Below are 57,553 nucleotides of genomic sequence, written 5' to 3' on the forward strand. Positions count from 1 at the left end.
GCGCCGTCCCGCGCCCTCCCGCGCCGCGCCGTCCCGCGCCACGCCGCGCCACGCCACCCCGCGCCGCGCGCCGTCCCGCGCCCCGCCGTCCCGCGCCGCGCCACGCCACCCCGCGCGCCGATCTTGAGGATTGTGTGCCAGGCTTGACCGCTTATATCCGGCTTATCCGACCGAGAAGTCCAAGATCGATCCGCCCGCTGCGGACCGCGGGGCTCTTTGGGCGGTTGTATCGGATATTTCCGACCGGTACAGGGTCAAGATCGGCGGCCACCCGCGACGCGCGACCACGGGAGGCGACGGGCGGCGACGGCCACCCGGGACGACTGCGCCACCCGGGACGACTGGGCCACCCGGGACGACTGCGCCACCCGGGACGACTGCGCCACCCGGGACGACTGGGCCACCCGGGACGACTGCGCCACCCGGGACGACTGCGCCACCCGGGACGACTGCGCCGCGGGCGGCGACTGCCCTGTTGACGAGGGTGTCACAGGCCCAGCGCCTCGCGCAGGAACCGCGCCTCGTAGGTCAGCACCGCCTCCGCGGTCTCCGGCCGCGCGATCATGTGGCTCGCGTCGTGCAGCGGCAGCACCGTGTGCGGCCGGCCCGCCTCCAGCAGCGCCTGGCTCAGGCGCATCGTGTGCACCGGCAGCACGTTGTCGTCCAGCATGCCGTGGATCAGCAACAGCGGGCGGCGCAGGTTCGGGGCGTCGGCGATCAGGGTGTTCCGCTCGTACGTCTGCGGGTCCTCGTCCGGGTCGCCCAGGTATCGCTCCTGCCAGTGGCTGCTGTAGAGCCGGGCGATGGTGACCGGCGCGCCCGCGGCAGCCGCGTGGAACACGTCCGGGCGGCGCAGCACCGCCAGCGCGGCCAGCGTGCCACCGGCCGACCAGCCGCGTATCGCGACGCGGCCCAGGTCCATCTCCGGATGCCGTTCGGCGACCGCGTGCAGCGCCTCCACCTGATCGGCCAGCACCGCGTCGGCGCGGTCCCGGTGCACCGTGCGTTCCCAGCGCGGACCCCGGCCGGGCACCCCGCGCCCGTCCGCGATCACCACCGCGAAGCCCTGGTCGGCGAACCACTGCGACACGTGGTAGGCCGCCCGGGAGGCGACCACCCGCCGGACGGCCGTTCCCGCGTACGGGTCGAGCAGCACCGGCAGCGGCCCGGAGCCCGGGTTGTGTCCGGCCGGGAAGAGCACCGCAGTGGGCAGCTCGCTGCGGCCCGCGCGGATCAACCGCACGACCGGGGACACGTCCGGCGCCGCGCTGTCGTCGTGCAGCGTGCCGGTGCCGCCACCGCCGGACGGGCGCACGGCGACCGCGGAGCCGTCCAGTGTGGACGAGGTCACCACCAGTGTGCCGCCACGCAGGATGCCGCCGTGCATGCCGGGTTCCGTGGTCTGCCGGACCAGGCCGTCCGCCGCGTTCCACGTCCACAGATGCGTCTGGGTGGGTTCGTCCGAGGCCGCGATCAGCGCGGTGCCGCCGTCCACCCCGAGCAACCGGAACACCTCCAGGCCGGGCGGGGTGACCGGCTCCCCGTCCACGGTCAGGCGGCGGGTGTCGCCGTCGTCGACCGTCCACAGCAGAGCGCCGTCGGCGGTGTGCGCGGGGAAGCCGGGGACGATGGTCGTCCACGCGTGGTCGGTGTCCTCGCGCAGCACCGACGACGCGCCGCTCTCCGGGTCGACGGCGAGCAGGCGCATCGTGCGCTGCGGGCGGTCCTGGGTGACCGCGAACAGCCCGGTGTCGTCCCACAGCACGTCGACGAGGTATTCGGCAGCGCGCAGGTCCGCCTCCACCCGGCCGTCCGGACCGGCGATGAACAACGAGACGCGGGCGTTGGGCGTGCCGGCATACGGGTAGCGCAGCGTGCGCGGCACCGCATCCGGGCGGGCCGGGTCGGTCAGGTGCCAGGTCGGCACCCCCGCGTTGTCGACGCGGGCGACGGCCAGCCGGTCGCCGTCCGGCGCCCACCAGAAGCCGCGGTCGCGGGACATCGACTCGGCCGCCTCGTGCTCGGCCAGCCCCCAGGTGACGTCGGGGCCGTCCGGTTCGGCCACGGCACGGTCGCCGGCACCGTCCGCGCCGATCACCCGCAGGGCGCCCGCGGACACGTACGCGATCCGGCCGCCGTCCGGGCTGAACCGCGGATCGCTCGCCGGTGCGGCGGCGCCGAGCCGGGTGAACCCGTCGGCGAGCAGGAAGAGGTGGCCGGACAGGACGAAGGCGGCACGGCGCGCGTCCGCGTCGGTGACGAACGCGGAGATGCCGGCCGAATGGTCCCGGGACCGTTCCCGGCGCACCCGGTCCACGTCGTCGGTGCCGGCCGGGGGCGCGTCGAACGCCCGCGGGTCGGCCAGCAGTTCCTCCCGGCCGGTCGTGGTGTCGTACGCCCAGAGGCAGCGCACCGGATCCTCCGGCCCGCGGGTGCGCAGGAACAGCACCCGGCACCCGTCTGCGCTGATGACCGGCTGGACCGCTCGGCCAAGGGAGAAGTTCTGGGTGCGCGCCCAGCGCGCGGGAAACGACGCCACGCGGCAAGTCTGGCGCATCGCGCCGCGCCGCGTCGTCCCGTCAGGCGGCGGTGAGGCGCTCGCGCAGTTCCTTGGCGAAGAAGTCCAGGAAGCCGTCCGGGTCCGGCCCGGCGTTCATCAGCGTACTTCGGACCGGTCCCGCCGGCTTCGCCGAAGGTGCGCACCAGGTCGGCCCGCGGCTCGGTGGCGAACAGCCCGGTGCCCTTGGCCGCCGCCAGCTCCGCCGCGTCCCTGCCGCCCGCCGCCACGGCGATGCGCGCAGGCTTCCCGTGCACCGGGCGGCCAAACGCGGCACCGCGCCCGCGTCTTGACCCGGAGCGCGCTCCAGGTCTTAGCGTGGCGGGCATGCAGACAGTCGAACTGGGCCGCACCGGCGAACACGTCAGTCACCTCGCGCTGGGCGCCATGCAGATGGGTAACCGCACCGCCGAGCCGGACGCGGTGCGGATGCTGGACCGTTATCTGGACGCGGGCGGGTCGTTCCTGGACACCGCCGACTGCTACGAGTGGTGGGCGTTCCCGGGCAGCCGCGGCGGCCAGAGCGAGGAGCTTCTCGGGCGATGGATGCGCGGTGGGCGCCGGGACCGGGTGTTCCTGGCCACCAAGGGCGCCGCGATGCCCATCGAGCCGAACGACCTGTGGGGCGCCGACGGCGTGCCGGACTGGGATCTGGCGTGGCGGACGTTCTCCGGCGCCGGGCGCGACTCGCTGCGCCGATCGCTGGAGGGCAGCCTGCGGCGGCTGGGCACCGACCATGTGGACCTCTACTACGTCCACGTGGACGACCGGTCCACGCCCCTGGAGGAGACACTGGAGACGCTGGACGGGTTCGTGCGCGCCGGGACGGTGCGGCACATCGGCTGGTCCAATGTGCACACCTGGCGGCTGGAGCGGATCCTGGGACTGTGCGCGCAGAACGGCTGGACCGCCCCGGTCGCGGTGCAGCAACAGCACTCCTATCTGCGCCCGGCGCCCGGCGCGAACACGTTGAGCATCACCGGCGCCGAGCAGCTCGACCATCTGGCGGCCAATCCGCAGGTCAGCCTGGTCGCGTACTCGCCGCTGCTCAAGGGGATCTACGACGACGCCGCCAAGCGGGACGGGCACGCGGCGATGGCGGACTACGCCGGACCGGACAGCGACGCGCGGCTGGCGGTGCTGACTCAGGTGGCCGCCGAGGTGGGTGCGACGCCCAACCAGACGGTGCTGGCATGGCTGCTGCACCAGGACGCCCCCACGGTGGTGCCGCTGGTCGGCCCGCGCACGCCGGACCAGCTCGACGACGCCCTGGGCGCGCTGGAGGTGAAGCTCACCCCGGACCAGGTGGAGCGCCTGACGGCGGCCGGCGCGTAGCCCCGGACCGCGCCGCCCGCGGTCAGGAGCCGTGCCAGGTGCGCCACAGCGCCGCGTACGGGCCGTCGCGCCGCAGCAGGTCGTCGTGCGCGCCGATCTCCACGATCCGGCCAGCGTCCATCACGGCCACCCGATCGGCGTCGTGGGCGGTCTGCAGCCGGTGCGCGATGGCGATGACCGTGCGGTCGGTCAGCACCGCGCCCAGCGCGCGTTCCGCCGTGCGCGCCGTGCTCGGGTCGAGCAGCGCGGTGGCCTCGTCGAGGATCACGGTGTGCGGGTCGGCCAGCAGCACCCGGGCCAGGGCGAGCTGCTGGGCCTGGCCACCGTCGGGCGGATGCTCCCCCAGGTCGGCGTCCAGGTCGCCGGCCCAGTCCGCGCCCACGGTGGCCAGCGCCTTGCGCAGCTCGCCGTCCGGCGCGGGGGACATCAGGTTCTCCCGCAGCGTCTCCCGGAACACGTGATGCTCCTGGGTGACCAGCACCACCTGCCGCCGCAACGTCTCCGGAGGCAGGTCGCCCACCGGCACGCCGCCGACGGTCACCGTGCCGGCATGCGGGCGGTCGATGCCGGCCAGCAGCCGCCCCAGCGTCGACTTGCCGGCCCCGGACAGGCCCACCAGGGCCAAACGTTCCCCGGGCCGCACCGTCAGGTCGATGCCGTGCAGCACGTCGGGGCCGCCCGGGTACGCGTACCGCGCGCCGCGCACCTCGATGCGGTCGTCGCGCGGCGGCGCCGGGCACGGGCGGCCCGGCGCCGGGACCGCCGCCAGGCCCTCGATGCGGGCGAACGCCGCGGCGCTGCGCTGCACCTGCTCGATCCAGATCAGGATGGTGTCCAGCGGGCCGACCAGTTGCCGCAGGTAGAGCAGGATGGCGCCGAGCGCGCCCAGGGTGATCTCGCCGTGGAAGTAGCGCATCCCGCCGACCAGCAGCACCGCCGCCACCGGCACGCTGTAGGAGAACTCCACCCCCGGGAAGAAGCGGGTGCGCAGGGCGAGGGTGCGCAAGCGGCTGGCACGGTTGACCGCGATGGCCGCGCGACCGGCCGCGAGGCGCCGCTCCTGCAGGCACAACGCCTCCACCGTGCGCGCGCCCGCGGTGGTCGCACCGATCTCCTCGGCCACCGCCGAGTCGGCCGCGCCCTCGCTCAGGTAGGCGTCGCGGGCGCGCCGCAGGTACCACCGCGTGACCACCCCGATGCCACCGAAGCCGAGCAGCGCGACAAGGCCCAGAAGCGGGTCGATCAGCATCACCGCGGCGACGAGGAACGCGATCTGCACCACGCCCATGAAGATCTCCGGGAGGATGTCGCGCAGCGCGGTGGCGACGGTGTCCACATCGGTGGTGCCGCGCGCCGCCAGGTCGCCGGGCGGCACCCGCTCGACCACCGCGGCAGGCATGGCGAGGGCACGATCCAGCAGGCCCTCGCGGATCCGGGCGGCGGCGCGTTCGCCCATCCGATGGCCGAGCCGCACGCCGTGCCGGGCGAACAGCACCTGAGCCGCCGCGCACGCCAGCACCCCGGCGGCGAGCAGGTCGATGCGCCCGGTCTCGCCGGTGCCGCCGGTGACCGTGTCGATGATGCGGCCCAGCAGCCACGGCCCACCCAGGCCGGCGACCGCGGCGAGCGCGTTCAAGCCGATGGTGCCCGCCGCGGAGCGCCGGTCGGCGCGGACCAGGCTCCACGCGGCGCGGCGCACCTGCGCGCGGCCGGCCACCGGCAGCACGCTCACGCCGGCTCCCCCGCCGTCCGGGTGACCAGGTCGCGGTAGCCGGGCTCGTCGGCCAGCAGGCGGCGGTGGGTGCCGGACGCGGCCACCCGGCCGTCGACCAGATAGTGCACCACGTCGGCCCGGTCCAGCAGCACCGGTGACGAGGTGGCCACCAGGGTGGCCCGGCCGGCCCGTGCCTGCGCCAGCCGCTGCGCGATGGCCGCCTCGGTGTGTGCGTCCACCGCGGACGTGGGCTCGGTGGCCAGCAGCACTTCCGGGTCCGCGTACAGCGCGCGGGCCAGCCGCACCCGTTGGCGCTGGCCGCCGGAGAGGTTGCGGCCGTCGCGTTCCACCCCGGCGGACAGGTCGCCGGCGCCGACGTCGCCCGCGGCCGCCGCCCACACCGCCCGCCGAACCGCCGGCTCGTCGGCGTCGGCGCGGCCCGCGATCACCTCGCGCAACGCGCCCGCGAACACGGCGGCGTCGTCGTCGGCCATCAGCACCCGCGGCCGCAGATCATCCGCCGCGACCGCGTCCACCCGGATGCCGCCCCAGGTGGCGTCGGTGGCGCCGAACCGGCTCAGCCGGTCGAGCACCGCCCGCGCGTCCGCCGTGCGGGCGGTGGCCAGCGCGGCCAGCGTGCGCGGCGGCACCGACACGCCGGACTCCGGGTCGTGCAGCGTGGCGGCGGCCGGCGGTCCGCTCACTCCGGACGGGTCCGGCGCGGGCAGCCCCAGGAACGCGGTGACCCGCCGGGCGGCGACCACCCCGCGCATCATCTCCGCGCCGGACTCCACGAGCAGGAACACCGGGACGGTCAGGATCGCCGTGTAGGCGTACACCGCGACCAGCTCGCCGACGGTGATCCCGCCGGCCGCGGCGGACCGGGCGGCCAGCCAGGTCACCACGGCGAGGAAGACCCCGGGCAGGCCGCGGGTGAGCGCACCGAGCCAACTGGTCGCCTCGGCCACCCGGTAACCCTCGTCGCGCAGCCCGGCCGACTCGCGGCGGAACCGGTCGGCGTGCGCCTGCTTGCCACCCAGGCCGCTGAGCACCCGCAGCCCGGCGAGGGTGTCGACGAGCCGGGACGCGAGATCGCCCTGGCGCTCCCGGTAGCGCTGCCCGGTCGCCTGCAGCCGCCGCAGCAGCGGCGTCACGGCGAGGATCACGGTCGGCACGCCGGCCAGCACCACCGCCGCGAGCATCGGCGAGATCCGCCAGACCAGCACGGCCACCACCGCGTACCCGCAGAGGGACCCGACGCCCGGGCCGACCGCCATGAAGGCGCGGCCCACCCGCCAGACGTCGCCGATGCCGATGGTCACCACCTCGCCCGCGGCGACGCTGCGCGGCAGTGCCGCGCCGAGGCGGGTGGCGTGGGCGATGATCAGGTCGGCCACGCGCAGCGCCACCTGCAGACGGATCTTGGTCATGGACCGGTGGCGCATGATGCCGAGCCCGGCGCTGGCCGCGCCGAGGCCGAGCACCGCGCCGGCCCACCACGCCAGGGTGCCCGGCCGGTGCGCGGCCAGGCCACGGTCGATGGCCTGGGACAGCAGGTGCGGCATCACGGTGAGACCGGCCATCCAGGCGCTGCCGAAGAACCCGGCGGTCGCGATCAGCCGCTTCTGCCGAGCCGCGAGCCACCGCAGAAACACCACCGGTCCCCGTACGTCCGCCACGCCCGCCACGCCCGCCATCATGGACCGCCGGTACGCGGTTTTCGACCCGATTGTTAGCGTCGGCACATGCGACGCACCATCGGCGGCCGACCGTACGATTTCGCGCGGCAGATCGCCGTGATGGCCATCGTCAACCGCACCCCTGACTCATTCCACGACCGCGGAGCCACGTTTGCGCTGGACCGGGCGATCTCCGCCGCCCGGTCCGCGGCCGAGGACGGCGCCGACTGGATCGACGTGGGCGGGGTGCCCTTCGCGCCGGGGCCGGAGGTCACGGTCCGCGAGGAGCTGGACCGGGTGCTGCCGGTCGTCGAGGCGGCGCGCGACATGGCGGTGGTGTCCGTGGACACCTACCGTCCGGAGGTGGCGGAGGCGGCGATCGCGGCCGGCGCCGGCGTGATCAACGACACCTCGGGCCTGCGCGACTCCGCCATGGCCGACGTGGTGGCGGGCACCGGCGCCGCCCTGGTGATCACCCACAGCCTGGCCCCGCCGCGCACGCACCATCCGCGCCCGCAATACCGGGACGTGACGGCGGAGGTGGCGGGCTTCCTGCGGGACCGGGCCACGCTCGCCCTGGCGCGCGGGCTACGACCGGAACAGATCATCATCGATCCGGGGCACGACCTGCACAAGAACACCATGCACACGCTGGAGCTGACCCGGCGCCTGAGCGAGATCGCGACGCTGGGCTATCCGATGCTGGCGGCGGTGAGCAACAAGGACTTCATCGGCGAGACGCTGGACCTGCCGCAGCACGAACGCCTGGCGGGCACGCTGGCCGCGGTGGTCTTCTGCGTGATGCGCGGCGCCCGGATCGTGCGCGTGCACGACGTGCGGGCGGCGGTGGACGCGGTCCGGATGACCGAGGCCATGTTGGGGTGGCGAACACCCGCGACGGCACGGCACAACATGGACTGACCCCCCACCCCCACCCCCACCCCCACCCCGGCCGGCACGCGTCGCCCACCGCGTCGCCCACGGCGTCGCCCAACGGCGTCGATCTTGAACTTACTGGTCCGACTAGTACGGAATATCCGGTCGAACTGGACCCGGAAAGTTCAAGATCGACGCGGCCGGCCGGTGGCGGCCCCGGCGGGCGAGCGGGGGCGGGTCATGCGCGCGGACATCTGGTGCTCCAGGCGGCTGACGAACTCCTCCGCCGTCGCCAGTTCGTCGCGCAGCGTCCGGACGCGTTGCAGCGCCGCCGCGTGGAACTCGGCCAGCCGGTCGCGGACCGCGCTCGTCGCGGCGCCGCTCTCCAGGGCGTCCAGGAGATGCAGCACCTCGCGCATCTGGTCCAGGGTGAAGCCGATCGGCTTCATGCGCCGGACCAGCCGCAGCCGGCCGAGGTCGGCCTCGGTGTAGAGGCGGAAGCCGCCGTCACTGCGCGCCGACGGGGTGATCAGCCCCGCCTCCTCGTAGTGCCGCAGCGTGCGGATGCTCAGCCCGGCCCGCCCGGCGGCCTCACCGATCTGCATCATGCGGACACCGTAGTGTCCCGCCGCTCCCGCGGGGAGCGTGCGCGCGACGCCGGCCACCGGCCCGCTCAGTGGCCCGCGTTGAGGTGTCCCGCCAGCGCCCGGTGCATCCTCGCGCTCGGCTCGTTCAGGCCGGAGATCTCCACCGTCTTGCCCCGTGCGGCGTACCGGGTGGTCACCGCGTCCAGCGCGGCCACCGACGAGGCGTCCCAGACATGCGCCGCGGACAGGTCGATGATCACCGTCGCCGGGTCGTTGCGGTAGTCGAACTGGTGCACCAGGTCGTTGCTGGAGGCGAAGAACAGCGATCCGTGCACCGAGTAGACCCGGATGTCGCCGGACGGGTCCAGCACGCTCGTCACGTCGACCAGATGCGCCACCCGGCGGGCGAAGATGACCATGGCCGCCAGCACCCCGAGCACCACGCCCACCGCAAGGTTGTGGGTGGCCAGGGTCGCCGCCACGGTGGTGAGCATGACGATGATCTCCCCGGCGGGCATCCGCCGCAGGGTGGCCGGCGCGACGCTGTGCCAGTCGAACGTGGACACGGACACCACGATCATCACGGCCACCAGGGCGGCCATCGGGATCAGGGCCACCACGTCACCCAGCACCACCACCAGCACCAGCAGGAACGCCCCCGCCAGGAAGGTGGACAGCCGGGTGCGGGCGCCGGACGTGCGTACGTTGATCATGGTCTGGCCGATCATCGCGCAGCCGCCCATGCCGCCGAACAGGCCGGTGACGATGTTCGCCACGCCCTGGCCCCAGGATTCCCGGGTCTTGTTGGACGGCGTGTCGGTGATGTCGTCGACCAGCTTGGCGGTCATCAGCGACTCCATCAGGCCGACCAGGGCGATGCCCAGCGCGTACGGGGCGATGATCTGCAAGGTGTCCAGCGTGAACGGCACGTCCGGCCAGGCCGGCATCGGCAGGCTGTGCGGCAGCTTCCCCTCGTCGCCCACGGTGGGCACCCGGACCTGGGTCAGCACGGCGAAGCCGGTCAGCGCCACGATCGCGATCAGCGGCGCGGGCACGGCGGTGGTCAGCCGCGGCATCAGCACGATGATCGCCAGCGCCACCGCGACCAACGGGTAGACCGCCCACGGGACGCCGAGCAGGTGCGGCAACTGGGCACTGAAGATCAGGATGGCAAGCGCGTTGACGAAGCCGACCATGACGCTGCGCGGGATGAAGCGCATCAGCCGGGCGACGCCGAGCAGCGCCAGCACGATCTGGAAGAGGCCGCCGAGGATCACCGCGGCGACCAGGTAGGCCAGGCCGTGGTCGCGGGCCAGCGGGGCGACCACCAGCGCGATCGCCCCGGTGGCGGCGCTGATCATGGCGGGCCGTCCGCCGCAGAAGGCGATCGTCACGGCCATGGTGAAGGAGGCGAACAGCCCGACGCGCGGGTCCACCCCGGCCAGCACCGAGAACGAGATGGCCTCCGGGATGAGCGCGAGCGCGACCACCAGGCCGGCCAGGACTTCGGTACGCAGCACGCGCGGCGATCGCAGGAAGGAGTTTCCGGACGGAGCGGCGGAGCGCAGCCGGGTCGGCCAGGTGACGGGCATGAGCCGGAACCCTACCCTCACGTAAGGAGAGAGTGTCCCGGTCCGGTGTCCGTTAGTGACCCCGCACACCCCGGGACCTCGCGAGCGTTACCCGGCGGCGACGTGGGGAACCATCGGCAGACATGAGAGCTGTTGTGCTGGACGACTTCGGTGACCCGGACGTGCTGGAGATGCGGGAGGTGCCGGATCCGGCGGTCGGGCCGGACACGGTGCTGATCCGGGTCCGCGCGGCCGGGATCAACCCGGTGGACTGGAAGATCAGGGCGGGCCGGCTACGCGGCGCCTTCCCGCACCACACCCCGCTGATCCCCGGCTGGGATGTGGCCGGCGTGGTGGAGGCGGCCGGTCCCGCGGTGACCCGGTTCACCGTCGGGGACGAGGTGATGGCGTACGCCCGCAAGGACTCGGTGCAGCACGGCACGTACGCGGAACTGGTTGGCGTGACCGAGACGGCGGTGGCGCCCAAGCCGGCCGCCTTGACGTTCGCTCAGGCCGGAGCCCTGCCGCTGGCGGGCCTGACGGCCGCGCAGGCGCTCACCGCGGTGGACGGCGGCCCGGGCGACGTGGTGCTCGTGCACGCCGCGGCGGGCGGCGTCGGCCACCTGGCGGTGCAGATCGCCCGGGCACGCGGCGCCACGCGGGTGATCGGCACGGCGTCGGCGGGCAACCACGACTTCCTGCGGTCGCTGGGCGCCGAGCCGGTCGAGTACGGCGCGGATCTCCCTGCCCGGCTGGAGGAGCTGGTCGGCGGCGACGGCCGGGTGGATGTGGCCCTGGACTTCGTCGGGGGCGAGGCCCTGCAGCAGAGCCCCCGGCTCGTGCGTAACCCGGCGCGGCATGTGTCGGTGGTCGACCCTGCCGTCAAGGAGCAGGGCGGGCGCTACGTCTTCGTGCGCCCGCACGGCGAGCAACTGGCCGAGCTGGGCGAGCTGGCGGCCCGGGGGCGGCTGCGCGTGGAGGTGGCCCGGGAACTGCCGCTGGCCGAGGCGGCGCGGGCACACCGGTTGCAGGAGGAAGGCCACGTGCGCGGCAAACTCGCGCTGCTGCCCGGCTGAGCGGGAGCGCACGAACCGGACCGCAACCGGCGTGCGCCCCGACTGCGCTCCCCCCTGCGCCGCCGGGCCCGAAGTGCAGGGCATGACCGACACGCAGATTGTGGAACTGGCCCTGCAGGCGATGACCGTCGCGGCGAAGATGGCCGCACCGATCCTGCTCACCGCCCTCGCCATCGGATTCGCGATCTCCCTGTTCCAGTCGGTGACGCAGGTGCAGGAGCCGACCCTGTCGTTCGTGCCGAAGGCCATCGGCGTGGGCGTCGCCCTGCTGGTGTCCGGCAACTGGATGCTGCACGAGATGGTGACCTTCACGACGCAGTTGTTCGAGAAGATCCCCACGCTGCTCGGCTGAACCATCCGTAGCGGTCCGCGAACGGGCCGCCGGCGTCACCTCCACACGCCGGCGGCCCGTTCGCGTGTCAGCCGACGGTGAAGGCGCGGCTGGCGCCGGTGAACGGGGTGATCACGCCGAGCAGGTTCTTCGCATCGCCGTGGTGCACCACGCGGTAGGTGCCCGCGGGCGTGTCGGCGGGCACGGTCCAGGTGATGTGCGCCGTGGAGACGCTCAGATACTCCCGCTCCCAGCGATAGGTCGTCTGCCATTCGGAGTCGGTGACCACCGTGTGCCACTGCCCGCCGGCCTGCCGCTGGATCTCCACGAAGGTGCCCTCGTCGCGCAGGTTGTTGTTCGGGTGGCCGGTGACGAAGTCGACCCGCACGGTGGCGCCCCGGCCGTACGCGGCGCCGGGCTGGACGAGCACCGAGCCGAACGACTTGCCCAGCGGCGGGGTGTCCAGCACCACGCCGGGCCGCGCGCTGATCCGGTTCTGCGGCAGCGCGGGCGGGCGGACCGTGCTGGGCGTGGTTCGCCCATCGCGCAGCGCCGCCGCCAGCTTGGCGAGTTCCTGCTCGTACGCGGGTCCGGTGTACCGCCCGAAGTGGGTGGCCGCGCCCTCGTAATGCTGCAGGTCGTACTCCTCGGGCGTGGCCACATATCCGGCGTACGTGTTGGCGTACCCGGCCAGGATCTGGTGCGTGGTGACCCCGCTGAGCTCGGCGTCGACCGCGTCGCGCACCCGCTGCCCGGCCACGATGGTGAACTCGCCCGGTGCCGTGGTGACGGCCAGTTGCCCGATGCGCAGCACCTGCAACGGCATGACCTGCGGCGTCCACGGAGGGTGCTGGCTGCCGGTGCCCAGGAACACCTGCTTGGGCGCCTGGCACGCGCGTACGTCCGGCGGGGTGGGGTTGACCACGATGCCGGCCAGCAGCAACAGCGGGTTGGTGCGCATGTCGCCCTCGTCGACGATCGGCGGGCCGGGCCCGTCCTCGGCGCCCGCGGTGAAGTTCTGCCCCAGCGCGCCCGGACAGGTGTGGTGCGGCTGCCCGTCCGGGGTGTACGCGCCGGACACCTCGACGTCGGAGAAGTCGACGTAGCGGCCCCGGAAGTCGATCGGGCCGGTCAGCTCCTCGGTGGCCGACGCGTACAGCTCCTGCGCCTTGTCGGCCTGCCGCTGCCCGATGATGCGGGTGTTCTCGAACTCGTCGTCGGTCGGGCCGAGGGCACCGCCGTCGCGCAGGTTCGGCGACATGTCGCCGGCGTTGGTCTGCGCGAACGCGGCGACGAAGGCACCCCGGTGCGCCCAGTCCACGCCGTGCACCCCGTCCTCGATCAGGTGTGCGGCGTACCCCTTGTTGTCGGCGCTGATCAGATGGTTGGACGGGGTCATCGACGTGCCATGGGTGGGGAAGAAGTCGATCATACCGACGCCGGTGCCGCCCTGTTCGAAGCGCAGCACGGTCATCCGGGTGTCCACCGCGTCCGGAAAGCGCGCCTGGTCGGCCGGCGGGTCGGCGCGAAAGGCCGGCAGCGAGCGGTTCACGTTGGCGCCGCGCAGGGTGCCCTCGGCGATCTTGACGGTGCCGGGCGCCAGGCTCGCGTCGGCGGCGTCGATCGCCCGCACGATCCCGGACACGATCGCTTCGAAGACCGGCGCTTCGAAGCCGAAGGTGGTGAGGTTCCAGAGCGTGTACTCGGAGAAGCCGCCCGGCCCGGAGTGGGTGTGGGTGGCGGTGATCACCACGTTGGCGTCGCCGTAGACGTCGCCGTGTTCCGCGGCGAGGCGGCGCAGCACCTCCTGCTGCACGGCCTGGCTGACGAAGTCGATCTCGGTGCTGACGAAGGCGACGTGCCGGCCGGCAGCGTCGGCCACCACGAACGCCCGCGCCCACTGCCGGGACGCCAGGCCGGCGGTGGTCTGCCCCGGATCGGCGTACCCGAGCATGCCGACTTCCGCGGCTTCGCCGGTGATGTCGCCGATGCCCACGCCGACCAGATATCCGCCCGGTGGCGCGGCCGGCGCCGGGCCGCCGGTCAGGGCCGTCACCAGCAGCAGCACCGCCGAGGAGACGGCGAGAAGACGGGTACGCAGCGACACGTCGGCCTCCCGGAGGGGCAGTGAAACCGGTCGATATGGCCAAAGGTTAATGCCTCTCACGTTTTACCGCAGCGTGAGCTGAGCGAGGGCTGTGAAATACTTCCGAGACTTGCGGTCGAAACTTCCGGCCGTACGGGCTCGGGAGGGGAACGCCTGTGACCGTGGACGGCAGCCGCGTGACGATTGCGACGATCGCGCGCGAGGCGGGGGTGTCGGTGCCCACCGTCTCGCGCGTGCTGAACGGGCGCACCGACGTCTCGCCCCAGACCCGCGACCGCATCGAGCGGCTGCTGCACGAGCACGGCTACCGGCGGCGCGCCTCCCGTCGGCAGCCGGGCCGGGCGGCGCTGATCGACCTGGTCTTCAACGACCTCAACAGCCCCTGGGCGGTCGAGCTGATCCGCGGCGTGGAGGAGGTCACCCACGCCGCCGGTGTCGGCACGGTGGTGTCCGCGGTGCACAGCCGGTCGTCGTCCACCCGGCAGTGGCTGCAGAACCTGCGCGCCCGGGCCTCGGACGGGGTGATCTTCGTGATCACCGAGATGACCCTGCCGATCCACGCCGAGCTGCAGCGGCTGAACATCGCCGCGGTGATCGTGGACCCGGCCGGCGGGGTCGCCACCGGCGTGCCCACCATCGGCGCGACCAACTGGGCCGGCGGGCTCAGCGCCACCCAGCACCTGGTGGAGCTGGGACACCGCCGGATCGCTCTGGTCGCCGGGCCGAAGAACGTGCTGTGCAGCCGCGCCCGGCTGGACGGGTATCGCGCCGCCTTGGAGGCGGCCGGCATCCCGGTGGAGAAGTCGCTGATCGCCCAGGGCGACTTCTACCACGAGTCCGGCTTCACCGCGGGCACCGAGCTGCTGGCCCAGCCGGACCCGCCGACCGCGATCTTCGCCTCCAGCGACCAGATGGCGCTCGGGGTCTACGAGGCCGCACGCCGGCGCGGCCTGCGGGTGCCGGACGACATCAGCATCATCGGCTTCGACGATCTGCCGGAATCCCGCTGGGCATCGCCGCCGCTGAGCACCGTGCGACAGCCGCTGGCGGAGATGGGCGGGCTGGCCGCGCGCACCGCACTGCGGCTGGCGGCGGGCGAACCGATCGAGACGCCCCGGGTGGAGCTGGCCACCGAGCTGGTGGTGCGCGACAGCACCGGCACGGCGCCGCAGCCCGGCTGATCAGTGAGCCGGCCCGATCAGCGAGCCGGCCCTTTTCAGAGCTGGTCGTCCAGGGTGGCCACGCCGTCGACCGCGGCCGCCTGCGGGATGCGTCCCTTCGCCGCCTCGTCGCCGTCCAGGCTCCAGCGCAGAAACTCGGTCGTGGTGCGGGTGACCGCCTCGAAGGAGTCGCCGGTCGTCAGGTGCCCGCCGTCGGTGATCGACAGCATCGCCCGGGACCACGGTGTCGCCGCGAAGACGGTGTGCCCGGCGGACCACGCGATGGTGTCGTCCTTGCGCCCGTGCACATAGAGCATGGCGGCCGGCGGGCCGGTGAACGGCGCGCCGAGGAAGTCCGTGCCGGCCAGCACCACACCCGCCGTGAGCCGGTCGTCGCGGTGGGCGCTGAACAACCCCACCGTGGTGATGCCGCCCGCGGAGTGACCGGCCGCGCCGAGCCGCGCCGGGTCCACCGCGGCGCCCAGCGGGTCACCGCCGCGGGCGAGCACCTGATCGATCACGGACGAGGCGTCCGCCGGCTGGTTGACGATGTCGCCCGCGTCCAGGTCGTCCGCGCCGTGCGAGGTGTGCGGGTAGGTCGGCGCGGCCACCACGAACCCGGCCTGCGCCCACCGCGCCAGCATGCCCGCGTAGTCCTCCGGCTGCGCCGTGTACCCGTGACTGAACAGGATCATCGGGAACCGGCCCGGCGCCACGTCGGCGCCGTCCACCGGGTCGGGACCGGCGGCCGGCGCCGCGCCGGACGACGGGTACCAGAACCGGGTGGGCAGCGCCCGTGCGCCGCGGGCGAAATCGACGTCGCGGCGGCCGACCGCGAACGCACGGTCCGGCGCGCTGCCCGCTGGCGGCACGTACGCGGTGACGCTGCGCGGCGCCAGCGACGACGACGCGGTCGACGCGGCGATCGGCGTGTCGCTGCTCAGCCCGGCCTCCCCACAGGCAGACAGCGCGCCGGTGCCCGCCGCGGCGGCAGCCAGGAGCAGAGTTCGTCTACGCATGGTGATCAGTCTGCCCCGCGCATCTGTGACGACCTTGAGAAAGTGGCGAAGCATACGTCACCGTTGGTGATGAGACCGGCGACCCGGCCCGCCGTCGCCGGCGGTCCCCTCATCGCCGGAAGAATCCGAGGAGTTCCCGGGCGACCGCCTCCGGCGCCTCTTCGGGCACGTAGTGGGCCACCCCGGGGATGACCACGCCGGTGACGTCCTTCGCCACGAGGCGCATCACCTCCTCGATCGCCGTTCCGTACGACAGTTCGCCTCCGATCGCCAGGACGGGCATGTCCAGTTGACCGTCGTGGTGCCAGCCCACGACCTGCGCGACGGATTCCTCGGCCCGATAGAACTGGAAGCTGGCATGCAGCGCGGCCGGGTCGCGCAGCGCCTCGACGTACAGGTCGACGGCGTATTGCGGGATGGCGTCCGGGCGGCCCGCCTTCGAGGCGAACTGGTGCCCGAAGTAGATCTCCTCCCGGCCGGCGACCATGCGCTCGTTGATGTCGTGCAGCCGGTTGAAGGCGAAATGCCACAGAAATTCGTTCATGGCCGGATCCATCATCAGCGGCGGCGAGGGTGACAATCCCGGCAGGATCGCCTCGGCCACCGCCAGTCTGGTGACCCGGCCCCTGTGGCGAGCGGCCACCGCGTACGCCACCATCATGCCGAGGTCGTGCCCGGCCAGGTCAAAGCGGTCATGGCCGAGGCCGGTCATCACCGACGCCATGTCGTCGGCCAGGTTCGCGGCGTCATAGCCCGTCGCCGGTTTCGCGCTGGCGCCCATGCCGCGCATGTCCGCTGCCACGACGGTGAAGTGTTCGGCCAGGGCGGGCATGACCAGGCGCCAGGAGTACCAGAACTTGGGCCACCCCGGCAGCAGCAGAAGCGGCGGCCCGTCGCCGCCGACGACGGCATGCAGGGAGACGTCACCCACGTCGATGAACCGGCTGCTGAAGACATCGGTGAATCCCGGAGCAAGATTCGGCACGTCGGAAACGGTGAATCGCATGGATTCCCCTCCCCCGGGGAGCGGCGCAGAGGACCGCGCCTGAGATGGATGATCTATCCACTTCACCCTATCAAAGCTAGTGGATAGATCATCCAGTAATCTGGACGCGTGACGTCCGCCCCGCTTCGCAAGGATGCCGCCCACAACCGGCAGCGCATCATCACCGCGGGCCGCCGCATGGTCGACGAAGGCGAGCCGCTGCTCCTCAACGACGTGGCACGCAGGGCGGGAGTCGGGGTCGCCACCACCTACCGCAACTTCCCCACCCCGGAGGCCCTGCTGGAGACCATCGCGGCGCCCTGCTTCGCGTCACTGATCGACGAGGCGCGGGCCGCTCTCGCCGCGCCGGACCCCGGCGAGGGACTGACCGCCCTCCTCGGCACGATCGTGGACGCCCAGGTCACCGATGCCTCGCTGTCTCCGGTGATGGCGGCTGCCCGCAACGCCCTGCCGCAGACACAGACCCTCAAACAATCCCTGGTCGTCTCGGCGGCCGAGGTGCTCAGCCGCGCCCAGAACCACGGCGCCGTGCACCGCGACCTGACCGTCGAAGACCTCGTCGCGATCGTGTGCGGCATCGCCCATGCCGCACACGTTCGCGCCCACGACCGGGAGGCCGTGCGTGTCGCCGCGAGGCGCTACCTGCACGTCGCGTTGCACGGCGTACGCCCCTGAGCAGAACCGGACCCCTCAGACCACCAGGCTCAGCAGCAGCACGCAGGCGAAGCCCACCACCGAGATGATCGTCTCCATCACCGACCAGGTCTTGATGGTCTGCCCCACGGTCATCCCGAAGTACTCCTTGACCAGCCAGAACCCGGCATCGTTGACGTGCGAGAAGAACAGCGAGCCGCACCCGATGGCCAGCGCCAGCAACGACACCTCGGGCGTGCTCAGCGTCCCGGCCAGCGGGGCCACGATGCCCGCCGCGGTGATCGTCGCCACCGTCGCCGACCCGGTCGCCACCCGGATGCCCACCGCCACGAGGAAGCCCAGCAGCAGCGCCGAGATGTTCGCGTCCTTCGCGGCGTCCGCGACCACGTTGCCCACGCCAGCGTCGACAAGCACCTGCTTGAAACCACCGCCGGCGGCGACGATGAGCAGGATGCCGGCGATCGGGGGCAGCGCGCCGCCCACCACCGCCGAGGTGCGCGCCCGGTCGAACCCGGCACGCTTGCCCAGCGTCCAGGTGGCCAGCAGCACCCCGGCCAGCAGCGCCACCACCGGCTCCCCGATGACCTCAAGGGCGCCACGCACGCCGTTGTCCTCGGCGAGGGTGAGTTCGGCGACGGCCCGCAGCAGCATGAGCACGATCGGCAGCAGCACGGTCAGCACGGCGGGCCAGAAGCCGGGCGCAGGCCGGGGCGGCTCCGCGGCGGGCTCGTCGCGCGCACCCGTGACGGCGTTGTCCAGCTCATCCGGCCGGGCCGGCTCATCCGGCCGGGCCGGCTCATCCGGCCGGGCCAGCTCATCCGGCCGGGCCAGCTCATCCGGCCGGGCCAGCTCGCCGGGTGCTCCCCCGTCGGCGCCGCGCCCGCCGACCGCGGCGGCATGCCGCTCGGCTACCAGGCCGGCCGGCACCGCGACCGGCACCCGGCGGGCGATGAAGTTGCCGAACACCGGGCCGGCCACCAGCACCGTCGGGATCGCGCAGATCAGCCCGAACACCAGGGTCAGGCCCAGGTTGGCGTGCAGGTTGGCGATCGCGGCCAGCGGCCCCGGGTGCGGCGGCACCAGGCCGTGCAGCACGGACAACCCGGCCAGCGCCGGAATGCCGATCTGCAGCAGCGGCACCGACGTGCGGCGCGCCGCCAGCAGCACGATCGGCACCAGCAGGACCACACCGACCTCGAAGAACAGCGGCAGGCCGACGAGCGCCGCAACACCGGCCATGGCCCACGGCAGGGCCGTGCCGGAAACCTTGGACACCACCGTCGCGACGATGCCGTCCGCACCGCCGGACTCGGCCAGCAGGGTGCCGATCATCGCACCCAAGGCGATCAGCAAGCCCACGCTGCCCACCGTGCTGCCCACCCCGTCGGTGAACGACTCGACGGTCGCCGACGGCACCGCGCCGGCCACGATGCCGAGCACCGCCGCACCCACCACCAGGGCCAGGAAGGGATGCCACTTGGCGAGCGCGATCAACAGGACCACCGCCGCGATGCCGAGCACCGCGGCGAGAACGAGCTGAGAGGTGCCGGCATCGGTGATGGCCTCGGCGGTGAGGGGGGTCATGCGGTGCGCGTACCCCGTACGGGTGAACTCTAAGCACCGATTCGATCACGCAAAGATTCCGGGGTGACGCGGCGGTCGATCTCCCAGAAATCGTCACTCATCCGTGTCACGATCCCTTCCGGGAGACCGTCATCGCCGGAGGGGGTGCCGCAGTGAAAAAGGTCGTCGGCTGGATCGTGCTCGCACTGGTCATCTTCTACATCGGCACCAACCCGGGTCCGGCGGCCGACATCGCCCGGAGCCTCGGCGACGGCGTGGCCAACGTGTTCCGCAACATCGGCGCGTTCTTCTCCGACCTGGCCTCCTGAGGATCTGGCCTCCCGAGGGACCTGGCCTCCCGAAGATCTGGCCTCCCGAGGGACCTGGCCTCCCGAGAGACCTGGCCTCCCGGCAGCACCGGTGTGCGGTCCGCCGGCGGCGCCCCGTGTGAGAGACGGAAACGCCACCGGCGGGACTGCTCACACCGTGCGCGCCAGCCGGTCCGCCAACAGCTTCGCGAAACGCGCCGGGTCTTCCAGGTCGCCGCCCTCGGCCAGCAGCGCCGTCCCGTAGAGCAACTCCGCGGTCTCCGGCAGGGCCGGATCGTCCGCCTTCTGCTCGTGCGCCGCCCGCAGCCCGGTGACCAGCGGGTGGTTCGGGTTCAGTTCGAGGATCCGCTTTACGCGCGGCCCTTCCTGGCCCATCGCCCGGTACATCCGCTCCAGCGCGGGCGTCATGTCGTCGGCGTCGCTGACCAGGCACGCCGCGGAGGTGGTCAGCCGGTGTGACAGGCGCACGTCCTTGACCTGCTCCTCCAGCGCCCCCTTGAGATAGGTCAGCAGGTCCGCGTACTCGCCCTCGGCGGGCTTGTCCTCGTCGGTGTCCTCGCCGAGGTCGACCGCGCCCCGCGCGATGGACTGCAGCTTCTTGCCGTCGTAGTCCGCGACGGCGTCCACCCAGATCTCGTCCACCGGGTCGGTGAGCAGCAGCACCTCGTAGCCCTGGGCCCGGAACGCCTCCATGTGTGGCGAGTTCTCCACCTGGGCGCGCGACTCGCCGGTCAGGTAGTAGATCTCCTCCTGGCCCTCCTTCATCCGGGAGATGTAGCCGGCCAGGGTGGTCATCTGCTCCTCGCCGGACTCGGCATCAGACCCGGCGGCGGTAGACGCGAACGACGAGATGTCCAGGATGGCCTTCTGGTTGTCGTCGGCGGCCAGCAGGCCCTCCTTGACGACGCGGCCGAACTCTTGCCAGAAGGTGCGGTACTTCTGAGCATCCGAGGACATCATGTCGGTGACCGTGGCGAGCACCTTCTTCACCAGGCGCCGCCGGATCATCTGGATGTGCCGGTCCTGCTGCAGGATCTCCCGGGAGATGTTCAGCGAGAGGTCGGCGGCGTCCACCACGCCCTTGACGAATCGCAGGTAGTCGGGCATCAGCTCGCGGCTGTTGTCCATGATGAAGACCCGCTTGACGTAGAGCTGCAGCCCGTGCGGGGCGTCCCGCTGGAACAGGTCGTGCGGGGCGCGGGTGGGCAGGAAGAGCAGCGCCTCGTACTCGAAGGTGCCCTCCGCCTTCATGTTGATGATTTCGAGCGGATCGCTCCAGTCGTGGCTGATGTGCCGGTAGAACTCCTTGTACTCCTCCTCGGAGACCTCCGAGCGAGGCCGCGCCCAGAGCGCCTTCATCGAGTTGAGCACCGCGTCACCCATGCGGATGGGGAACGAGATGAAGTCCGAGTACTTCTTGACGATCTCCCGGATCTTCCCGTCGGCCACGTAGTCGAACAGGGCGTCCTCTTCGTCGGCCGGGCGCAGATGTACGGTGACCGCCGTGCCGACGGCGGCGTCCGCGTCGTCGTCGATGGTGTAGGTGCCCTCGCCGCCGGACTCCCAGCGGATGCCGTGTTCGGTGCCGGCCTTGCGGGTGACAAGTGTGACCCGGTCGGCGACCATGAACGTCGAGTAGAAGCCGACACCGAACTGGCCGATGAGCTCCCGCGACTCGGCGTCCGACTCGCGCAGCTTGCGCAGCAGTTCGGCGGTGCCCGATTTGGCGATGGTGCCGATCAGCTCCACCACTTCGTCACGCGTCATGCCGATGCCGTTGTCGCGGACGGTCAGGGTCCGCGCTTCGGTGTCCGCCTCGATGTCGATGTGCAGGTCCGACGTGTCGGCTTCGAGGCCGTCCACCAGCACCGCGAGCCGCAGCTTGTCGAGCGCGTCCGAGGCGTTCGAGATCAGCTCCCGCAGGAAGATGTCCTTGTTCGAATAGATCGAATGGACCATTAGCTGCAGAAGCTGCCGCGCCTCGGCCTGAAACTCCAGCGTCTCCATGACACCCCGTCTCCGTGGGATCAACCGTTTGCTGGAGAGATGGTATGACTTCGCCCTCCGTGAGCGGTCACGGACGCCCGGTGCGCCCGGCTACCGCTGATCGCGGCGGGAGTGGCGGAGTAGCCGGCGGAACCGGCCGACCATGTTCCCGCCGGCGGGATGCTCGTCGGCCTCCGGCCCGTCGTTCCACCAGCCGATGCGCGTGTCGCGGACGTCGGTGTACCCGAACACCGCCGAGAAGTCGCGCCGGTTGCGGGGCCGGTGGTCGTCGTCGTGTTCCGCGGGCGAGGCGGCTCCCGCGCCCTCGGACGCGGCGGCACCGTCCCCAGACTCGCCGCCCCCAGACTCGCCGCCCACCGTCGCGGCGGCCCCGACCTGATCGGCCGCGACCTGATCGGCTCCGGTCTCGGCGGCCCCGGTCTCGGCGGCCCCGGCCTGGTCACCGTCGGTCTGGTCGGCACGGCACCGCCCGCCGGCCCGCGCCTGGTCGCCGCCGACAGTGGCGGCGCGGCCGAGGAAGCGTGCACGCAGGTCCTTCGTGGAGGAGGTCTGCCAGTCGTCGGTCATGCGCAACCCACTCCGTCGCCGTCACTGTCGCCGCCCCGACGATAACCGCATCGGCACGTCGCGTCTGTCCGCCAATGATCTGCCAACAACGCCCGAAAAGAAAGAATCAAACGAGTGAAGCCTCTGTCCATGCCGACGGTCACCGCGATGGTGGCGAGGCCAGGGCATCCGACCCGCGCCCTAAAATACATCGATCACCGTGGGTGTGTCGCGGGTTCCGGCGTGCCGTCCGGGGTGCTCGCCTGGTCCGCCACCGGCGCGTCCGGGCGCCCCCACCGCAGGTGGTTGAAGAGCAGGTTCAGCGCGAACACGATAACCACCGTCGTGGTGATCGAGCTGCCGAAGACGATCTGGATCTCGTCGGGGAGCTTGCCGTAGAACGCGGGTGCCACCACGGGGACCATGCCCGCACCGATCGCCACCGCCACGATCAGCAGATTGTGGTTGCCGTCGAACTCCACACGGCGCAGGCTGCGGATGCCCACCGCCGTCACAGTGGCGAACATCACCAGGGCGGCGCCACCGATGACCGGGCCGGGGATCGCCGCGATCACCTCACCCAGCTTCGGGATCAGCCCCAGCAACACCAGGATGACGCCGGCCGCGGTCACCACGTACCGGCTGCGTACCCGGGTGACCTGCACCAGGCCGACATTCTGCGCGAAGGCGGTGTCGAGAAACGAGTTGAAGGTGCCGGCCAGCAGCCCGGAGACGCCGTCGGCGGCCAGACCGCGCGCGATGTCGTTCTCGGTCAGTTCCCGTCCGGTCAGTTGCGCGACCGCGATCATGTCGGCGGTGGATTCGACATAGATCACGAGCATCACGACGCACATCGACACGATCGCCGCCACGGGGAACTGCGGTGCGCCGAAGAAGAACGGCCGGGCCAGGCCGAACCAGGCGGCGTCGGCCACGGCGCCGAAGTCGACGAGTCCCATGAACGACGCGGCCACCGTGCCGGCAGCCAATCCGATCAGCACCGCCAGCGAGACCAGGAATCCGCGGCCGAAGCGGTTGATCAGCACGATCAGCAGCACGATCGCTCCGGCCAGGGCGAGGTGACTGAGGGCGCCGTATCCGGGCGCGCTCTCGTCGTTGCCGGCGATCAGGCCGGCCCCGGCGTCGATCAGCGACAACCCGATGACCGTGATGACGGTGCCGGTGACCAGCGGCGGGAACAGGTGGATGATCTTCGCGAAGGGCTTGGCAATGAGCAGCCCGAACACCCCTGCGGCGAGCATCGAGCCGTACACCGCGGGCATGCCGTACCGGCTGCCGATGAGGATCATCGGGTTGAGGGCGGTGAATGTCGCCCCCGCCACGATCGGCAGGCGCACCCCGAGGATCCGGCCGACGCCGAGGCTCTGCACACAGGTGATCACGCCCGCCACGAACAGGTCGGCGTTCACCAGGACCGCGACGGTCGAGGTGCCGAGCCCGAGCGCGCCCCCGACGATCAGTGGCACGGCGACACAGCCGGCGTACATGACCAGCACGTGCTGCAAGCCGAGAACGGCGAGCCGCCCGGCCGGCAGCATCTGGTCGACGGGATGCCTGTCGGCGGCCCTCGCTTCGGACATCGGAGCCTCCCTGGTGGCCGCACGGGCGGGATGCCAGGGATTCAACGCCGCGGATGTTTTCCCCGCGCTTCGCCGTGTTGCCGGCGTGTGAATGCGGGAAGCCCGTGGTCACCCGGCGGGGCACCGTGCTCAGTCCGGGCAGCCCGGCCCGGTGGGCAGCCCGCCGTCGATCCGGTAGCCGGAGATGTCGCCCCGCACGTACGGACGCAGGTCCTCGACGGTGCGCGGCGCCGCGTCGTGGTCGACCAGGTAGGCGGTGGTGGCCTGGTCCAGGGCACGGCAGGTGGCCTGCCCCGCGACCTCTCGGGCTCGGGCGGTCAACCCGTCGGGATCCAACGCAGAGTAACAAGCAGCCGATATACCCAGGGTGATAGCAGCTCCCACAGCAAGATGACTGACGTGCATGAAGACACCTTAAGCGATATCACGCAGAGTTTCTATCGATCGCCACGGCAGAGAGATGCTACTCAAAGTGTTTGACGTCAGACTGTGCGGGAAGGCCGCCGAGCGCGTTCACGGCGCGGACCCGGGCACACCCGCCGGTGGCAGCCTCTCGGTGCTGGCCAGGATCTCCGCCACCACCGGTGACCACACCGCCGGGGGCGGGAACTCGTGGCCGACCCCCTCCATCGCCACCAGCCTGGCGTGTGGCATGCCGGATGCCAGCTCCCGCGCCCGCGCCATGTCCGTCATCGTGTCCAGCGTGCCGTGCAGCACCAGGGTGGGCGCGGCCACCGCCGCCAGCAGGTCCGCGCTCGGCGGGGTGGCCACCACGATGCGGTGGTTCCGGTGGCAGGCGCGCATGTCCCGGGTGCGGTCGAAGACCCGCTCCGCCAGGCGGCGCAACTGCGGCTCGTCGGCGGTGAACGGGCCGCCCGCCCGCTGCGTCTCGCGCACCAGATGGTCCACCACGGCACCGCGATCGGACCAGTCGATCTCGCCCGGCGTCGCCCCGGCGTCGGCTCTCCCGGCCACCGCGGGCGGCGGTCCCGGGCCGATCCGGGTGCCGGGCGTCGCCGACGCGGCGCACATCAGGGTCAGCGACCGCACCCGCGCCGGGTGTGCCAGGGCGACGCGCAGCGCCAGCCCGGCTCCGCTGAAGATGCCCGCCAGGTGGACGACGCCGATGCGCAGCGCGTCCAGCAGACCGGTCACGTCGGCCACCAGGTCGCGCAGCGTGTACGGCGGAGCCCCGGCCGGGAAGGACGTGGAGCGCCCGGTGTCGCGCTGGTCGTACGCGATCACGAACCGCCCGCCGGCCGCGAGCCGGCGGCAGAACTCGTCGTCCCACCAGTCCATCGACCGGGCCGACCCGGCGATCAGCAGGATCGCCGGGTCGCTGCGTTCACCCCAGGTCCGGGCGCACAATTCGGCGCCGGGCACCGGGAACATGGTGTCGTGCATCGCGGTCCCCTCGTCGCGGTGGCCGCATTCTCGCCCGCGCAGACGACGATTCGGCCGGCAGCGGAGGACGAGTTGTGTTAAATCTGCGATATATCGTCCCGGCTCACGCTCGGGCCCGGCTCACGCTCGGGTCAGCACGCCGCCGAGGAACGCGAACGCCGCGGGCAGGCAGGCCGACCAGTAGTCGAAGTTGTGCCCGCCCCGCCCGTAGCTCGCCCGCGCATCCGGCAGGGCCCGCTCCAACGACCACACGTTGTCCGCGAACCCGTCGCCCAGCCCGCACCACAGCCGCACCGGCACGTCGCGCAGCCGGTCCGCGCCGTCGAAAACGTCGTCCCCGCGCCGCACCGCCGGGGCGAATGCGGCGACGCCACGAAACGCCTGCGGACGGGACACGGCCAGGCTGAGCGCCCCGTGACCGCCCATCGACCAGCCCCAGACGGCGGTCCGGGAGGTGTCGAACCCGCGCTGCCCGCACCAGACGGGCACCTCCGCACGCCACATCCGCTGGTTGTGCGGCACGCCACCGGTCGCCCCGGCCAGCACGAACGGCGCGGCGCCGGCGCGTACGGCGGCGGTCAGGTACCGGGCGAACCCGAACCCCGGGAAGTCGGCCGCGGTGGCCGAGGCGCCGTGCAGCACCAGGCACACCGGCAGGCCGCGGCCGTCGCCGTGACCGGCGGGCACCGCGGTCCAGAAATCCACCTGCACGCCGCGCGCCGCGGACCGGCGGGTCTCCAGGCGTTCGTCGCCCGCGGGCACGTCCGGCAGCACGCGACCCGGCCCGTGACCGAGCCACTCCCGGCCGGCCACCGCCCCCACCACCATCGCCGCCGCCGCACCACCGGCCAGCATCGTCCGTCGCCGCATAACCTCCGCCGCCCCTCCGCCACGTTCCTTGCGAAGGGATCAACGAGCGTCCGCGACCGGCGGTGCTGAACGCGGCGAACCAGGGCAAGCGGCCCAAAGCGAGCGGCCCAAAGCAAGCGGCCCAGAGCAAGCGACCCAGAGCAAGCGGCCCAAAGCGAGCGGCCCAGAGCAAGCGGCCCAGAGCAGGCGGCCCCCATGCGGAGCTCAGGCGCAGGGCCGGACTCAGGGCGGGCTCAGGCCACCGGCACGGGCACACCCGCGGACCGCCCGGACCGGGCCGGGGACGACGCGACCGCCTGCGGGGCGGCGGTGGCGGCTGCTTGCCGCTGACGATGCAGCCAGATCACATCCCGGCCGAAGCTCCACACCAGCGCCGCCAGCGCGCCCGCCACCGCGACCCCGGCCAGCGCCCGCGGCAGCACCTCGGCGGTGGCCACCACCAGCACCACGCCCTGGGTCGCCGCCACCACCTTGCGGGAGAACCGCGGCGGCAGGGTCGCGGTCAGCCACGGCATCGGCCACGAGGCCGCCACGAACACGTACCGGAAGGCGCCGATCGCCACCGTCCACCAGCCGAACATGCCGGCCAGGTGCACGCTCAGCACCAGGATCAGGAACGCGTCGACCTCCATGTCGAAACGGGCGCCCAGCGCGGACGACGAGCCGGTGCGGCGGGCCACCTGACCGTCCACACCGTCCAGTGCCAGCGCCACCCCGACCACGCCGACCAGCAGCGGCACCGGGATCTCGGCCCGGAAACCGGTCACCACCAGGGCCGTCACCGCGCCGACGCCGACCGAGCGGGACAGCGTCACCAGGTTGGCCGGGCCCAGGCGGCGCAGTCCGGCACGGCGCAGCCCCTCCGCCAGCAGCACGGTCAGCACGACGCCGTACGCGACGCCGGCGAGCCACCCCCCGGCGCTGAGGCCGACCGTGGCGGACAGGCCGGCGAGCAGGAGCATGTGGACGGCGAGCCCCACCAGGGGACCCCGGCTCGATCGCGCCGTCACAATCTCTGTACTCAATGTAACCAAGCCTCCCGGTGGCAAGATCGGTTTCCGCGTAGGGTTGCCGCTGTCCCTCCCGAACACGCTGCCGGCGCCTGTTCGGTTCAATCGGCCGGGAACTGCCCGGTCCCCACCGGGAAGAGGTGTCATGGCGGGTCACGCACGCGCCTTTTGGGTGCCGCACCCGGGCAAGGGCGAGATACGCACCACGGAGGTGCCGGACCCCGGCCCGGACGAGGTGCTGGTGCGCACCCTGCACAGCGGCGTCAGCCGGGGCACCGAGACGCTGGTGTTCCGCGGCGGCGTGCCGGCCAGCCAGCACACCGCGATGCGGGCGCCGTTCCAGGACGGCGACTTCCCGGCGCCGGTGAAGTACGGCTATCTCAACGTCGGCGTGGTCGAGGCCGGCCCGCCGGAGCTGGCCGGGCGCACGGTGTTCTGCCTCTATCCGCACCAGACCCGGTACGTGGTGCCGGCGGACGCCGTGACCGTGGTGCCCGACGACGTGCCGCCCGCGCGGGCCGTGCTGGCCGGCACGGTGGAGACGGCGGTGAACGCGCTGTGGGACACCCCGCCGCTGATCGGCGACCGGATCGCGGTGGTCGGCGGCGGCATGATCGGCTGCTCGGTGGCCGGCGTGCTGGCCCGGTTCCCGGGGGCGCGGGTGCAACTGGTGGACGCCGACCCGGCACGCGCCGCGGTCGCCGACGCGCTGGGTGTGCGGTTCGCCCTGCCCGCGGACGCCGACGGCGACTGCGACCTGGTGGTGCACGCCAGCGCCACCGACGCGGGCCTGAGCCGCTGCCTGGAACTGCTCGCGCCGGACGCCACCGTCACCGAGCTCAGTTGGTACGGCGACCGGCAGGTCAGCGTGCCCCTGGGCGAGTTCTTCCACGCCCGCCGGCTGACCGTGCGCAGCAGCCAGGTGGGACAGATCGCACCGGCCCGGCGCGGCCGTCGCACGTACGCGGACCGGCTGGAGCTGTCGCTGCGGCTGCTGGCCGATCCCGGGTTCGACGCGCTGATCACCGGGCATTCCGCGTTCGACGAGTTGCCGCGTGTGCTGCCCGAGCTGGCCGACGGCACACGCCCGGCACTCTGTCACCGCATCGACTATCCGGGCACGCCCGGCAGTACGAACCATCCGGGCACGCCCGGCGATGAGGGAGAGTGATCCTTGTTCAGCGTCACCGTCCGCGACCACATCATGGTCGCGCACAGCTTCACCGGCGAGGTGTTCGGACCGGCGCAGCGGCTGCACGGCGCGACGTTCGTGGTGGACGCCACGTTCCGTCGCGCCGAGCTGGACGCGGACAACATCGTGGTGGACATCGGCCGGGCGCTGGAGGAACTGCACGCGGTGTGCGGCGCGCTGAGTTACCGCAACCTGGATGACGAACCGGACTTCGCGGGCGTGAACACCTCCACCGAGTTCCTCGCCAAGGTGATCGCCGACCGGCTGGCCGACGCGGTCACCGCGGGACGTCTCGGCGCGCAGGCCGCCGGGCTGTCCGGCATCGCGGTGACCCTGCACGAGTCGCACGTCGCGTGGGCGAGCTACGAGCGCACGCTGTGACCGAACCGCCGGCCCCCGATCCGTCGGCCACAGAGCCGCCAGCCAGAGATCCGCTGGCGGTGGTGCTGCCGGCCGGCATCGACGATCCGGCGGCGCCCAGCGGCGGCAACCGGTACGACCGCCGGGTCTGCGACGGCCTGGCCACCCGGCACGACCTGCACGAGATCGCCGTGGCCGGGGCGTGGCCGCAGCCCGCCCCGGCGCACCGCGGCGCGCTGCGCCGGGCGTTGGCCGGGCTTCCCGACGGCATGCCGGTGCTGCTGGACGGCCTGGTTGCCGGCGGCGTGCCGGAGGTGCTGGAGGCCGAGGCGTCCCGGCTGCGCCTGATCACGCTGGTGCACCTGCCGCTGGGTGACGAGACCGGGCTGGAGGCGGCCACCGCAACCCGGTTGCATCGGTTGGAGGGCCGCGCCCTGCACGCCTGCGCCGCCGTGGTGACCACCAGCGCCGCCGCCGCGGAGCGGGTCACCGGCCTGCACGGACTGCCCGCCACTCGGGTGCACGTGGCGCCGCCGGGCAGCGACCGCGCCGCAGCGGCCGTGCCCTCGCCGCGCGGCGCACGGCTGCTCTGCGTCGCCGCGGTCACCCACCGCAAGGGACAGGACGTGCTGGTCGACGCCCTGTCCACGATGGACGATCTGGACTGGGTGTGCCGGTGTGTGGGGGCGACCGACCGGGAACCGGCGTTCGCCGCCGCGCTGCGCGGGCGGCATCCGCGCGTCACCTTCGCGGGCACCCGGGCCGGGGCCGAACTGGACCGCACGTACGCCGAAGCGGACCTGCTGGTCCTGCCGTCGCGGGCGGAGACGTACGGGATGGTGGTCACCGAGGCCCTGGCGCGCGGTGTGCCGGTGCTGGGCAGCGACGTGACCGGCGTCCGCGAGGCGCTCGGCGACGGCGGCGGCCTGGTCCCGCCCGGCGACCCAGGCGCCCTGGCCGCGGCGCTGCGCCGCTGGCTGACCGACGAGGGCCTGCGCACGGCGTGGCGGGGCGCCGCCGCGCGGCGCCGCGCGGCGCTGCCCGGCTGGGACGCCACGGTGCGGGCCCTGGACGACGTGATCTCACCACCACCCACACCACCGCCTGCGGCAGAGGAGGAACACCATGGCCGGTGAATTCAGCGCGAGCTGGCTGGCGCTGCGCGAGCCGGCCGACACCGACGCGCGCTCACGGGAACTGCTGGAACCGTTGCACGCCGGGCCCGGCCCGCTGACCGTGCGGGATCTGGGTTGCGGCACCGGCTCGCTCGGCCGGTGGCTGGCGCCGCGGCTGCCCGGCCCGCAGCACTGGGTGCTGCACGATTCGGACCCGGAGCTACTGGAGCGCGCCGCCGCGACGATGCCGGACCGGGCCGGGGACGGTGCGCCGGTCACCGTGCAGACGGTCCGCGGCGATGTCACCGCGCTGACCGCGGCCGACCTGGCGGACACCGGCCTGGTCGCTTGTTCGGCGTTGCTGGACCTGCTCACCGGGCCCGAGGTGGAGGCGCTCGCCGCGGCCTGCGCCGCCACCGGCACGCCGGCGTTGTGCACGCTGTCGGTGACCGGAGAGGTCACCTTCGACCCCGCCGACGAACTGGACGACGACGTGGCGAGCTGGTTCAACGCGCACCAGCGCCGGGAGGCCGGCGGGCGGCGGCTGCTCGGGCCGGACGCACCGCGGGTGACCGCCGAGGCATTCCGGCGGGCCGGCGCGCGGGTCACCACCCGGCCCAGCCCGTGGCGGCTGGGACCGGACCGTGCCGAACTCACCGGGCAGTGGCTGCGCGGCTGGGTGGGCGCGGCCATGGACCAGCATCCGCAACTCGACCTCGGGCCCTATCTGCAGCGGCGGCTGGACGCCCTGCCGGCGGTCCAGGTGGGTCACGTGGACCTGCTCGCCGAGTTCGGCTGAGCCGGCCGCACCGATTCCCGGCACCTTCGTTTGAACCGTCCGCCCCGGTCCGGCGTACTGGTCGGCAGGAATGACGAAGGGGACGGGACGTGACACGATCGGTCTGGGCCTGGGCGCGGGTGCTCGGCGGCGCCGCCATCATCGGGGTGCTCGCCTGGAAGCTGGGCACCGGCGCGTTCCTGGACGGCCTGCGGGTGGTCGGTCCGGGCACGCTGCTGGCGGCGCTCGCCATCGGATTCGCCACCACGCTGCTCAGCGCCTGGCGCTGGTGCCTGGTGGCCCGCGGTCTCGGCCTGCGGCTGCGCCTGGGTGACGCGATCGCCGAGTACTACCGGGCGTTGTTCCTCAACGCGGCGCTGCCCGGCGGCGTGCTCGGCGACGTGGACCGCGCGGTGCAGCACGGGCGCGACACCGGGAACGTCGGCAAGGGCGTACGGGCGGTGGTGCTGGAGCGCACCGCGGGTCAGATCGTGCTGGTCGCGGTCGGCGTCACCGTGCTGCTCACCGCACCGTCGCCGGTGCGCGGGCATCTGCAGCCGCACGGTCCCGCCCTGGCCGTGGCCGGCGTGGCGGGCGCGGTGCTGCTGGCGGCGGTGCTGCTGGCCGGCCGGCGGCTGGGCCGCGGCGCGTCGCGCTCGGCCACGGCGATCCGGGACGCGCTGGCCGAGATCCGCGCCGGCCTGCTGCACCGCCGCACCTGGCACGGTGTGGCGCTGGCGTCGGCCGGTGTGCTGGCCGGTCACCTGGCCACGTTCGTGGTGGCCGCGCGGGCGGCGGGTTCGGCGGCGTCGTTGCCCCGGCTCGCCCCGCTGATGCTGCTCGCCCTGCTGGCCATGTCCCTGCCGGTGAACATCGGCGGGTGGGGGCCGCGCGAGGGCGTGACGGCATGGGCGTTCGGCGCGGCCGGGCTGAGCGCCGCGCAGGGTCTGACGGTGGCGGTGGTGTACGGCCTGTTCGCCTTCGTCGCCGCGGTGCCCGGCGCGGCGCTGCTGCTGGTCGGCGGAGCGGCGCGGGCCCGGGCCCGCGCCGCGGCACGGGCTGCGGACCGGGCGGTCCCGGCGAGCGCGACGCGACCGGCTCGGGTCGTCGTGGTGGAGAAGGCGCCGGTCCCGGCGTCCCCGGTCGGAGCAGCCCCGGCCGGAGCAGCCCCGGTCACCGCGTCCCCGGTCACCTCGGGTGTGCTGGCCGCCAGTGCCGCGTGATCTCGGGCGCCGGGCCGCGGGTCACCCCACGAAACGGTCGGACAGCGCGTACCGCAACAGCACCACGTCGCCGATCGGCCGGGCCTCGGCCAGCCGGGCCGGCCGGGCCGGGCCCCACGGGAACATTCCGTCGCCGACGAACCGCGGGGCGCGGGAGTCGCCCACGAAGAACGGCGCGATCACCAGGTGCAGCTCATCGGCCAGGCCCGCGGTGAGAAACTGCGTGTGCATGGTGCCGCCGCCCTCCACCATGAGCCGGCGCACTCCCCTGGCGTGCAGGTCGGTGCTCACCCGGCACAGGTCGACCGGGTCGCCGCCGTCGATCACCGTGGCGATGCCGCCGAGCCGGGCGCGGGCCTCGTCCAGCACGCCGGTGGCGCAGTACACCAGCTTGTCGACGTCGCCGTCGGTGAAGAACCGGGCACCGGGGTCCAGATCGCAACGGCCGGTGACGGTGACCTTCACCGGCGTCGCGCCGGCGCCGCGGGCCTGGCGGGCCTGGCGGCGGCGGGCCGAGCGCACCAGCAGGCGGGGGTCGTCGGAGCGTACGGTGGCCGCGCCGACCAGGATCGCGTCGCAGCCGGCCCGGACGTCGTCCACCCGGTCGAAGTCGGCGTCGTTGGACAGCAGCAGCCGCTCCCGCGCGGTGTCGTCAAGATAGCCGTCGATCGACATGCCGCAACTGAGCAGGACGTAGGGGCGTTCCACCACCGATGACGCCTTCCGTTGAGCGACCCGAGACGTCAACAACCACGACGACCGCAAGACCGGTCCACGATAATGCGGACTGCGATTACCGGCACATTGACGGCCTGTTGCGGCATGGTCACGCTGATCTTCGGGCATCCCTGCCCTGGGCTGTCCCTGCCCCGGGGCGGGACCGGTGTTCGTGAAAAGAGGAGAGCCGATGTCAGAGCTACCCGAGGCTACCGTGCGGACACAGGTGACCGTACCGATGCGCTTCTCGGACGGATACGCCACCACGGCGTGCGTGTCGACCTTCGACGGACTCGTCGACGGCAAGGAGCACCTCGCTCTGGGCCTGGGTGACTGGCAGCGGGCGCTGCGCCGGTCCGCGGCCGGCGGGCGGGCGCCGCTGGTGCGCCCGCACAGCGAATGCCTCACCGGCGATGTGTTCGGCAGCCAGCGCTGCGACTGCGGCCCGCAGTTGCGGGAGGCGGCGCAGCGCATCACCGAGACCGGCGGCCTGCTGCTGTACCTGCGGCAGGAGGGCCGCGGCATCGGGTTGTACGCCAAGCTCGACGCGTACGCGCTGCAGGAAGCCGGCATGGACACGTACGAGGCGAACGTGGCGCTGGGCCGCGGCGAGGACGAGCGTGACTACCGGGCCGCCGCGCAGATGCTGCGCGCCCTCGGCGCGGACCGGGTGCGGCTGTTGAGCAACAACCCGGACAAGGCCGGTCAGCTAGACCGGTGGGGCGTGCAGGTCACCGAGCAGATCCCCACCGAGGTGCACCTGTCCGCGGCCAACGTGCGCTACCTCGCGGCGAAGAAGTCGCACACCGCGCACACCATCGACCTGCCGCTGGCCGAGTAGGACCGCCCGGCGCGCCAGGTCCTACTATCGCGGCGTGACTGGCCAACCCACGGCGCCCGGCGCCGCCGATGTCCTGCACCGCGTCTTCGGCTACCGCGAGTTCCGCGGCGATCAGCGGGAGATCGTGGAGCACGTGATCGGCGGCGGCGACGCGCTGGTGCTGATGCCCACCGGCGGCGGCAAGTCGCTGTGCTACCAGATTCCGGCCCTGGTGCGTGCGGGCACCGGCGTGGTGGTCTCGCCGCTGATCGCACTGATGCAGGATCAGGTGGACGCGTTGCGGACGCTCGGGGTCCGGGCCGGGTTCCTCAACTCCACGCAGGATCTCGACCAGCGGCGGGCCACCGAGCAGGCGTTCCTGGACGGTGAGCTGGATCTGCTCTATGTGGCGCCGGAGGGATTGCTCACCCCGGGCACGCAGCGGCTGCTCGACCGCGGCACCATCGCCCTGTTCGCCATCGACGAGGCGCACTGCGTGTCGCAGTGGGGGCACGACTTCCGGCCCGACTATCTCGGCCTGTCGATGCTGCACGAGCGCTGGCCGCAGGTGCCGCGGATCGCGCTGACCGCGACCGCCACCACGGCCACCCGCGACGAGATCGCCACCCGGTTGCGGCTGACGCAGGCGCGGCACTTCACCGCGAGTTTCGACAGGCCCAACATCCAGTACCGGATCGTGCCCAAGAACGAGCCGCGCCGCCAGTTGCTGGAATTTCTCCGCGGCGAGCACGCCGGCGACGCGGGCATCGTCTATTGCCTGTCCAGGGCCTCGGTCGAGCGGACCGCCGAGTTCCTGACCGCACAGGGCATCCCCGCCCTGCCCTACCACGCCGGCCTGGACGCCCGGGTGCGCGCCACCCATCAGGCACGCTTCCTGCGCGAGGAGGGCCTGGTCATGGTGGCCACCATCGCCTTCGGCATGGGCATCGACAAACCGGACGTCCGCTTCGTCGCCCACCTCGACCTGCCGAAGTCGGTGGAGGGCTATTACCAGGAGACCGGGCGCGCCGGGCGCGACGGGCTGCCGTCCACCGCCTGGTTGGCGTACGGCCTGCAGGATGTGGTGCAGCAGCGCAAGTTGATCGACGGGTCGGACGGCGACCTGGCGTTCCGCCGCAACGCGGCGGCGCACCTGGACGCCATGCTGGCGCTGTGCGAGACGGTCTCGTGCCGGCGCGCCCGCCTGCTCGCCTATTTCGGCCAGCCGGGCGCGGACGCGTGCGGCAACTGCGACACCTGCCTGAACCCGCCGCAGTCCTGGGACGGCACGGTGGCCGCGCAGAAGTTCCTCTCCTGCGTGTGGCGGTTGCAGCGGGAACGGGGGCAGAAGTTCGGCGCCGGGCAGTCGATCGACATCCTGGTGGGCAAGCAGACCGAGAAGGTGCGCCAGTTCCGCCACGAGGAGCTGAGCGTCTTCGGTGTGGGCGCGGACCTGCGCGACGCCGAGTGGCGCGCCGTGGTGCGTCAACTGCTGGCGGCCGGGCTGCTCACGGTCGAGGGAGATTACGGCACGCTGGTGCTCACCGAGGCCAGCGACGAGGTGCTGCGCGGCGGACGGCAGGTGATGATGCGCCGTGAGCCGGAACGGGTGCGACCGTCCCGGCCCAAGGCGGCGGCTGCCGCGGCGTCCGCCGAGCTCGCGCCCCAGGCCCAGCCGCTGTTCGACCGGCTGCGCGCCTGGCGTGCGGCGGTGGCCAAGGAGCAGCAGCTCCCGGCCTATGTGATCTTCCACGACGCGACGTTGCGGGCCATCGCGCACCTGCGCCCGGCGACGCTGGATCAGCTCGGCACGGTCAGCGGGGTCGGCCAGAGCAAGCTGGCGAAGTTCGGCCGGCAGGTGCTGGACACGATCACCGAGGACGGCGCCACCGGCACCGAGGACGGCACCGAGGACGGCACCGCCGGCCTCACGCCGGACCGATATTCACCATCCAGTTGACCCCGAAGCGGTCGGTGAGCTGGCCGAACTCGGCGCCCCACACCTGCTTTTCCAGCGGCATGGTGACCGTGCCGCCCTCGGCCAGCTTGGCGAAGTGGTCGCGCAGCGCGGCATCGTCGCCGCTGAGGCTGACGGTGATCGCGCTGCCCTGCGTGGCCGGCCCGCCCGCGGCGCTGTCCGCGGCCATCAGCGTGTAGTTGGCTCCGGTTTCCAGTTGCGCGTGCATGATCTTGTCCTTGACGGCCGGGTCGTCGGCGCCGAACTCGCCGAACGTGTTCAGCGTGAGCTCACCGCCGAACACCGACTGGTAGAACTCCATCGCCTCGCGGGCGTTGCCGGCGAACGCCAGGTAGGGGTTGAGACGCGATCCCATGGCATGCTCCTTCGTCACGGTGTCGCAGACGTCCTCGTGCTGCGTACACCGTGGAAGGTAGACCCACCCCCCGACAATCCGCGGTCAGCCGAACAGCTTCGCCGCGGTTTTCACCGTCTCGATCACCCCGTAACCCAGCAACACGGCCATCAGCAGCCACGACAGCACCAGCCGTACGGTCTGACCGGTCATCACTCGGCCTCCTTCGTCCGCAGCGACGCCCGCTCGGGTTCGTGCAGTTCCTCGGGCACCGGCCGGATCAGCAGGTTCGCCACGAAGCCCACGGCCAGCACGCCCACCATGGTGAACAGAGCCGGACGGTACGCGGCGGCGGTCAGCGTGCCGGGCTTGCCCTGCGCGTCCAGGAACCCGTTGATGATCAGTGGTCCCGCCACACCCGCCGCCGACCATGCGGTCAGCAGCCGCCCGTGGATGGCGCCCACCTGGTAGGTGCCGAACAGGTCTCGCAGGTAGGCCGGGACGGTCGCGAAGCCGCCGCCGTAGAACGACAGGATCACCCCGGCCAGCAGCACGAACAGCGCCGTGGCCGTGTCACCCACGGAGGCCAGCAGCGCGTACAGGACGATGCCGACACCGAGATAGACCATGTAGATCGGCTTGCGACCGATCACATCCGAGGTGGACGACCAGGCGAACCGCCCGGCCATGTTGAACAGCGACAGCACCCCGACGAATCCGGCCGCGGCGCTGACCGACACCGTGGAGGCGCCGCCGTCGCGGAAGAAGTCCTGGATCATCGGGCTGGCCTGTTCGAGGATGCCGATCCCGGCGGTCACGTTGCAGAACAGCACGACCCACAGCAGCCAGAACGACCGGGTGCGCAGCGCGTTGCCGGCGGACACGCTCGCGGTGGTGACCAGGGACCGCCGCTTGACGGCGGCCGGGTCGAAGCCGGGCGGCAGGTAGCCGTCCGGCGGCACGTGCACGATGAGGGCGCCGAACATCATCAGCAGGAAGTACGCCACGCCGAGGGTGAGGAAGAGGCCCACCAGCGCCGGACCGGAGGCGACCGAGGAGGCCACGCTCGGGTCGTAGTCCGCGTCGTACAGCGACATGAGCTGGCGCGACAGCGGGCCGGCGATCAACGCCCCGCCGCCGAACCCCATGATGGCCAGGCCGGTGGCCAGCCCCGGACGGTCCGGGAACCACTTGATCAGCGTGGAGACCGGCGAGATGTATCCGATGCCCAGGCCGATGCCGCCGAGCACGCCGTACCCGAGGTAGAGCAGCCACAACTGGCCGGTGCCGATGCCGAGCGCGCCCACCGCGAAGCCGGCGGACCAGAAGCAGGCCGCGACGGCCATCGCCTTGCGGGGGCCGTTGGCCTCCACCCATGTGCCGCCGAGCGCCGCGGACAGGCCGAGCAGCACGATCGCGATGCTGAAGATCACGCCGATCGCGGTCTGCCCGGTGCCGAAGTGGGCGACCAGGGAGTTCTTGTAGACGCTTGTCGCGTAGACCTGACCGATGCACAGGTGGACCGAGAGCGCCGCGGGCGGGATGAGCCACCGGCTGAAGCCGGCCGGTGCGACCGAGCGCTGACGATCGAAGGCGGACATCACGGACACGCTGGCCCTCCTTATCGAATCATCCCGATGATCATAGGACCGTGGGGCAGGCCCGCGCACGTGGAAGCGCTTTCGGATCGACTGCAACCAATTGCCGAAGCGTTACAGTGTCGCCATGCGCGCACGACTCTCCGACATCGCCCGGCAGGCGCAGGTCAGCGAGGCGACGGTATCGCGGGTGCTGAACGACCGGCCGGGCGTGTCACCGGACACCCGGCAGGCCGTGGTCACCGCCCTCGACGTGCTCGGATACGAGCGGCCGGAGCGGTTGCGCAAGCGCAGCGCCGGCCTGGTCGGCCTGATCGTGCCGGAGCTGGAGAACCCGATCTTCCCGGCCTTCGCGCAGGTCGTCGAGTCCGCGTTGTCGCAGACCGGATACACCCCGGTGCTGTGCACCCAGACGCCGGGCGGGGTCACCGAGGACGAATATGTGGACATGCTGCTGGACCGCCAGGTGTCCGGCATCGTCTTCGTCGCCGGGCTGCACGCCGACACCACCGCCGACCACGAGCGCTATCTGCGGCTGGTGCGCCGCCCGATGCCGATCGTGCTGATCAACGGATACGCGCCGGGCATCGACGCGCCGTTTGTGTCCTGCGACGACCGCCAGGCGGGCGAGACCGCGGTGACCCACCTCGCGGGCCTGGGACACCGTCGCATCGGCTTCCTGTCCGGCCCGGCCCGGTTCACCGCCGTGCAACGCAAGCTGGCCGGTTACCGTACGGCCATGCAGCGCGACGTCGGCCTGCGCGACGGCGAGCTCGACCCGCTCGTCTCGCTGACCCTGTTCGGGGTGGAGGGCGGCGACGTGGCGGCCGGGCAGTTGCTGGACGCCGGCGCCACCGCGCTGGTCTGCGGCTCGGACCTGATGGCGCTGGGCGCGATCCGCGCGGCCCGGCGCCGGGGCCTGGCGGTGCCCCGGGACGTGTCGGTGGTGGGCTTCGACGACTCCCCGCTGATCGCGTTCACCGAACCTCCGCTGACCACCCTGCGGCAGCCGGTGGCGGCGATGGGCAACGCCGCGGTGCGTGCCCTGGTGGACGAGATCGACGGGCACGGCGCGCCGCATTCCGAGTACGTGTACGCGCCGGAACTGGTGGTGCGCGGCTCCACCGCCTCGGCGTCCGGGCGGCGATCCTCCGGATCTTTGGCGGCGCCCGCGGCCTGAGCCGATCCCGCGCCAGTCGATCTTTGAAAGTTCTTGCGCCAACGGTCGCCGACCCGCACCGCCTCGACCAGCGCCGCCCTCGCGCGGCCTCCGAGGTCCGGTCCGTCACGCTGCAAGCCGAATCACTACCAAAGCTTCATATCGGACATAGACATCGAGCCACGTCGCTTTACCGTTCCGTAACACGCCTGCTAGCTTCCCTGCAACTTGCGCAAGAAGTTCCGTCCCGTCCCCAGGAGGCTTCTCATGCGTCCCCGAACCCTCCCCCGCGCGGTGCTCGCGGTGACCGCGGTCGCCGTGCTCACCGCCGCGCTGTTGTCCGCCGGTGCGGTACGCCGTTCCACGGTGGCCCAGGCGTCGGCGGCCACGCCCGGCGCGCACGACGTCATCGTGCACCTGTTCCAGTGGCCGTGGCGTTCCGTCGCGTCCGAATGCACGGGCGTGCTCGGCCCGAAGGGCTTCGGCGCCGTGCAGGTCTCCCCGCCTCAGGAACACGTGGTGCTGCCCGGCCAGGGCTACCCCTGGTGGCAGGACTACCAGCCGACCAGCTACCAGCTCACCTCCCGGCGCGGAGACCGGGCCGCATTCGCGTCCATGGTGAACACCTGCCACGCCGCGGGCGTCAAGATCTTCGTCGATGCGGTGATCAACCACATGGCCGGCGGCGCCTCGTCGGGCACCGGCAGCGGTGGGTCGAGCTATTCGCACTACGCCTACCCCGCGGTCCCGTACGGCAACGACGACTTCCACCACTGCGGCCGCAACGGCAACGACGACATCGTGAACTACGGCGACCGGTGGGAGGTGCAGAACTGCGAGCTGGTCGACCTGTCCGACCTGAAGACCGAATCGTCGTACGTCCGGGGCAAGCTCACCGGATATCTCAACGATCTCGCCTCGCTGGGGGTGGACGGATTCCGGATCGACGCCGCCAAGCACATGCCCGCCGCCGACGTGTCCGCCGTGGTCTCCGGGGTGTCCGGCAGCAAGTACGTCTACCAGGAGGTCATCGAGGGCGGCTCGGGTGAGCCGGCGCCCGAGGAGTACACCGGGATCGGCGACGTCACCGAGTTCCGCTACGGCGACGTGGTCGGCAACGCGTTCGCCGGCGGCGACCTGTCCGGGCTGAACTCGCTGCCCGCGCAGATGCGCCTGTCCTCCGGCGACGCGGTGGTGTTCATCGACAACCACGACACCCAGCGCAACGGACGGGCCAAGCTCACGTACCAGAACGGTTCCGCGTACGCGCTGGCCGAGGCGTTCATGCTCGCCTACCCGTACGGGGTGCCGAAGGTGATGTCCAGCTTCACCTTCAGCAACTCCGACGCCGGGCCGCCCGCCGCCGGTGACGGCACCACCTCCACGGTGAGCTGCGGCAACGGATGGCAGTGCGAACACCGCATGCGCACCACGGCGAACATGGTCGCGCTGCGCAACACCGCTGCGGGCACCGGCGTCACCAACTGGTGGAGCAGCGGCTCGAACCAGATCGCGTTCGGCCGTGGCAGCGCCGCCTATGTGGCGTTCAACCGCTCCGGCAGCGCGCTCACCCGTACCTTCCAGACGTCGCTGCCGGCCGGGACGTACTGCGACGTGATGGCCGGGGACGCCACCGGCGGGTCGTGCACCGGACCGGCGTACACGGTGAACGGCAGCGGCCAGGTGACCGCGACCGTCGCGGCCAACGGCGCGCTGGCGCTGCACATCGGCGCGCGCGGCACCGGCGGCACCACCCCGCCGCCGGCCGGCTGCCCGGCCGTGGCGGTGAGTTTCGCGGTGAACGCCACCACCGTGTGGGGCGAGAACGTCTATGTGGTGGGCAACACCGCGGCGCTGGGCAACTGGAACCCGGCGAACGGGGTGCCGCTGTCGTCGGCCACCTACCCGGTGTGGCGCGGATCGGCGGACCTGCCGGCGGGCACCACGGTGCAGTACAAGTACGTCAAGCGCAACGGCGACCAGGTGATCTGGGAGAGCGATCCGAACCGCAGCCGCACCACCTCGTCGTCCGGGTCGTGCAGCGAGACCTGGACCGACACCTGGCGCTGAGCCGGACCCCGCCGTCCCCCTGCGGGCCGCCGCGCACCTGACATGCGCGGCGGCACGCCCGTCGTCACCCCACGGAGGGCGCGTCGAGCACCGCGGCGCGGCCCGCCTCCAGCCGGGCGACCGGCACCCGGAACGGCGAGCACGACACGTAGTCCAGCCCCGCCTCGTGGAAGAAGTGCACCGAATCCGGGTCGCCGCCGTGTTCGCCGCAGACGCCGAGCTTGAGGTCCGGCCGGGCGGCGCGGCCCTCGTCACTGGCGATGCGCACCATCCGGCCCACCCCGTCGCGGTCCAGCGACTCGAACGGCGAGATGCCGAAGATGCCCAGCTCCAGGTAACGCCAGAAGAACGCGCCCTCCACGTCGTCGCGGGAGAAGCCCCAACCCATCTGCGTGAGGTCGTTGGTGCCGAAGGAGAAGAACTCCGCGGCCTCGGCGATCTGCCCGGCGGTCAGCGCAGCCCGCGGCACCTCGATCATCGTGCCGATCAGCACCGGTACGCCGGAGTCGCCGACCACCTCGGCGAGGATCTTCTCCGCCTCCGCCCGTACCGTCTCCAACTCCTGGACCGCGCCGACCAGCGGCACCATGATCTCCGGGCGCGGGGTGCCGCCCTCGGCGGCCAGCGCCACCGCGGCCTCGGCGATCGCCCGCACCTGCATGGCGAACAGGCCCGGCACCACCAGCCCGAGACGCACGCCGCGCAGGCCGAGCATCGGGTTCTGCTCGTGCATGCGGCGCACCGCGGCGAGCATCTGCTCCTGGCGGGTGGCGCGTTCGCCCCGTTCGCGGGCCACCGCGACGTGCACCGCCAGGTCCTCCAGCGCGGGCAGGAACTCGTGCAGCGGCGGGTCGATCAGCCGGACCGTGACCGGCAGCCCGTTCATCTCCCGCAGCAGCGCGAGGAAGTCGTCGCGCTGCAGCGGCTGCAACGCGGCGAGCGCGGCCTGGCGGTCCGCGTCGGTGGTGGCCAGGATCAGCTTCTCCACCAGTTCCCGGCGGTCGCCGAGGAACATGTGCTCGGTGCGGCACAGGCCGATGCCCTGCGCGCCGAAGCGGCGGGCTCGCGCGGCGTCCGCGGCCGTGTCCGCGTTGGTGCGCACCAGCAGCCGGCGGCGCTCGTCGGCGTGCGTCATGATCCGGTGCACGGCGGACACCAGCGGGTCGTTGGCGTTCGCCGGGTCGAGGTCGCCCTCGAAGTACTGCACCACCTCGGAGTCGCGCACCGGAACCTCGCCGAGGTAGACCCGGCCGGTGGTGCCGTCCACCGAGATCACGTCGCCTTCGGCGATGGTGTGCCCGGCCACCGTGAACTCCCGCTCGCCCACGGTGATCTCGTCCGCGCCGCAGACGCAGGTCTTGCCCATGCCCCGGGCCACCACCGCGGCGTGGCTGGTCTTGCCGCCGCGGGAGGTGAGGATGCCGCGCGCGGCGATCATGCCGGGCAGGTCGTCCGGGTTCGTCTCGCGGCGCACCAGGATGACCCGATGCCCCGCCTCGGCGCGCTGCACCGCGTGCTCGGCGGTGAACACCACCTCGCCGGAGGCCGCGCCGGGTGACGCGCCCACCGCCCGGGTGACCGGCTGCGGCTCGTCGGACAGGTCGAACCGCGGGAACATCAGCTGGGCCAACTGCGCCCCGGTGACCCGGCGCACCGCCTCGTCCATGTCGATCATCTCTTCGTCGACCAGGTGCGCTGCGATGGTGAACGCCGCCGCCGCGGTGCGCTTACCCACCCGCGTCTGCAGCATCCACAGTTTGCCGCGCTCGATGGTGAACTCGATGTCGCACAGGTCGCGGTAGTGCCCCTCCAGGGTCGCCATGATGCGCAGCAGTTCGGCGTACGAGTCCGGGTCGAGCCGTTCCAGGTCCTCCAGCGGCACCGTGTTGCGGATGCCCGCGACCACATCCTCGCCCTGCGCGTTGGCCAGGTAGTCGCCGTAGATGCCCGGTTCGCCGGTGCCCGGGTCGCGGGTGAACGCGACGCCCGTGCCGGAGTCCGCGCCCAGGTTCCCGAAGACCATCGCCACCACGCTGACCGCGGTGCCCAGATCCTCCGGGATGCGTTCCTGCCGGCGGTACAGCACCGCGCGCTTGGCGTTCCACGACCGGAACACCGCCTCCACCGCGAGATCGAGCTGCTCCCGCGGGTCCTGCGGGAACTCGTGGCCGGTGTGCTTGGCGAACACCGCCTGGAACGCGCCGACCAGTTCGCGCAGGTCCGCCGCGTCCAGGTCGACGTCGTCGCGGACGCCCTTGGCGGCCTTCGCCGCGTCCAGCGCGTCCTCGAACTCCTCGCCGGGCACGTCGCACACCGTCTTGCCGAACATCTGGATCAGCCGGCGGTACGAGTCCCAGGCGAACCGTTCGTCGCCGCCGGCCTGCGCGGCGAGCCCGGCCACCGACGCGTCGCCCAGCCCGACGTTGAGGACGGTCTCCATCATGCCGGGCATGGAGATCGCCGCCCCGGACCGCACCGACACGAGCAGCGGATCGTGCGGGTCGCCGAGCCGTCGGCCCATCGCCTCTTCCAAGGTGGACAGATGCGCGCCGATCTCGTCGTCCAGGCCCGCCGGGCGCACGCCGGAGGCGAGATATTGCTTGCAGGCTTGCGTGGTGATGGTGAATCCGGCGGGCACCGGCAGGCCCAGGTTGGTCATCTCGGCGAGGTTGGCGCCCTTGCCGCCGAGCAGGTCCGCGAGATCCTTGTTGCCCTCGGCAAACTCGTAGACGAATTTCATGGCACCACACCTCCGGTGAGCACGGATCCCGCCTGGGGCGAAGGATCCGTGGTCCCGCCGCCCCCTCGGACATGATTCGTAGGCTATGGCGGGTCGGCGCCGAAGGACAGTCGGGAGCACCTTTTTGCAGGCCGCATGCGCAAAGGTGCGCGCGCCGACCCGGGCGCAAGCGTGTCCGCGCGCCGGGGCGGGTCGGAGGGGGCACGAAAACGCGCCGCTGCGAATTCCACGGGGGAAGAACTCGCAACGGCGCTGACGGAAGGCTAGACCACGCTCGCCGGGCTGTCTATCCCACCCGCTGCACCACGGTGCCCACCAGTTTCCTCCAGTCGGCGTCGAACTGCGCGCCGGTGCTCGCCGACCGGGTCACGCCCAGCCGGTAGATCGCGTACTGGTCGACCAGCAGCACGTTCCGGGAGGCCAGCACCGCCACTGCGGTGTCCGCCAGGCCGGGGTGCTCCGGCTCGTACGTCTTGTGACGCTCCAACACGAACCCGGTCCACTGCCCCTCGGCCAGCGGTGTCGTCTTCGTGGTCTCGGTGAACGCCGGCTCGGACGTGTCGCCGGTGGGGCGCGCCGGAACCGACACGGACGCCCGGCATCCGTCGGCCACCGCCCGCAACGCCGCCAGCCCGGCCTGGGCGCCCGCCTCGTCCGGATAGACCAGCGCGCTCTGGTGCAGCGTCTGCGCGCCCTCCTCGCCCTCGTCCACCAGGGACTGGGTGACCTGGTCCGCGCCGGGCGGCACCGGCACGGCGGTGGCGTCGGACGGCCCGCCGCAGAACCGCACCAGCCGCTGCGGGTCGGGCGTCTCGCCGGGCGGCTGCCAGGTGGGCCCGATGTCGCTGCCCTGCAGCAGCGCGCCGCGCATGGTCGTGACGGTGATCAGGCCGCCGTCCGGCGGGTCGGGCGCGTCGTCGGACGAGCCGCATCCGGCGATCGTGACTGCCAGGACACAAGCGGCCACGGCCCGCAAGGCCACCGCACGACCCGCCACGACACCCCGCGGGGCGGCACCGATCTCGAACATCGGGCCATCCTGCCACGCCCCGGCGGCTCAGTATCCCCAGGCGGCCAGCGGCTCGCGCAGCACCTCGTCGATCGCCGTCAGTTGCGGCGCGGTCAGCTCATCGCGGTACGCCGCCCCGCGCCCCGCCGGGAAGTCGAACCGCGCGAAACCCCGCTCGTAGGCGGGCGACCAGTCCAGGCCGAGGAACTCCAGGGCGCGCCGGAGCTGGCCGCGCGGGTCCGCGACCACGTCCTCGTAGCGCAGGTCCAGCCACTGACCGGCCGGATGCGCGGCGCGGGCCTGCGCGTACGCGTCGGTGAGCATCCGCCAGCCCAGCGCGGCCAGCACCACGAACGAGCGTCCGGAATCCTCCCATTGCTCGCGCAGCGCGCCCGGCAACGAGCCCAGATACCAGTTGTCCGGCCCGCGCCAGCCGTCCCACCAGCCCATCTGCAGCCAGGAGTTGGCCACCGCGCGGCCGTCGCGCACCACGTGGACGACCTTGAGGTCCGGGTACGCGGCGTGCAGGTATCCGGTGCGCGGCCAGCCGGTGAGGTGGTGCAGCAGCGGATCGCAGCGCTGGGCACGGATCCGGGCGTCGAAGAAGGCGCGCAGCGCCCGCGCGGCGTGCGGGGTGAGGTCACCGGCGAGCAGATCCCGGCAGGGCTTGCCGAAACCGGCCAGCACATGCCGGTCGAGCAGTTGGTACGCCTCGGACGGGGCGACCCGCAGCCGCCCACGTTCCAGCAGGCGGCGGCTGTGCCGCAGCGCGGTCATGGCGGGCGGCCGGGGCGCGGCGCCGCGGTAGAACGGCCCGTTGAAGCGGCCGGTCAGGTTGAGCCGCGGCAGCTTGTCGTCCAGGCCGGAGATGAAACCGGTGCGCGGATGCCGGCACAGCAGCTCCTGCACCAGGGTGGACCCGCACCGGCCGGTGCCCACCACGACGGCCAGGCTCATCGCCGGTCTCCGTACCCGAGAGACCGCCGCAGCGGCGCGGTGAGCACCGCCACCACGGCCCGGTGCCGGCGCGGCATCGCCCGGCGCCACTCGTCGTCGGCGGTCAACGGCACCTCGCCGGTGCGATGCCGCGACGGGTTCCCGGCGACCGAGTGGGTGGGCGCCAGCCGCACCCGCGCACCGGTGGTGAACGGCAGCCCCGAACCGCTCACCCCGGCCGGCTCGCGCACCCCGGCGAAGTCCATCACCGCGCGCACGGTCGCCTGCGGGTCCGCGATCAGGTCCTCGTAGCGTACGCGCAGGTAGGCGCCCGGCCGGCGGGCCCACAGGCGTACCGTCACCGCGTTCCACACGGTCCACAGCAGCGCCGCCTTCCAGACCGGGTGGCGGGTCATCTGCGACGACGGGCCGCTCCCGCCCTCCCCGGCGGTCCCGCCGTCCAGCGCCCGGCGGCGCCGCCAGGAGAACGCCGCCGCCCTCGGGTCCCGGACCAGGTGCAGCACCTTCAGGTCCACGCCGAGGCCGCCGACCAGCGCGCCGTACGGCGGCAGCTTCGAGGAGTCCACCACCACCGCGCCGCCGGTGTGCCGGTGCAGCGACGCGTACAGCGCGGTCAGCGCCGCATCGTCCGGGTGCGGCGGCACCGCACCGGTGCGCAGCAGGCGCGGCAACCGGCGCATCCGCAGCCGGCGCCGCAACGTGCCGGGGTCCACCGCCGGCACCCCGGCCAGCACCGCCGTCCACACCGGACAGTCACGCACCGGCAGGCCGCAGCCGCACGGCCGGTTCTCCCGCAGGCCGCGCTGCCACAGGTAGCGCAACTCGCCCGCGGCGAAGAACCCGTCGATCTGCCCGAGCACGGTGGTGAGCAGGGTGCTCCCGCTGCGCCCGCTGCCGGCCACGTAGAGCACCGTCATCGCGCCGCCGCCGCGTACGCCGCGCGTAACCCGTCCAGGTGCACGCCGGGATCGAAATCGCGGCCCACCTTGGCCCGTCCCGCCCGGCCCATGCGCAGCGCGCGGTCCGGGTCCGCGGTGAGGCGGTGCAGCGCCGCGACAAGCGCCGCCGGGTCCTCGGCCGGCACGATCTCGCCGTCCACCCCGGGTTCGATGAGCTCCGGCAGGCCGCCCAGGTCGGTGCCGACCACCGGCACCCCGCAGCCGAACGCCTCCAGCACCGCCAACGGCTGGTTCTCGTACCAGCGGGACGGCACCGCGGCCACCGCCGCGTCGCGGACCAGCGCGTGCAGCCGGTCGCGGTCCAGCCGGCCGTGGAACCGGGCCCGCCCGGCGGCCAGCCGTTCCAGCTCCGGCCGGGCCGGGCCGTCACCGGCGATGTCCACCGGCACGCCCGCGGGCAGGTCGGCGGCGGCGCGCAGCAGCACGTCCACACCCTTCTCCGGGGCGAGCCGCCCGGCGAACACCACTCCCCCGCCGGCCCGTGTCTTGGCGGCCGGCAGCCGGGCCGGGTGCCGCAACACCCGCAACCGGTCCGGGTAGACCCCGGCCCGCTCCATCACGTGCGCCAGGAACCTGCTGGGCGCCAGGAACACCCCGACGCCGCGGTACGCGGACAGCCGCCGGTGCAGCCACGACTCGGCGGACAGCAGCGTGCTGGCCGCGCGGGAACCGTCCTTGCAGGACCGCCGGGCCGCCTGCCACACGCCGCCGGTGAGGCACGCGTCGCACGGCCGTCCATGGTCGAGCATCTGGTAGCTGGGGCAGGCGAGCTTGTAGTCGTGCAACGTCATCACGCACGGCACGCCGGCCGCGCGAACCGCGGCCACCACCGACGGGGATAGCTGGTGATAGACGTTGTGCAGGTGCACCACGTCGGGCCGGAACGCGGCCAGCACCCGGTCCAGCCCGGCCCGCGCGGACCGCGACCAGATCATCCGGGAGGCCGCGGCCAGCCGGGCGGCGGCGCCCGGCGGTGGCGGCTCCAGCTCGACGAAGGACGGGAAGTCTCGCGCGTACGGCAGACCGGGGTCGTTGTCCGGATGGGTCATGCCGAACAGCGCGACCTCGTCGCCCGCCGCGCGCTGCATCGCGGCCACGTCCAGCAGGTAGGCCTCGGCCCCGCCGCGGCGATACAGGAACTTGTTCACGTGCAGGACACGCATGGCTCCCGGTCCCGTCCGATCTGAGTCCCGCCTTATCCAAGTCCAGCCTGATCCGGGTCCTGGCCGATCCGGCGTCGGGCGGCTCACGCTAGCATCACCGGCGCACCGCCAGAACATCGAGGCTGCTGAGACTCTTCGGGGACGGCCCCGGGTCTCGGCCGAGGAGGAGCCGTGGCGCCGGACGATCCGTCTGCCCTGCGCTGGTTCGCCCGCCGGGTGGTCCGCCACGTGCGCTGGGCGCGGCGGGAGGGGCTGCGCCGGCTGATCGTCGAGGACCGGCTGGACCCGCGCGAGCGCTGGCAGGCCGCCGCGGTCAAGCGCCGCTGGCGGCGCCGGCACCCGGTGCCGCCGGGCAGTGCCCGACCGGTGTACGTGGTGGGCCTGCAACGGTCCGGCACCAACATGCTGCTGCGCCGGATCGGCGCGGCGCCCGAGGTCGAGGTGCGCGGCGAGAACGACCGTCGGGTGTTCCGGCGGTTCCGGCTGCGCCCGGACGCGGTGCTGCACGACGTGGTGCGCCGCAGCCGCCACGCGATCGTGCTGGTCAAGCCGCTGTGCGACAGTCACCGGGTGGACGAGCTGCTGGCGCTGACCGGCGGGGGCGCGGTGTGGATGTGGCGTGACGTCGACGAGCGGGCGCGGTCCGAGGTGGCCAAGTTCGGCGACGCGAACCTGCGGGCGCTGCGGGCGATCGCCGACGGCACCATCGGCGACGGCTGGCAGGGCGGACGCCTCGACGACGACGCCCGTGAGCTGGTGCGTTCCTTCGACTACGACACCATGGACCGGCACACCGCGGCGGCGCTGTTCTGGTACGTCCGCAACCGGCTGTTCTTCACCCTCGGCTTGCACCGGCGTGCCGACGTGCTGCTGCTGGCGTACCGGGAAGCGGTCGGTGATCCGGACGGCACCGACGCCCGGCTGGCCGCCTTCCTCGGCCTTCCGGGCTTACCGGGCTCACCGGCCGGCAGCGCTGGGCAACCCGGCAGCGCTGGGCAACCCGGCAGCGCTGGGCAACCCGGCAGCGCTGGCGCGTCCGGGTCGGGGGGCGCGCTGCTGCCGCTGGATCCGCGGGTGCGCGAGTTGTGCGACTCGCTGACCGCGCGGCTGGTCGCCGCCGGGCGGGAGGCCGCTCGTGGATAGACCCATCTTCCTGGTCGGCTGCCAGCGGTCCGGCACCACCATGCTGCGGCTGGTGCTGGACTCGCACACGGCGATCAGTTGCGGCCCGGAGACCCGGTTCCTGCCCGACCTGCGCCGCCTGGTCGACCCGGCGCGGGACTGGCCGCGCCTGCAACGGTTCGGCTTCGACCGGGCCGACTGGCTGCGGCGCATCCGGGAGTTCTTCGGCGGTGTGCACGACGACTACGCGGCCGGGCGCGGCAAGACACGCTGGGCGGACAAGACCCCGCTGTACGCGCTCAGCCTGGACTTCGTCACCGAGGTGTTCCCGGACGCGCAGATCGTGCACGTGATCCGGGACGGCCGCGACGTGGTGGTGTCGCACCGCAAACGGTTCGGTTACTGGTCGGCCGTCAAGTGCGTGGTCAAGTGGCCGCGGTACATCCGGGTGGCGCGGGCCGCCGGGCGGGCGCTGCCCGGCGGACGCTACTTCGAGCTGCGGTACGAGGACGCGGTGCGCTCCCCGGAGCCCACCCTGCGGGCGCTGTTCGCGTTCCTCGGCGAGACCTGGGAGGAGGACGTGCTGCGGTACGCGGACCGGCCGCACGACGTGGCGGCCAAGTACACCGTGGAGGCCGACCGGCGGCGCGCGGCGGCGGGCACCGACGCGGCCATCTACGACTCCCGGGTGGGCACCTATCGCCGCGAGCTGGATCCGTTCCTGCGCCTGCTGGTGCGGCTCTTCTCCGGACGCACCCTCAAGGAGCTGGGGTACCGGTGAGCATGCGGATGACGGGGCTACGCCCCCGGGCCGCCTCGACGGGGCTACGCCCCTGGGCCGCCTCGACGGGGCTACGCCCCTGGGCCGCCTCGACGGGGCTGCGCCCCTGGGCCGCCGCCGCGACGGCGCTGCTCCTTCTTCTCGCGGCCGGGTGCACCGGCGGCGAGCCCACGCCGCCGCCCGCACCGTCCGGATCCGCCCCGCCGTCGGGGTCAGTCCCGCCGCCGGGATCGGCCCCGCCGTCCCCGGGGTTGTCCGGATCGGCGCCGGCCGCCGGCGAGACGCTGTTCGGCGCGCACTGGGACTGGAACCGGTACGCCGAGCAGGAACCCTTCCTGCGCCGTCTGACCGGCTCGCACACGTACTACGAGCTGAGCTGGTGCGACGTGGAGAAGACGCCGGGCCGCCCGGACTGGTCCACCCTGGACCGTGTCGCGCGGCTCAGCCGGGACCTGGGCATCGCCCTCGACCTGAAGATCCGGGTCGGCCTGTGCTGGGCCACCGGCGGCACCCCGCAGTTCACCCGCGGTCAGGCCGGCAAGACCGAATCCGCGATGCCCCGGGACCTGTCCCGGTACCGGGCGTTCGTGACCTCGCTGGTGGGCCGGTACCGCCCGTACGGCGTGCACACCTACGCCGTGGAGAACGAGGTGAACGCTCAGCAGTACTGGGCGGGCACCCCGCAGCAGTACGCCGATCTGGTGCGTGCCGCCGCCACCGCGATCCACGCCGCCGACCCGGCCGCGACCGTCGCCGACTCGGGCATCAGCAGCGTGGCGCTGGGCATGGGTGTGGCCGATCGACTGCTGGCCGCGGGCCGGGACGACGCGGCCGTGGCGGCGTACCGCGCGTACTTCGCCCGCCGCATCGGCACCCGCGGCAAGCAGATCCCGGACGTGCGCGACGCCGCGGGGCTGCGGCAGGCGCTGGCGCATCCGACGAACGCCCGTAACCTGGCGTACCTGGCGGTCACCCGGCAGTTGCTGGACCAGAAGATCGTGCAGGTCCGGCAGGTGCACTTCTACGAAACCCCGGACGGCGTGCCGTCGCTGCTGGACTTCGTGCGCGCCACCACCCCGTCCGGGATTGCGGTGCAGGCCTGGGAGGTGGGCCGGTTCGACAAGACCGCGAGCGCGTCCGACCCGGTGGTGGCCCGCGAGATGACCCAGGTGGTCACCCTGCTGGCGGCGGGCGGCGTCCGCGACATCATGTGGCTGCCGCTGGCGTACAACCCGGACAACCGGGCGGGCGCCGAGGTGCGGGCGGGACTGCTGGACCCGGACGGCACGCTGCGCCCGGCGGGCACGGCGATGGCGGCGCTGGCGGCGGCGGCGCGCGGCGCGACGGCCCGGCCGGTGACCGTGGCGGGTCTGACCGGCGTCGGCTTCACGAGCGGGGCGAGCACCGGCGCGGCGAGGACGACGCTGGTGGTGTGGGCGACGGGCAAGCCGGTGGCGACGCCGCAGCCCGGCCCGGCGGTGCGGCCGTTGGCGGGCGCAGCGGTCAGCGGCGGGGGGGGTCGGGTGATCGGCGCGGACCCGGTCCAGGTGACGAGCCGGGAGCCGTTCGACAAGGCGGTAGCCGCCCTGACCCGCTGACCCGCTGACCCGCTCCGCGCGGAGCCCGGCCTGCTCCTCAGCGGCGGCCCGCGGCCATGTCCATCAGGTGGCCCAGCACCTGCGCGCCCGCCGTGCGCAGACCGTCGTGCTGGTGTTCGTTGGTCACCCAGGTGCGCACGTTACCCACCGCCGCCGCCGTCTCCAGCGACAGGTCCGCGTCCACGTACATGTCCTCGGCGTAGACCGCCGCCAGCACCGGCACCTCGTTGGACGCCAGCCGCTCCCGGTCGTACAGCAGCGGCCAGTCGGCGGCGTTCGCCAGCAGGTCGGCCGCGTGCGCGAACGGGCGCAACGCGGCGATCTCGGCGAACATCCACGGGTACATCATCTCGCCGGTGAACAGCAGTGGGTCGGCGTCCGCCGCGAACCGCGGATGCTCGCCGATGGCCCGCGACGCCGCCCATCCGGTCGGCACGGCGCCCTGCCCGTACGTGTACTCCTGCAACGCGAACAGCGGCGTGTCGACGAAGCCGGTCGCTTCCATCACCGCGTACCGGAAGGTGTCGGACAGCTCGTCGCCGTGCCAGACTTCGTCCAGCAGCCAGTGCAGCCGGGCGTACCCGTCACTCATCCCGAACGCGTTGCCCAGCAGCCGGAACCGGCCCACGCTGAGCCGGTCGCCGTCCGGCAGGCGCACGTCGTCGGCGGCCAGCCGGTCCGCGATCCGCCGCACCGCCGCCACGTCGGCCGGGAACGACCGGTAGAACTCCGCGTTCTTCGCCGCCACCCGCGGGTACGTCCGCGCGTACACGTCGTCCGCGGTCGCGGTCAGGCTCGGCAACCCGCCGGTGACATAGCAGGTCCGCAGGCCCTGCGGGGCCGCCGACAGGTACGCCAGGGTGACGAACCCGCCGTAGCTCTGCCCCAGCGTGTCCCAGGCCGCGCCGCCTGCCAGCCGTGCGCGCAACACCTCCGCGTCCGCCACGATGCTGTCCGCGCGAAAATGCTTGAGGTACGCGGCCAGCCGCTCGCCCGGCATGCCGCGCACCGTCCGGGCGGTGATCGGCGTGCTGCGCCCGGTGCCGCGCTGGTCGAGCAGCAGCACCCGGTGGGTGCGGGTGGCGTGGCCCAGCCACGATTCGGCGCGCAGCGGCCGCGGCGCCTTCCCGCCCGGCCCGCCCTGCAGGAACAGCAGCCAGGGCAGCTCGTCACGGCCCCGGTCGGCGGCCACCACTTCACGGGCGAACACCTCGATGGTGTCGCCACCCGGCCGAGCGTGATCGAGCGGCACGGTGACGGTGTGATCGACGAACGTGAGCCCCGGATGCGCGATCATGCGCGCGAGTGTACGGCCTGTCCGGCCCTCGGCGGGTGGTCGCCGGCGCTACCACGCTCAGCTCAGCGGCTTGCGCATCTGCTGGGTCACCACCGTGTAGCCGGCCGTCTCGTACAGCCGGATCGCCGGTTCGTTGTCGCCGAAGACGTTGAGCTCCAGCCCGGTCGCGCCGCGGTCGCGTGCCGTCCGCTCCGCCAGCGCCAGCAACGCCCGGCCGTACCCCACGCCCCGGTGCGCCTCGAAGATCTCGAAGTCGTACAGGAACGCGCACCCGGGCGCGCCACGCGGGTGCGTCAGCCCCAGCCAGGCCACTCCCACCGGCGTGCCGTCCGGACGCGTGCCGGTCAGGAACAGCATGCCGTCGGTATCCTGGCCGTCCGGCATCAGGGCGTCGTTCCCGGTACGGGCCAGCTCGACCGCCTCGTCCGCCGCCCAGACCCCCGCCTCGACCTGCGCCAGCGCGTAGCTTTCGTCCACCGCCCGGCGCCACGTCGCGAACTCGGGCGGCGTCATGGCCCGCACCCGCACCTCGGTCATGGCGCTCGCACCCCGGTCATGGCGCTCATCGTGGCAGACGGACGCCGTCCCGGCGCGTGGACGGTGCCGCGCGGGCGCGTGGACGGCGCCGTGCCGGCGCGTGGACGGCGCCGTGCCTCGATCAGGGTGCGGGTCGAATGCGCCACGAACACCCCATGCCCTCGTAGGTGAGCGTCCATCCGGCGCAGCGCATCGCGGTACCGCGCAACGGTGAAGTCCGGCACCCACCACACGCACTTGCGCAGCAGATAGACCACCGCACCGACGTCGAAGATCTCCATCCGGCAGCGGGCGGTGCGCAGGTCGACAACGCGCAGCCCGGCCAAGGTGGCCGCGGCGGCCTCGCGGTCCGGGTCGCGGTCCGAATCGCGGTCCGGGTCGCGGTCCGGGTCGCGGTCCGGATCACGGTCCGGGTTCCCGACCGAACGGCCGGCCGGGTCTCGCTCCCGACCCGAGCTACCAGCCCGATCCCGATCCGACGTACCGGCCCGGCGACCGACTCGCGCCCCCTCCTGCTCCCGCGCCTGCCCCTGCCCCCGTGCCCGCGCCCGCGCCTCCCCCTGCCCCCGCGCCTGCCCCTGCCCCCGTGCCCGCGCCTCCCCCTGCCCCCGCGCCTGCCCCTGCCCCCGTGCCCGCGCCTGCTCCCGTGCCCGCGCCTGCTCCCGCGCCCGCGCTCGCGCTCGCGCCCGATCCTCGTCCCGCGCCTGCTCCCGTGCCCGATCCTGCCCCCGCGCCTGCTCCTGCTCTTGCCGCCGGTCCTGCTCCTGCTCTTGCCGCCGGTCCTGCTCCTGCTCTTGCCGCCGGTCCTGCTCCTGCTCTTGCCGCCGGTCTTGCTCCGGCACGGAGCCACGGCTCGTACGCGGTAGCGGCCCGCGGAACCACTCGATCAGCTCGAACGCTGACGCCGGTCCCACATGCTGCGCCAGATATGTGCCGTCGTCCGCGAGCACCCGGGCGATCTCCGGCCAGTCCGGCGCCACCGGGTGCCGGCTCGTGACCAGGTCGAACGCCGCATCCGGCACCGGCAGCGGACATCCGGGCGCAGCGTCGAGCACCCGCACGCCGCGCGGTGTGAGCAGCCGTCGTGCGCGCTCCGCGTTAGGCGCCCAGCCTTCGGTCACCACCATGGTGGGCGGCAGGACTGGTGCCTGCGCCACAATCTCCCCGCCGCCGGTGTCGAGGTCGAGCGCCGCCGACGCGGACGCGTACCGGGCGGCAGCCAGGCGCGCATACCCCCATGGCGGCCGCTCCTCGGTGGCCCGGCCATCGAGCCACCCGAAGTCCCAACCGGACACGTCGACGGCGGCGGCCTCGTCGACGAGTTCCTCGAAGGTCCGCACACGATCAGAATGCCGAGGCGGTCAACCGGATTGCCGTAGCGGCCGACCAGATTGCCGCAGCGGCCGACGACCGGATTGCCGTAGCGGCCGACCGGGACACCGAGACGGCCACCGCAACGACGACCGCACGCGCAGCGAGCCACGCGCACAACAAGCCAGACGGGCGCAGGAGCCCAGGCAGCCAGGCAGCCAGACGCGCACAACAAGCCAGACGCGCACAGGAGCCCAGGCAGCCAGACGCGCACAACAAGCCAGATCCACGGCGGACCGCACGCACAGTGAGCCGAGGCACGCAGCGAAACCACGCGCGGCGCGAGGCGACTGCACCCCGGGCCACGCGCGCCCTAGATCACCTGCGCAACGGGTAGTGATTGCGGCGGACGGGCTGCCGGTCCGGGTGGCTGCCCAGATGTGGCGGCGGACGGTACTGCGGATGTCCGTCGGGTGCGAGGCTCACCTGCCACGCCTCGCGGTGCACCAGCCGATGATGATAGCCGCACAGCAATGCCAGATTCCCCAGGCTGGTCGATCCGCCGTCGGCCCAGTGGACGATGTGGTGGCCGTCGCACCACCTCGGCGGCCGGTCACATCCCGGGAAGGTGCACCCCTGATCGCGCACCACCAACGCCCGACGCAATGCGCCCGTTGCCAGTCGGCGCGCACGCCCCACGTCCAGTACCTGTCCGTCGCCGTCGAGCACCACCGGCACCAACCGGGCATCGCAGGCCAACTGCCGCACCGTGTCGCCGTCCACCCGCTCCCCACCGTCCAATGTGCCGACGCCGAGCTTCTGTGCGAGCACGTCGAACGGCACCGTCACGGCAAGCTGTGGCCGGTCCCCACCATCGGCGGGCAACTCGGCCGCCCGCAACGCGAGCCGGCACACGTCGACCAACGCGTCGGCACGACGCTGTCCGGGCGTACGCGCATCTGCCGGGTGCTCCCCGACCGAGCCGGCGCCGACGCCTGTGCCATGGCCGCCGCCTGTCTCATGGCCAACATCCGTACCGTGGTCGCCGCCTGCGCCATGGCCGACATCCGGACCATGGTCGCCGCGGCTGCCAGCGATGCCGTTCGGGCCGCCCTCCCCACCCGGACCGCCCCCACGAGAACCGCACTCGCCGCCCTGCGAGCCGCCGCCCGGACCAGCACCCGGCGAGCTGCCGCCCTGCGAGCTGCTGCCCGGCGAGCCGCCACCCGGCGAGCCGCCGCCGCCACGTGTGCGGGCTCGGGTGGTTCGCGGGCTGCACAACGGCTCCAACGCCGCCGAGACCGTCGCCGCCTCGGTCACACCCAGCACGCCCCGCAGCCGTACCCGCCCGTCCCCGGCCGGACTGAGCGTCAGGAACCGGTCCCGCTCGGCCCGGCGATCCGCCCGCCGCAACGCCTCCCGCTCGACGCGCTCGGCCACTTCCGGCGCCACATGCTCCAGCACCCGCCCGGCAGCCCGCTGCAACTGCCCGGGATCCAGCTCCGGCGCCCACCCCACGAGCACCCGCTCTGCCTGATCCACCAGCGTGGCCGGCACGTCGGCGTGCGCGACCAGGTCATGCACGCACGAGCCGACCACCGTGACCTGATCCTCACCCACCCGACCGGCCACCAGCGCCGCATCGAGCACCGGCCGGGCCTCCACCGTCCGCGCCTGCTCCACCAGGCGACGCGCGCGCCCGCCGCTCACCCGCAAGCGCCGGCTCAGCCAGGAAACCGTTGAGCTGGCCTGCTGCGCCGACGCCACATTGCGCGCGTCAACCTCCCGCACCAGATGCAACAAGGCCGCGTGCACCGCTTGAGCAGCACCCTGCACGGCCTGCAAAGCCTCGACCACCTCACCGTCGGACAACGGCCAGACCGACGCGTGCGCGCACCCCGCCGCCGCGGCCACCAACTGCTCCCACTCGTCTCGCACACGGATACATTCGCACATACGTACGACAAGAATGGCCCTTTGGATCTTGGTAACGTGCCCATCGGGACCTCAATCCGACCGGCAAGGGTAAGGACCAGCGCCCCGGTGAGCCGGAAGCGCATATGCGTCGAATTCCGGCACGCATGCGGCGACATGCGCGAGGCGAGCTTCGACACGGCCGGCCCAGGACATGGCAGCCTCAGGACGATCCGGCGCACACCACGGCCGTCCCGCACAGACCCAGCCGCACACCACGCCTGTCGCGCACAGACCCAGCCGCACACCACGGCTGTCGCGCACAGACCCAGCCGCACACCACGGCTGTCGCGCACCGCTCAGCCGTCGCGGAGGGCTGTGTTCGGGACGTCGTGTCGGTCCTGAGCTACGGCTGAGCCGAAGGAAGCAGCCCTCGACGACGGCCAGCAACGGCAACACGGCCGGCCGACACGACGCCAGCCGAACACCCGAGGACAACCGGCCAACACGACGCGGCCGGCAACGGCAACACGGCCGGGCCCACGATGGCGGCCGGGCACCCGGACGGATGCCCGGCCGCTCCGCTACGACTTGTCCACCCGGCACTGCCTCGTCGCGGTCGCCGACGGGTCCGACTCCGAGGTCGCCGTCAGCTTCACGAAACCGGTGTCCGCCGCGTCCGTGCTCGCCGCCACCGCCACGTCCACCGTGGTGCGCGCGCCGAACTTCGCCGTCGCCAGCGCGTTCGGCAGGGCCACCCGCCAGCCCCGGCCCGCCACGTCCGCGGACAGCCGGTAGACGTCCGAGGTTGTGTACGCCGTCACGTCCTCCGGGTGCTGTTGACCGCCCGCCGAGTAGGCGCCCGTGTTGGTCAGGTCGAACGTGCACCGTACGCCTCGGTGGGTGGGCTTGCCCCCGGAGGTGACCGTGCCCTTGCCGAGGGTCACGCCGTGGGTGCTCGGGCCACCGGAACCGTCCAGCGACCGTACCGCGACGGTGTAGGTAAGCACGCCGGTCCGGTCGCGGCGCACGCCGAGCGCGTAGAAGTGCAGCCGGTTCGCCTCGTCGACGTACTCGTATTCGCTGCCGGAGCGGGTTCCGGCGTGGAACAGCGCGTCGGACAGTTGCCGGTAGTCGCCCATGGTGATCTTTTGTGGCGTGCCGTCCGGCCGATAGAAGTCGATCATGTTGATGTCCTGCGGATTCGCGTCGATGGTCCACACGAACGGCGCCCGGTCGGCGTCCTTGGTCTTGCTGAGCATGACACCGGCGTCCGGGGTGAACGAGTCGGCGCCCATCCGGTCGATCACCTCGACGGTGTAGTTGTCGAAGCCGCCGCCGTCGCACAGCGGTTCGGCGGAGGTGTCGCAGGACGGTTCCCGGTCGGCGTCCATCGCCACGTTGAGCCCGGTCAGGCCGCGGGCGCCGGCGTCGACCTCGCGGGCGGTGACGGTCGCGACGATCAGGCCGCTGGATGACAGCGCCTGACGGGACAGCCGGAGCACGTTGCGCTCGTCCACCAGCCCGATTTTGGCCTTGTCCCGCAGGGTGTGCAGGGATCCCATGGATCCGCCCTGCACGGCGGGGATCTGCCAGCGGGTGTGCGGGCCGCCGGGCCCGTTGAAGGAGCCGCGGGACATCATGCTCCACGGCCCGGTGTACGAGCGGCGCAGCGGTGAGCCGTACGGGTTGTTGTAGTTGTCGCCGATGCTGAGCAGGTGGCTCAGCTCGTGCGCGTACGTGCCCTGGCCGGAGCTTTCCGCCTGGGTGGACGAGCCGCCGCCGGCGTTCGGCCAGATGGTGGCGGCCGACGCCCAGG

At 72.8% G+C, this 57,553-nt stretch carries 49 protein-coding genes and 2 pseudogenes (1 of these 51 cut by a window edge); 19 read left to right on the forward strand and 32 right to left on the reverse strand.

Annotated elements, in window-relative coordinates; all coding sequences use genetic code 11:
• Positions 1 to 254 precede the first annotated feature (254 nt).
• Both IEY73_RS23710 and IEY73_RS23715 read right to left on the reverse strand, forming a co-directional pair.
• A complete protein-coding gene (locus IEY73_RS23710; protein WP_189081512.1) occupies positions 255 to 491 on the reverse strand; it encodes a hypothetical protein in 237 nt (78 codons plus the stop codon).
• Entirely contained in the window at positions 488 to 2,539 is a 2,052-nt protein-coding gene (locus IEY73_RS23715; RefSeq protein WP_229716089.1) for a S9 family peptidase, read from the reverse strand. Before IEY73_RS23715 ends, IEY73_RS23710 begins: the two co-directional genes overlap by 4 nt.
• Before the next feature lie 345 nt (positions 2,540 to 2,884).
• Here IEY73_RS23715 and IEY73_RS23720 point away from each other — a divergent pair, with 345 nt between their 5' ends.
• Positions 2,885 to 3,892, forward strand: a complete 1,008-nt coding sequence (locus tag IEY73_RS23720; protein WP_189081514.1) for an aldo/keto reductase — start codon at positions 2,885 to 2,887, stop codon at positions 3,890 to 3,892.
• A 22-nt stretch (positions 3,893 to 3,914) separates the two neighbouring features.
• Here the strand turns inward: IEY73_RS23720 and IEY73_RS23725 are convergent, their stop codons facing one another.
• Positions 3,915 to 5,624: an ABC transporter ATP-binding protein gene (locus tag IEY73_RS23725; protein WP_189081515.1), complete on the reverse strand. Its 1,710-nt coding sequence runs from the start codon at positions 5,622 to 5,624 to the stop codon at positions 3,915 to 3,917.
• Positions 5,621 to 7,294 (reverse strand): ABC transporter transmembrane domain-containing protein, encoded by a 1,674-nt coding sequence (locus tag IEY73_RS23730; RefSeq protein ID WP_306661530.1) that lies wholly within the window; start codon positions 7,292 to 7,294, stop codon positions 5,621 to 5,623. Before IEY73_RS23730 ends, IEY73_RS23725 begins: the two co-directional genes overlap by 4 nt.
• A gap of 57 nt (positions 7,295 to 7,351) precedes the next feature.
• Here IEY73_RS23730 and folP point away from each other — a divergent pair, with 57 nt between their 5' ends.
• Positions 7,352 to 8,206, forward strand: a complete 855-nt coding sequence (gene folP / locus IEY73_RS23735) for a dihydropteroate synthase (protein WP_189081516.1) — start codon at positions 7,352 to 7,354, stop codon at positions 8,204 to 8,206.
• Positions 8,207 to 8,346: 140 nt separating this feature from the next.
• Here folP and IEY73_RS23740 read toward each other — a convergent pair whose 3' ends face one another.
• Positions 8,347 to 8,838 (reverse strand): MerR family transcriptional regulator, encoded by a 492-nt coding sequence (locus IEY73_RS23740; protein WP_373292863.1) that lies wholly within the window; start codon positions 8,836 to 8,838, stop codon positions 8,347 to 8,349.
• Positions 8,835 to 10,340, reverse strand: a complete 1,506-nt coding sequence (locus tag IEY73_RS23745; protein ID WP_189081517.1) for a SulP family inorganic anion transporter — start codon at positions 10,338 to 10,340, stop codon at positions 8,835 to 8,837. The genes IEY73_RS23740 and IEY73_RS23745 overlap by 4 nt, the downstream gene beginning before the upstream one ends.
• Positions 10,341 to 10,462: 122 nt before the next feature.
• On the opposite strand from IEY73_RS23745, the gene IEY73_RS23750 reads away from it, so the two are divergent.
• The gene (locus tag IEY73_RS23750) at positions 10,463 to 11,395 is read left to right on the forward strand and encodes an NADP-dependent oxidoreductase (RefSeq protein WP_189081518.1); all 933 of its coding nucleotides are present in this window, start codon (positions 10,463 to 10,465) and stop codon (positions 11,393 to 11,395) included.
• Between the two features lie 82 nt (positions 11,396 to 11,477).
• Complete coding sequence (locus IEY73_RS23755; RefSeq protein WP_189081519.1) at positions 11,478 to 11,747, forward strand: flagellar biosynthetic protein FliQ; 270 nt, start codon at positions 11,478 to 11,480, stop codon at positions 11,745 to 11,747.
• 67 nt (positions 11,748 to 11,814) lie between these two features.
• Here IEY73_RS23755 and IEY73_RS23760 read toward each other — a convergent pair whose 3' ends face one another.
• On the reverse strand, positions 11,815 to 13,833 hold the full coding sequence (locus IEY73_RS23760; protein WP_229716091.1) for a neutral/alkaline ceramidase: 2,019 nt from the start codon (positions 13,831 to 13,833) through the stop codon (positions 11,815 to 11,817).
• A gap of 176 nt (positions 13,834 to 14,009) precedes the next feature.
• Between IEY73_RS23760 and IEY73_RS23765 the strand changes: the two genes are divergently transcribed.
• A complete protein-coding gene (locus tag IEY73_RS23765) occupies positions 14,010 to 15,014 on the forward strand; it encodes a LacI family DNA-binding transcriptional regulator (RefSeq protein ID WP_229716092.1) in 1,005 nt (334 codons plus the stop codon).
• 35 nt (positions 15,015 to 15,049) lie between these two features.
• On the opposite strand, the gene IEY73_RS23770 is transcribed toward IEY73_RS23765, so the two are convergent.
• Positions 15,050 to 16,012, reverse strand: coding sequence for an alpha/beta hydrolase family protein (locus IEY73_RS23770; protein ID WP_189081520.1), 963 nt, complete (start codon positions 16,010 to 16,012; stop codon positions 15,050 to 15,052).
• Between the two features lie 109 nt (positions 16,013 to 16,121).
• A complete protein-coding gene (locus tag IEY73_RS23775; RefSeq protein ID WP_189081521.1) occupies positions 16,122 to 17,018 on the reverse strand; it encodes an alpha/beta fold hydrolase in 897 nt (298 codons plus the stop codon).
• A gap of 108 nt (positions 17,019 to 17,126) precedes the next feature.
• On the opposite strand from IEY73_RS23775, the gene IEY73_RS23780 reads away from it, so the two are divergent.
• Positions 17,127 to 17,693 (forward strand): TetR/AcrR family transcriptional regulator, encoded by a 567-nt coding sequence (locus tag IEY73_RS23780; RefSeq protein ID WP_189081522.1) that lies wholly within the window; start codon positions 17,127 to 17,129, stop codon positions 17,691 to 17,693.
• Positions 17,694 to 17,708: 15 nt separating this feature from the next.
• On the opposite strand, the gene IEY73_RS23785 is transcribed toward IEY73_RS23780, so the two are convergent.
• Positions 17,709 to 19,256 (reverse strand): GntP family permease, encoded by a 1,548-nt coding sequence (locus tag IEY73_RS23785; protein WP_189081523.1) that lies wholly within the window; start codon positions 19,254 to 19,256, stop codon positions 17,709 to 17,711.
• 152 nt (positions 19,257 to 19,408) lie between these two features.
• Between IEY73_RS23785 and IEY73_RS23790 the strand changes: the two genes are divergently transcribed.
• Entirely contained in the window at positions 19,409 to 19,564 is a 156-nt protein-coding gene (locus IEY73_RS23790; RefSeq protein WP_189081524.1) for a hypothetical protein, read from the forward strand.
• A gap of 150 nt (positions 19,565 to 19,714) precedes the next feature.
• Here IEY73_RS23790 and htpG read toward each other — a convergent pair whose 3' ends face one another.
• The 7 genes from htpG to IEY73_RS23825 all read right to left on the reverse strand — a co-directional run bounded on the left by htpG (position 19,715) and on the right by IEY73_RS23825 (position 26,972).
• Positions 19,715 to 21,571, reverse strand: a complete 1,857-nt coding sequence (htpG, locus tag IEY73_RS23795) for a molecular chaperone HtpG (protein WP_189081525.1) — start codon at positions 21,569 to 21,571, stop codon at positions 19,715 to 19,717.
• 90 nt (positions 21,572 to 21,661) lie between these two features.
• Positions 21,662 to 22,138: a hypothetical protein gene (locus IEY73_RS23800; protein ID WP_189081526.1), complete on the reverse strand. Its 477-nt coding sequence runs from the start codon at positions 22,136 to 22,138 to the stop codon at positions 21,662 to 21,664.
• A gap of 194 nt (positions 22,139 to 22,332) precedes the next feature.
• The gene (locus IEY73_RS23805) at positions 22,333 to 23,718 is read right to left on the reverse strand and encodes a nucleobase:cation symporter-2 family protein (RefSeq protein ID WP_189081527.1); all 1,386 of its coding nucleotides are present in this window, start codon (positions 23,716 to 23,718) and stop codon (positions 22,333 to 22,335) included.
• A 129-nt stretch (positions 23,719 to 23,847) separates the two neighbouring features.
• The gene (locus IEY73_RS23810; RefSeq protein ID WP_189081528.1) at positions 23,848 to 24,039 is read right to left on the reverse strand and encodes a hypothetical protein; all 192 of its coding nucleotides are present in this window, start codon (positions 24,037 to 24,039) and stop codon (positions 23,848 to 23,850) included.
• A 192-nt stretch (positions 24,040 to 24,231) separates the two neighbouring features.
• A complete protein-coding gene (locus tag IEY73_RS23815) occupies positions 24,232 to 25,122 on the reverse strand; it encodes an alpha/beta fold hydrolase (RefSeq protein WP_189081529.1) in 891 nt (296 codons plus the stop codon).
• A 120-nt stretch (positions 25,123 to 25,242) separates the two neighbouring features.
• Positions 25,243 to 25,992: an alpha/beta hydrolase-fold protein gene (locus IEY73_RS23820; RefSeq protein WP_189081530.1), complete on the reverse strand. Its 750-nt coding sequence runs from the start codon at positions 25,990 to 25,992 to the stop codon at positions 25,243 to 25,245.
• Positions 25,993 to 26,225: 233 nt separating this feature from the next.
• Entirely contained in the window at positions 26,226 to 26,972 is a 747-nt protein-coding gene (locus IEY73_RS23825; RefSeq protein ID WP_229716093.1) for a CDP-alcohol phosphatidyltransferase family protein, read from the reverse strand.
• Positions 26,973 to 27,147: 175 nt separating this feature from the next.
• Between IEY73_RS23825 and IEY73_RS23830 the strand changes: the two genes are divergently transcribed.
• The 5 genes from IEY73_RS23830 (at position 27,148) to IEY73_RS23850 (ending at position 31,670) form a co-directional block, all read left to right on the forward strand.
• Entirely contained in the window at positions 27,148 to 28,173 is a 1,026-nt protein-coding gene (locus IEY73_RS23830) for a zinc-dependent alcohol dehydrogenase (protein WP_189081531.1), read from the forward strand.
• Between the two features lie 3 nt (positions 28,174 to 28,176).
• Positions 28,177 to 28,575, forward strand: coding sequence for a 6-pyruvoyl trahydropterin synthase family protein (locus tag IEY73_RS23835; protein WP_189081532.1), 399 nt, complete (start codon positions 28,177 to 28,179; stop codon positions 28,573 to 28,575).
• Positions 28,572 to 29,690 (forward strand): glycosyltransferase family 4 protein, encoded by a 1,119-nt coding sequence (locus IEY73_RS23840; protein WP_229716094.1) that lies wholly within the window; start codon positions 28,572 to 28,574, stop codon positions 29,688 to 29,690. Before IEY73_RS23835 ends, IEY73_RS23840 begins: the two co-directional genes overlap by 4 nt.
• Positions 29,680 to 30,468, forward strand: a complete 789-nt coding sequence (locus IEY73_RS23845) for a class I SAM-dependent methyltransferase (protein ID WP_189081534.1) — start codon at positions 29,680 to 29,682, stop codon at positions 30,466 to 30,468. The genes IEY73_RS23840 and IEY73_RS23845 overlap by 11 nt, the downstream gene beginning before the upstream one ends.
• A gap of 89 nt (positions 30,469 to 30,557) precedes the next feature.
• Positions 30,558 to 31,670, forward strand: coding sequence for a lysylphosphatidylglycerol synthase transmembrane domain-containing protein (locus tag IEY73_RS23850; protein WP_189081535.1), 1,113 nt, complete (start codon positions 30,558 to 30,560; stop codon positions 31,668 to 31,670).
• A 21-nt stretch (positions 31,671 to 31,691) separates the two neighbouring features.
• On the opposite strand, the gene IEY73_RS23855 is transcribed toward IEY73_RS23850, so the two are convergent.
• The gene (locus IEY73_RS23855) at positions 31,692 to 32,381 is read right to left on the reverse strand and encodes a RibD family protein (protein ID WP_189081536.1); all 690 of its coding nucleotides are present in this window, start codon (positions 32,379 to 32,381) and stop codon (positions 31,692 to 31,694) included.
• A 196-nt stretch (positions 32,382 to 32,577) separates the two neighbouring features.
• Between IEY73_RS23855 and IEY73_RS23860 the strand changes: the two genes are divergently transcribed.
• Positions 32,578 to 33,228, forward strand: a complete 651-nt coding sequence (locus tag IEY73_RS23860) for a GTP cyclohydrolase II (RefSeq protein WP_189081537.1) — start codon at positions 32,578 to 32,580, stop codon at positions 33,226 to 33,228.
• A 34-nt stretch (positions 33,229 to 33,262) separates the two neighbouring features.
• On the forward strand, positions 33,263 to 35,167 hold the full coding sequence (gene recQ / locus IEY73_RS23865; protein WP_189081538.1) for a DNA helicase RecQ: 1,905 nt from the start codon (positions 33,263 to 33,265) through the stop codon (positions 35,165 to 35,167).
• On the opposite strand, the gene IEY73_RS23870 is transcribed toward recQ, so the two are convergent.
• From IEY73_RS23870 to IEY73_RS23875, 3 genes are all read right to left on the reverse strand, one after another.
• Entirely contained in the window at positions 35,136 to 35,540 is a 405-nt protein-coding gene (locus tag IEY73_RS23870; RefSeq protein WP_189081539.1) for a VOC family protein, read from the reverse strand. The genes recQ and IEY73_RS23870 overlap by 32 nt on opposite strands.
• Before the next feature lie 84 nt (positions 35,541 to 35,624).
• Entirely contained in the window at positions 35,625 to 35,732 is a 108-nt protein-coding gene (locus tag IEY73_RS34530) for an MFS transporter small subunit (protein ID WP_444543383.1), read from the reverse strand.
• Positions 35,732 to 37,123, reverse strand: a complete 1,392-nt coding sequence (locus IEY73_RS23875) for an OFA family MFS transporter (RefSeq protein WP_306661531.1) — start codon at positions 37,121 to 37,123, stop codon at positions 35,732 to 35,734. Before IEY73_RS23875 ends, IEY73_RS34530 begins: the two co-directional genes overlap by 1 nt.
• Positions 37,124 to 37,244: 121 nt before the next feature.
• Between IEY73_RS23875 and IEY73_RS23880 the strand changes: the two genes are divergently transcribed.
• Complete coding sequence (locus IEY73_RS23880) at positions 37,245 to 38,297, forward strand: LacI family DNA-binding transcriptional regulator (RefSeq protein WP_189081541.1); 1,053 nt, start codon at positions 37,245 to 37,247, stop codon at positions 38,295 to 38,297.
• Between the two features lie 246 nt (positions 38,298 to 38,543).
• Entirely contained in the window at positions 38,544 to 40,346 is a 1,803-nt protein-coding gene (locus IEY73_RS23885; protein WP_189081542.1) for a carbohydrate-binding module family 20 domain-containing protein, read from the forward strand.
• Positions 40,347 to 40,410: 64 nt separating this feature from the next.
• Here IEY73_RS23885 and ppdK read toward each other — a convergent pair whose 3' ends face one another.
• From ppdK to IEY73_RS34165, 5 genes are all read right to left on the reverse strand, one after another.
• Entirely contained in the window at positions 40,411 to 43,086 is a 2,676-nt protein-coding gene (gene ppdK / locus IEY73_RS23890) for a pyruvate, phosphate dikinase (RefSeq protein ID WP_189081543.1), read from the reverse strand.
• Between the two features lie 286 nt (positions 43,087 to 43,372).
• The gene (locus tag IEY73_RS23895; protein ID WP_189081544.1) at positions 43,373 to 44,116 is read right to left on the reverse strand and encodes a sensor domain-containing protein; all 744 of its coding nucleotides are present in this window, start codon (positions 44,114 to 44,116) and stop codon (positions 43,373 to 43,375) included.
• 27 nt (positions 44,117 to 44,143) lie between these two features.
• Complete coding sequence (locus IEY73_RS23900; protein WP_189081545.1) at positions 44,144 to 45,052, reverse strand: sulfotransferase family protein; 909 nt, start codon at positions 45,050 to 45,052, stop codon at positions 44,144 to 44,146.
• On the reverse strand, positions 45,049 to 45,969 hold the full coding sequence (locus IEY73_RS23905) for a sulfotransferase family protein (protein ID WP_189081546.1): 921 nt from the start codon (positions 45,967 to 45,969) through the stop codon (positions 45,049 to 45,051). Before IEY73_RS23905 ends, IEY73_RS23900 begins: the two co-directional genes overlap by 4 nt.
• Entirely contained in the window at positions 45,966 to 47,174 is a 1,209-nt protein-coding gene (locus IEY73_RS34165; protein WP_189081547.1) for a glycosyltransferase, read from the reverse strand. Before IEY73_RS34165 ends, IEY73_RS23905 begins: the two co-directional genes overlap by 4 nt.
• Positions 47,175 to 47,345: 171 nt before the next feature.
• Here IEY73_RS34165 and IEY73_RS23915 point away from each other — a divergent pair, with 171 nt between their 5' ends.
• Genes IEY73_RS23915 through IEY73_RS23925 form a run of 3 tightly spaced genes read left to right on the forward strand, consistent with a single transcriptional unit; the run spans position 47,346 to position 50,675 of the window.
• Positions 47,346 to 48,317, forward strand: coding sequence for a hypothetical protein (locus IEY73_RS23915; RefSeq protein ID WP_189081548.1), 972 nt, complete (start codon positions 47,346 to 47,348; stop codon positions 48,315 to 48,317).
• On the forward strand, positions 48,310 to 49,077 hold the full coding sequence (locus tag IEY73_RS23920; RefSeq protein ID WP_189081549.1) for a sulfotransferase family protein: 768 nt from the start codon (positions 48,310 to 48,312) through the stop codon (positions 49,075 to 49,077). The genes IEY73_RS23915 and IEY73_RS23920 overlap by 8 nt, the downstream gene beginning before the upstream one ends.
• Complete coding sequence (locus IEY73_RS23925) at positions 49,074 to 50,675, forward strand: hypothetical protein (RefSeq protein ID WP_189081550.1); 1,602 nt, start codon at positions 49,074 to 49,076, stop codon at positions 50,673 to 50,675. The genes IEY73_RS23920 and IEY73_RS23925 overlap by 4 nt, the downstream gene beginning before the upstream one ends.
• Positions 50,676 to 50,712: 37 nt before the next feature.
• Here the strand turns inward: IEY73_RS23925 and IEY73_RS23930 are convergent, their stop codons facing one another.
• The 6 genes and pseudogenes from IEY73_RS23930 to IEY73_RS23955 all read right to left on the reverse strand — a co-directional run.
• The gene (locus tag IEY73_RS23930) at positions 50,713 to 51,972 is read right to left on the reverse strand and encodes an alpha/beta fold hydrolase (protein ID WP_189081551.1); all 1,260 of its coding nucleotides are present in this window, start codon (positions 51,970 to 51,972) and stop codon (positions 50,713 to 50,715) included.
• A 57-nt stretch (positions 51,973 to 52,029) separates the two neighbouring features.
• The gene (locus IEY73_RS23935; protein WP_189081552.1) at positions 52,030 to 52,509 is read right to left on the reverse strand and encodes a GNAT family N-acetyltransferase; all 480 of its coding nucleotides are present in this window, start codon (positions 52,507 to 52,509) and stop codon (positions 52,030 to 52,032) included.
• A gap of 98 nt (positions 52,510 to 52,607) precedes the next feature.
• Positions 52,608 to 52,896 (reverse strand): annotated as a pseudogene (locus IEY73_RS34535) (SAM-dependent methyltransferase); the annotation flags it as partial.
• Between the two features lie 440 nt (positions 52,897 to 53,336).
• Positions 53,337 to 53,849, reverse strand: a pseudogene (locus IEY73_RS34275) (class I SAM-dependent methyltransferase); the annotation flags it as partial.
• A 349-nt stretch (positions 53,850 to 54,198) separates the two neighbouring features.
• Positions 54,199 to 55,758, reverse strand: coding sequence for an HNH endonuclease signature motif containing protein (locus tag IEY73_RS23950; protein WP_229716095.1), 1,560 nt, complete (start codon positions 55,756 to 55,758; stop codon positions 54,199 to 54,201).
• 560 nt (positions 55,759 to 56,318) lie between these two features.
• Positions 56,319 to 57,553: the 3' portion of a M6 family metalloprotease domain-containing protein gene (locus IEY73_RS23955; protein ID WP_189081554.1), read on the reverse strand. The gene runs 775 nt beyond the window's last position; 1,235 of the gene's 2,010 nt are visible here — the last part of the coding sequence; its start codon lies off the right edge, out of view — the gene reads right to left on this strand; it ends in the stop codon at positions 56,319 to 56,321.

Source organism: Mangrovihabitans endophyticus, from assembly GCF_014646155.1.
GTDB classification, from domain to species: domain Bacteria; phylum Actinomycetota; class Actinomycetes; order Mycobacteriales; family Micromonosporaceae; genus Actinoplanes; species Actinoplanes endophyticus.

What these genes read in the sequence shown, in the direction of transcription:
- IEY73_RS23860 (WP_189081537.1), top strand. Translation starts at nt 32,578, where the DNA reads ATGTCAGAGCTACCCGAGGCTACCGTGCGGACACAGGTGACCGTACCG.
- IEY73_RS23905 (WP_189081546.1), bottom strand. Translation starts at nt 45,969, where the DNA reads ATGACGGTGCTCTACGTGGCCGGCAGCGGGCGCAGCGGGAGCACCCTG.
- IEY73_RS23805 (WP_189081527.1), bottom strand. Translation starts at nt 23,718, where the DNA reads ATGTCCGAAGCGAGGGCCGCCGACAGGCATCCCGTCGACCAGATGCTG.
- IEY73_RS23815 (WP_189081529.1), bottom strand. Translation starts at nt 25,122, where the DNA reads ATGCACGACACCATGTTCCCGGTGCCCGGCGCCGAATTGTGCGCCCGG.
- IEY73_RS23870 (WP_189081539.1), bottom strand. Translation starts at nt 35,540, where the DNA reads ATGGGATCGCGTCTCAACCCCTACCTGGCGTTCGCCGGCAACGCCCGC.
- IEY73_RS34165 (WP_189081547.1), bottom strand. Translation starts at nt 47,174, where the DNA reads ATGCGTGTCCTGCACGTGAACAAGTTCCTGTATCGCCGCGGCGGGGCC.
- IEY73_RS23830 (WP_189081531.1), top strand. Translation starts at nt 27,148, where the DNA reads ATGGCGGGTCACGCACGCGCCTTTTGGGTGCCGCACCCGGGCAAGGGC.
- IEY73_RS23845 (WP_189081534.1), top strand. Translation starts at nt 29,680, where the DNA reads ATGGCCGGTGAATTCAGCGCGAGCTGGCTGGCGCTGCGCGAGCCGGCC.
- IEY73_RS23785 (WP_189081523.1), bottom strand. Translation starts at nt 19,256, where the DNA reads ATGACCCCCCTCACCGCCGAGGCCATCACCGATGCCGGCACCTCTCAG.
- IEY73_RS23720 (WP_189081514.1), top strand. Translation starts at nt 2,885, where the DNA reads ATGCAGACAGTCGAACTGGGCCGCACCGGCGAACACGTCAGTCACCTC.
- IEY73_RS23885 (WP_189081542.1), top strand. Translation starts at nt 38,544, where the DNA reads ATGCGTCCCCGAACCCTCCCCCGCGCGGTGCTCGCGGTGACCGCGGTC.
- folP (WP_189081516.1), top strand. Translation starts at nt 7,352, where the DNA reads ATGCGACGCACCATCGGCGGCCGACCGTACGATTTCGCGCGGCAGATC.
- htpG (WP_189081525.1), bottom strand. Translation starts at nt 21,571, where the DNA reads ATGGAGACGCTGGAGTTTCAGGCCGAGGCGCGGCAGCTTCTGCAGCTA.
- IEY73_RS23770 (WP_189081520.1), bottom strand. Translation starts at nt 16,012, where the DNA reads ATGCGTAGACGAACTCTGCTCCTGGCTGCCGCCGCGGCGGGCACCGGC.
- IEY73_RS34530 (WP_444543383.1), bottom strand. Translation starts at nt 35,732, where the DNA reads ATGACCGGTCAGACCGTACGGCTGGTGCTGTCGTGGCTGCTGATGGCC.
- IEY73_RS23800 (WP_189081526.1), bottom strand. Translation starts at nt 22,138, where the DNA reads ATGACCGACGACTGGCAGACCTCCTCCACGAAGGACCTGCGTGCACGC.
- IEY73_RS23880 (WP_189081541.1), top strand. Translation starts at nt 37,245, where the DNA reads ATGCGCGCACGACTCTCCGACATCGCCCGGCAGGCGCAGGTCAGCGAG.
- IEY73_RS23750 (WP_189081518.1), top strand. Translation starts at nt 10,463, where the DNA reads ATGAGAGCTGTTGTGCTGGACGACTTCGGTGACCCGGACGTGCTGGAG.
- IEY73_RS23900 (WP_189081545.1), bottom strand. Translation starts at nt 45,052, where the DNA reads ATGAGCCTGGCCGTCGTGGTGGGCACCGGCCGGTGCGGGTCCACCCTG.
- IEY73_RS23930 (WP_189081551.1), bottom strand. Translation starts at nt 51,972, where the DNA reads ATGATCGCGCATCCGGGGCTCACGTTCGTCGATCACACCGTCACCGTG.
- IEY73_RS23745 (WP_189081517.1), bottom strand. Translation starts at nt 10,340, where the DNA reads ATGCCCGTCACCTGGCCGACCCGGCTGCGCTCCGCCGCTCCGTCCGGA.
- IEY73_RS23895 (WP_189081544.1), bottom strand. Translation starts at nt 44,116, where the DNA reads ATGTTCGAGATCGGTGCCGCCCCGCGGGGTGTCGTGGCGGGTCGTGCG.
- IEY73_RS23775 (WP_189081521.1), bottom strand. Translation starts at nt 17,018, where the DNA reads ATGCGATTCACCGTTTCCGACGTGCCGAATCTTGCTCCGGGATTCACC.
- IEY73_RS23935 (WP_189081552.1), bottom strand. Translation starts at nt 52,509, where the DNA reads ATGACCGAGGTGCGGGTGCGGGCCATGACGCCGCCCGAGTTCGCGACG.
- IEY73_RS23755 (WP_189081519.1), top strand. Translation starts at nt 11,478, where the DNA reads ATGACCGACACGCAGATTGTGGAACTGGCCCTGCAGGCGATGACCGTC.
- ppdK (WP_189081543.1), bottom strand. Translation starts at nt 43,086, where the DNA reads ATGAAATTCGTCTACGAGTTTGCCGAGGGCAACAAGGATCTCGCGGAC.
- IEY73_RS23820 (WP_189081530.1), bottom strand. Translation starts at nt 25,992, where the DNA reads ATGCGGCGACGGACGATGCTGGCCGGTGGTGCGGCGGCGGCGATGGTG.